The following is a 56,841-nucleotide window of genomic DNA, read 5'->3' as shown; positions in this document are numbered from 1 at the left end:
CCTCGGTCAGCGCCCCGACCAGCATCTCCCGGTTGAGCGGCTCCTTGCCGAGGTGGATCCGGTTGCCCATGGCCGTGTAGAGCTTCGCCAGCGTACGCGCGCCGTGCGCCTGCTCGACGGCGATGCATACCCGCACCGGCCCCCAGCCCTGCGTCATCAGGTCCTGGTATTTCTCGGGAAGGTCCCGGCCCTCGTTGAGCACGGAAAGGCTCATCACGTGGAAGTGGATGTCCAGATCTCGGACCTTCTCGACCTCCAGCAGCCAGCGGGAGGTGATCCACGCCCAGGGGCACAAGGGGTCGAACCACATGTCCACGGCGGCACGTTCGGTCACGGTGCTATCCCTTCACGACTCTGTGCGCCGGAACCCCGGCGTCTTCCCTGTGATCCTCACCCCGAGCGGCATCGACCGGTGCCGGAATGAGAGCGTGACCTCGGCCACCGAAGAGTGCCGGTGCATGGAAGACTCGGCTTCGTACCGGCCGTCACGAGCGGGCCGGAGAGGCCGGTGCCGCGGGCGCGCGGCGATGCAGAGTGGGATGGAGACGAACAGTGCCGGGAGTGCGCAACCTGACTCAGGTCGAGGCCACCGAGCGGGCCCGCCTGCTCGATGTGAGCGGGTACGACATCAGCCTTGACCTGTCGACCGCCGTGCAGGCCACGAGCCGCACGTTCCGCTCGGTGACCGAGGTCCGGTTCCGCTGCGCCGAGCCCGGGGCGACCACGTTCATCGAGTCGGCGGCCGAGTCGGTGCGGTCCGCGACGCTCAACGGGGCACCCGTCGACATCTCCGGCTGGTCGGCCGAGAAGGGCCTGATCCTGTCCGGCCTGGCGGCCGAGAACGTCCTCGTGGTGGACGCGGACTTCGCGTACTCGAACAGTGGGCAGGGGCTGCACCGCACGGTGGACCCGGTCGACGGCGAGACCTATCTCTACAGTCAGTTCGAGACGGCGGACGCGCAGAAGGTCTACGCCTGCTTCGACCAGCCGGACCTGAAGAGCGTCTACACCTGGCACGCGACCGTCCCCGACCACTGGCGGGTCATCTCCAACATGCCGGTGGAGCGGGAGGAGCCGGCCGGGGAGGCGCTCAAGACCGTCCACTTCGCCGCGTCGGTGCGGATGAGCACCTACATCACCGCGCTCTGCGCCGGCCCCTACCACGAGGTGCGGGACAGCCACGACGGCATCGACCTGGGCGCCTTCTGCCGGGCCTCGATGGCGCAGTACCTCGACTCGGACGACCTCTTCCTGATCACCAAGCAGGGTTTCGACTTCTTCCACGAGCAGTTCGGCGTCCGCTACCCGCTGCCCAAGTACGACCAGCTCTGGGTGCCCGACTTCAACGCCGGCGCGATGGAGAACTTCGGCTGCGTCACGCACGCCGAGTCGCACTACATATTCCGGTCGCAGGTCACCGACTTCGAGTACGAGCAGCGCGCCAACACGATCCTGCACGAGATGGCGCACATGTGGTTCGGTGACCTGGTCACCATGCGCTGGTGGAACGACCTGTGGCTGAACGAGTCGTTCGCCGAGTGGGCCAGCCACTGGTGCAACACCCACGCCACCCGGTTCACGGAGGCGTGGACGACGTTCCTGTCGATCCGGAAGAACTGGGGCTACCGGCAGGACCAGCTCTCCTCCACCCACCCGGTCTACTGCGAGATGCCGGACCTGGAGGCGGTCGAGGTCAACTTCGACGGCATCACCTACGCCAAGGGCGCCAGCGTGCTCAAGCAGCTCGTCGCGTACGTGGGCGAGGAGCCGTTCCTGGCCGGGCTGCGGGCGTACTTCGCCAAGCACGCCTGGGGCAACGCCACCTTCGACGACCTGCTCTCCGAGCTGGAGGCGGCCTCCGGCCGGGAGCTGCGCAAGTTCGCCGCCCAGTGGCTGGAGACCGCACAGGTCAACACGCTGCGCCCCGAGGTCACCATCGGCGGCGACGGCACGTACGAGCGGGTGCTGGCCCGCCAGGAGGCGCCGGCCGGGCACCCGACGCTGCGTACCCACCGGATCGGCGTGGGCCTCTACGACCTGACCGACGGCCGGCTGATCCGCCGGGAGCGGGTCGAGGTGGACGTGACCGGCGAGACGACCGAGCTCTCCGCGCTGCACGGCAAGCCCGCCGCCGACGTGCTGCTGCTCAACGACGACGACCTCACGTACGCCAAACTGCGGCTGGACGAGCGGTCCATGGCGGCCGTGGTGCAGCACATCGCGGGCTTCGAGTCGTCGCTGGCCCGGGCGTTGTGCTGGACCGCGGCCTGGGACATGACCCGGGACGCCGAGCTGGCCGCCCGCGACTACGTGGCGCTGGTGCTGGCCGGGCTGCCCGCGGAGACCGACATCAACCTGGTCACCGCCACCCTGCGCCAGGCAACCACCTCGCTCACCTTCTACGTCGACCCGGCGTGGGCGCCGACCGGCTGGGCCGAGCTGGCCCGTACCGCCAGGGCGGCGCTGGCCGCGGCCGAGCCGGGCAGCGGCTTCCAGCTCGCCTGGGCCCGGGCGTACGCCTCCGCGGCCCGCTCCGCGGAGGACCTGGCGGCGCTGCGTGGCTGGCTGGACGGCGTCGAGGTGCCGGCCGGGCTGACCGTGGACACCGAGCTGCGCTGGACGGTCCTCCAGTCGCTGGTCGCCAACGGCGCGGCCGGGGCGGCCGAGGTGGACGCCGAGCTGGCCAGGGACCGCACCGCCAGCGGCGAGCGGGAGGCCGCGTACGCGCATGCCCTGGTGCCGACGGCGGAGAACAAGGCGGCGGTGTGGGCGCTGCTCACCGGCCCGGAGGCGCTGCCGAACTGGCGCAACCGGGCGCTGCTGCAGGGCTTCACCCACCCGGCCCAGGTCGAGCTGGTGGCGCCGTACCGGGAGAAGTACTTCGCCACGGTGGACCAGGTCTGGGCGAGCCGGGACAGCGAGCCCGCGCAGGAGTTCACCCAGCTCGCCTACCCGGCGTACCTGGTCGACGAGGACACGGTGGCGGCCACCGACGCGTGGCTGGCGCAGCAGGGCCACCCGGCGCCGCTGCGCCGGCTGGTGGCCGAGGGCCGCGACGGCGTGGTCCGCGCCCTGAAGGCCCGCGCCCGAGACGGCCGTACCGCCTGACGCGACGGATTCATCGGCCCGAGATCCGCGCAACTTCACTGAAGATGCTGCCTCGTTTCGTGTGAAGGCAGCAGCATCCCCGAAGCTGCGCGGATCTTGGGGGCGCGAGACGCCGAGCACCCGACGAAAAAGCCCGCCCCGCGAGGTTCGCGGGGCGGGCTTCGTCGTACGGGAAGGGGTCAGCCCTTGCCGGCGTGGGTGGCGAGCTGGTCGAGGCCCTGGATGATGCCGCCGGCCAGGTCGCCGCCGCCGAAGGACGCCACCATGGAGAGCGCGGCGAGCTTGGCGTACGTGTCGGGGATGCGCTTGCGGGCGTACCGGCCGGTGATGATCTCCAGCTGCCGCTGGTTGGGCGACACCACGATCAGCACGGACTTGTCCGGCTCGGCGAGCTGGCGGTGCAGCCGCTCGGCGTGCTCCCGGATCGGCTCGTCGAGGCCGCCCACGTAGACCGAGAAAACCAGGCCGGTGCCCCGGTCGGCCAGACGGAGCGCCTCGTCGATGCGGAGCAGCTGACGGGTCGAGAAGGGCCCGTCCAGCACCTGGGGCAGGGTACCCGTCCCGGTCACGGCCTGCGTCTCACCAACGGTCACTTGCGCCTCCGGTGCCAGCGGCCGGCGCCTCCCGGCCGGCCAGTTCCTGCTTGCGGCTGGTCAGCGCCGGCGCCTGCGCGCCGGCGGCCAGTGCGGTGCCGACCGAGTCGGCCAGCTGCTCCGGGCGGCCCAGGAACCAGACCGGAGTGAAGTCGAAGGGCCGGCCCGGCCGGTAGCGCTTGGCGCCGCCACCGCCCCCACGGCTGCCGACGGCTGCCAGTCCGGCGATCACCAGCACCGCAACCGCCGGGATGCCGACGTAGACCAGCAACGTATCGGTAACAGACAATCCCAACGCCCCCAGGCGGAAAGAGAGACCAGGAATTTCCGGGTCGGGTGGTCGATCATGACGACGAGCGCCCGACTCCGCTTGTGCTGTTCACGTTAGCGGAGTCGACCGCCCGCCAGATTGCGGGGTGGTGATCCCACCCGCCACAGCCGTGCTCCAGTTGCGCGGCAGTGGCGATCAATGTCCCGTCGTCGCCGTACCGGCCGGTGAGCAGCACTCCGACCGGCAGGCCGGCACCGGTCCGACCGACGGGGAGCGAAACGGACGGGTCGCCAATCACGTTAAAAATGGCGCAGTACGGCGAAAAACGGCGCTGCCGGTCGAAATCTTCGGCGGGGTCGAGGGCGGCGAACGCGCCAACCGACGCCTGCGGCGCGGCCAGGGTCGGGCAGAGCAGCAGATCGCAGCCGGCGGTGCGGTACACGCCGCGGCGTACCTGGGCCTGGAGCTCGCCTAGAGCGGCCATCAGCTGGCCGGCGCCGACGGCCGTGGCCCGCGCCCGCAGGAACCGGGTGAGCGGCAGCAGCTCGCTCTCCCGCTCGGGCGGCACCGGGGAGAGCGCCAGCACGTACCAGAGGGTTTCGAAGAGCGGCCACGCCTCGGGGCCGAGCGGCGCGGGCACCTCGACCACCTCGTGGCCGGCGGCGGTGAGCAGCGCGGCGGCCCGGTCGACGGCGGCCACGCAGTCGGGATGCACCGGCTCGTCGGCGAGCATCGGGGTGCTGAAGCGGCCGATCCGCAGTCGGCCGGGAGCGGCGTCGCGGGCGGCGCCCAGGTAGCCGTTGGCGGGCGCGGCCGGCGGCAGGTACGGCTCGCCGGGCACCGGCCGGGCCAGCACGTCGAGCAGCGCGGCCACGTCGGTGACGGTCCGCCCGAGCGGGCCGTTGGTGGGCAGCCCGAACGCGCCGAAGCCGAGCGGGCCGCCGGAGACCAGCCCTCGGCTCGGCTTGTAGCCGACCAGGCCGCAGAGCGAAGCCGGGATGCGCAGCGAGCCGCCGCCGTCGGAGCCCTGCGCCACCGGCACCAGCCCGGCCGCCACCGCGGCCGCCGCGCCGCCGCTGGAGCCACCCGCGGTGTACGCGAGACCCCACGGGTTGCGCGCGGGCGGCGCGACGAGCCCCTCGGAGTAGAGCGAGCAGCCCAGCTCGGAGGTGGTGGTCTTGCCGAGGCTGACCAGCCCGGCCGCGGCCATGAAGCGGACCACGTCGGCGTCCACCGGGGGCACGAAGTCGGCGAAGGCGGCCGAGCCGAAGGTGGTCCGCACCCCCGCGGTCAGCGTCAGATCCTTGATGGCGGTCGGTACGCCGTGCAGCGGACCCCGCTCGTCCACCGGTACCGCGTCGGCGGCCCGGGCCGCCGCCCGCGCCCGCTCCGGGGTGACGGTGACGAACGCGCCGACGGTGTCGCCGAGCGCGTCCACCCGGCGCAGGTGGTGCTCGACCAGCTCCACGCTGGACAGCTCGCCCCGGCGGATCGCGGCGGCCTGCTCCAGCGCGGTCAGGTCGTGCGGCTCGGCCATACCGCCATCCTGCCGTGCCGGGCCGGCGTACGCCCGGCCCGACACAGGTCAGAACTCCGGCGTCTTGTCATCCGGAATGCCGGTCCAGTCACGGTCGATCGTGAGCAGCTCCCTGATCGCCCACGTGCGCTCCAATCCGAGGAAGCGCAGGGCATTCCGGGAGAGGAGCTTGTCGCGCTGGTCGGCGGTGAGGAAGTCCGCCTTGCGGACCACCTGCCCGACCGGCCGCTCCCCCAGCGGGTACGGGTAGTCGCTGCCGACCAGCACCCGGTCCTCCCCCATCGTGTCGACCAGCAGCCGCAGCGCGGCCGGCTCGAAGACCACCGAGTCGACGCAGAACCGGTCGACGTAGGAGCTGGGCGGGGCGGTGGACGCGCCACGTACCAGGTCGCCGCGGCGGTGCCAGGCGTTGTCGGCGCGGCCCAGCCAGAACGGGAAGCTGCCGCCGCCGTGCGCGAAGCAGATCCGCAGCGTCTCCGGCACCTTGTCGAAGACGCCGCCGAGGATGAGCGCCAGCACCGACAGGTGGGTCTCGGCGGGCATCCCGGCCAGCCAGCGCGCCATCCACCGGTCCAGCCGTGGCCCGCCCGGCATGTCCCACGGGTGCACGAAGACCGGCGCGCCCACCCGCGCGCAGTGGGTGAGGAACTGCACGATGCCGGCGTCGTCGAGGTCGCGGTCGCCGACGTGGTTGCCGATCTCCACGCCGGCGTGGCCGGCCGCGAGGCAGCGGTCCAGCTCGGCACAGGCCAGGTCCGCGTCCTGCAACGGCACCTGGCAGAACGGGACCAGCCGGTCGCCGCCGCCGGCGGTGACCTCCAGGGTGAGGTCGTTGAAGATCCGGGCCACCTTGACGGCCTGCTCGGCCGGGCGGTCGTAGCTGAAGAAGACCGGGGTGGGCGAGACCACCTGGACGTCGACGCCGTCGGCGGCCATGTCGGCCAGCCGGGTCTCCGCGTCCCAGCACTCCGCGCCGACCGGCCGGAACTCCGTCTCGCCGACCATGATCATCGCGGCGCGCTCGGAGTCCACCCGCAGCCAGGGCCAGCCGGACCCGCCGCACGCCGCGGCGAGGTCCGGCCACCCCTTCGGTACGACGTGCGTGTGCACGTCGACGACGCGTGCCGGCATCAGCCCTTGCCCGGGTGCAGCGCGCCGCAGTTGGTGCAGGTGCGAGCCTTCTCGTCGGCGTAGAGCGCCGAGAAGACCGGGGGCAGGTCGGCGGCGATGTCCCGGACCTGGAGCTCCACCTCGTGCACCTTGTGGCTGCACTCGGGGCAGTACCACTGGAACTTCTCCAGCGTGCCCTCCTCGCGTACCCGCTCGATCACCATGCCGATCGAGCCGGCCTCCGGCCGCTGCGGAGAGTGCGGGGTGTTGCGCGGCAACATCCACATCTGGCCCTCGCGGATGTGCACCGTACGCGGCCCCTCGGGCAGCATCAGGTTGACGTGCATATTGCCCTTGACCTGGTAGAAGAACTCCTCGTACGGGTCGACGTGGAAGTCGGTCCGCTGGTTGGGGCCGCCCACCACCATCACGATGAAGTCGTCGCTGCCCGGCAACATCTCCTTGTTGCCCACCGGCGGCTTCAGCAGGTGCTGGTTCTCCGCGATCCACCCAGGAAAGCTGAACGGCTCGCCGATCTCACTCATTACAGACCTCCTTGCGGTAACAGGGCCACGGCTTGCATCTCGATCAGCAGGTGCGGATGCGGCAGCTGGTGCACGGCCACCGTGGTCCGGGTCGGCCCGGTGGCGTCGAAGAACTCCGCCCACACCTCGTTGTATCCACCGAAGTCGTTCATGTTCACCAGGTAGCTGGTGACCTGGACCAGATCGGTCAGGTCCGCGCCGACCGACCGCAGCAGATCACGGATGTTCTCGATCACCGCGCGGGTCTGCACCCGGATGTCCAGGTTGGTCGTGCCCAACTCGTCCACCTCGACGCCCGCGAAGGTGTTGTCCGGCCGCCGAGACGACGTACCCGAGACGAAGACGAATCCGCCCGCCACCTTGACGTGCGGGAACGCGCCGCGCGGCACGGCCTTCCCGGCCACCACCCGCGCGGTCACGACGACGCTCGCAGGGAAGCCGTGCCGAGCTTCTCGACAACGGCCCGGACGTGGGCCCCGGGGCGCAGCGGCACCGCCGCGGTGGCGGCGCCGGCGAGGAACACCCAGCCTTCGCGGAGCCGGACGCCGTGCCGGCCGGCCAGCCGGAGCCCCTCGTCGAGGGCGCGACGCGGGTCGCCGAGGATCGCCGCAGTCGAGCCGACCTGTGCCACCCGCCCGTCGATCTCCAGCAGCACGCCGAGGTTGTCCAGCCCGTCCGGCACCGGCGACCAGGGGCCGACGACGAACGCGGCGGCCGAGGTGTTGTCGGCGATGACATCCGGCAGGGAGAAGGTGAAGTTGGCGTACCGGGAGTCGATCAGCTCGAGCGCCGGGGCGACCGCGCGGACCGCGTCGGTGAACGCGCCGACCGGCTCGCCGGGCTCGGGCAGCCGGTCCAGCAGGAACGCCACCTCCGGCTCGACCCGGGGGTGGATGAAGGCGTGCACGTCGACCGTGCCGCCGTCGGGGACCCGCATCACGTCGGTGAGCCGGCCCCAGATCACCTCGTCCACGCCGACCTGGGCCATCTTCGCCTTGCTGGTCAGCCCCATCTTCAGCCCGACCAGCCGCTCGGACCGGGAGAGGCGGCGCTGCAGCAGCGCGGACTGCACCGCGTACGCGGCGTCGACGTCGAGGCCGGTCTCGGCGGCGAGCTGCGGGATCGCGGTTGCCGTGTCGGCGGCCGCGCCCAGCTTCTCGGCGATCCCCGCGATGTCCGGCCCGATCATGAGTTCTCCTTGCCGGCCAGGTCGAGTGCCACGTCGACGATCATGTCCTCCTGGCCGCCGACCATCCGGCGCCGGCCCAGCTCGACCAGGATCGAGCGGACGTCCACCCCGTACTTGGCGGAGGCCCGCTCGGCGTGCCGCAGGAAGCTGGAGTAGACCCCCGCGTACCCCAGGGAGAGGGTCTCCCGGTCCACCTGGACCGGCCGGTCCTGGAGCGGGCGGACCAGGTCGTCGGCCGCGTCCATCAGCGCGAACACGTCGCAGCCGTGCTTCCAGCCGTGCAGCTCGGCGACCGCGACGAACACCTCCAGCGGGGCGTTGCCCGCGCCCGCGCCCATGCCGGCAAGGGAAGCGTCCACCCGGACGGTCCGGCCGGACGGGGAGCTGAGCGGCCCGGCGCCGAGGATCCGGCCGTGCTCGACCGCCAGCACGCTGTTGGCGACACCGAGCGACAGGTTGTGGTGGGCGTGGATGCCGATCTGCGTCTCCGGTGCGAGCACCTGCCGGTACGCGTCGATCCGCGCGGCCACGTCGGACATCAGCAGCCGGCCGCCGGAGTCGGTCACGTAGACGCAGTGCGCCCCGTACGACTCCATCAGCTTGGCCTGGGCGGCCAGCCCGGCCGGGTCGTTCATGTGCGACATCATCAGGAACCCGGAGACGTCCATGCCGTTCTCCCGGGCCCAGGAGATGTGCTGGGCGGAGATGTCCGCCTCGGTGCAGTGGGTGGCGATCCGGACGCTGGTCACCCCGAGCGCCTGCGCCGCCTTCAGGTCGGCGATGGTGCCGATCCCGGGCAGCAGCAGCGTGGTGAGCTTCGCGCTGGTCAGCACCTCGGCGGCGGCGGCGATCCACTCGGCGTCGCCGGCCGCGCCGTGCCCGTAGTTGACGCTGGAGCCTGCCAGGCCGTCGCCGTGCGCCACCTCGATGGCGGCCACCCCGGCCGCGTCCAGCGCGGCGGCGATGCTCCGCACCTGGTCCACGGTGTACCGGTGCGCGATGGCGTGCATGCCGTCCCGCAGCGTCACGTCCTGGATGTACAGATCAGTCATCGGACAGTCACTCCGTTGTTCACGACTGCGGCGCTCCGCTCCGCTGCGCTCACCGCAACCCCCTTGCGCAGCGCCACCAGCCGCTCCGCGGTACGCAGCGCGGCCGAGGTCATGATGTCCAGGTTCCCGGCGTACGCGGGCAGGTAGTGCCCGGCCCCGGAGACCTCCAGGAAGACCGAGACCTGCAGCCCGGTGAGGTGCCGCCCCAACGACGGCACGTGGGTGTTGACCCGGTCGAACTGCACGTCCTGCTTGAGCCGGTAGCCCGGGACGTACTCCTGCACGGTGGCCACCATGTCGGCCACCGAGGCGGCGATGGCGGACCGGTCGGCGTCGGCGTCCGGGCAGAGGCAGTAGACGGTGTCGCGCATCAGCAGCGGCGGGTCGGCCGGATTCAGCACGATGATCGCCTTGCCGCGCTCGGCGCCGCCGACCACCTCGATCGCCCGGGCGGTGGTCTCGGTGAACTCGTCGATGTTGGCCCGGGTGCCGGGCCCGGCCGACTTCGAGGCGATCGAGGCGACGATCTCCCCGTACGCGACCGGGGTCACCCGGCCGACGGCGTGCACGATCGGCACGGTTGCCTGCCCGCCGCAGGTCACCATGTTGACGTTCGTCTCGCACAGGTGCTCGTCGAGGTTGACCGGCGGCACCACGTACGGGCCGATGGCCGCCGGGGTCAGGTCGACCACGGTCCGGCCGTGCGCCCGCAGCACCGCGTCGTTGTGCCGGTGCGCGCCGGCCGAGGTGGCGTCGAAGACCAGCTCGACGTCGGCGAACTCGGGCAGCGCCACCAGGCCGTCCACGCCCTCGGCGGTGGTCGCCACGCCGAGCCGCCGGGCCCGCGCCAGGCCGTCCGACGCCGGGTCGATGCCGGCCATCGCCACCATGCGCAGGCTGTCACTCAGCCGCAACACCTTGATCATCAGGTCGGTGCCAATGTTGCCCGACCCGAGCACCGCCACTCCGGTGGTCATCGCCCCTCCTTGGAAAAACAGGTCCGTACCGAGCCGAGCCCGGAGATCCGCGCCTCGTACGCGGCGCCCGGGGTGACCGGCACCATCGGGCCGAGCGCCCCGGACAACACCACGTCCCCGGCGCGCAGCGGGTCGCCGGCGCGGGCCATCGTCCCGGCGAGCCATTCCAGCGCGTGCAGCGGGTTGCCGAGGCAGGCCGCCCCGGCGCCCACCGACACCGGCTCACCGGCGTGTTCCAGCACCATCCCGCACAGCCGCAGGTCGACGTCGGCGAGCCGGCGCGGCGCGGTGCCGAGCACGAACAGCCCACTGGAGGCGTTGTCCGCCACGGTGTCCACGATGGAGATGTCCCAGCCGGCGATCCGCGAGTCGACGATCTCGATGGCCGGCAGCACGTGGTCGACGGCCCGGATCAGGTCGACGGTGGTGACCCGCTCGTCGGGCAGGTCCGCGCCGAGCACGAAGGCGATCTCCGCCTCCACCCGGGGCTGGAGCAGCCGGCCCATCGGCACCTCGACGCCGTCGCCGACCGCCATGTCGTCGAAAAGCACCCCGAAGTCGGGCTGGAAGACGCCGAAGCTCTCCTGCACCGCACGGGAGGTCAGCCCGATCTTCGCGCCCACCCGGCGGTGGCCCTTGCCGAGCCGCTGCCGGGTGTAGACCTGCTGCACCTGGTAGGCGGCCTCGATGTCGCCCTCGGGCAGCAGCCGGCCCCGCAGGGGTGGGCAGGGCTTCTCCTCCTGCCGGGCCACGGCAAGTTCCCGGTTGGCGGCCTCGATGTCGACGGTGGTCATCCCCGCTCCTCGCTGCGCTCGCTGACGACGCTCACGACGGTTCGCGACCGCGGGGCTCGCAACCCCGGCTCGCTCCTCGCGCTCACGACGCCGGCCATTCTGCCTGGAGTGCGCACTCATGTGAGGTCCACACAGACGTTGGTGAGTTCGGAGTAGAAGTCGAGGGAGTGGATGCCACCCTCCCGGCCGATGCCGGACGCCTTCACCCCGCCGAACGGGGTACGCAGGTCGCGCAGGAACCAGGTGTTGACCCAGACGATGCCGGCGTCCAGCTGGGACCCGGCCCGGTGCGCCCGGCCCACGTCCCGGGTCCAGACCGTCGCCGCCAGGCCGTAGTCGGTGCCGTTGGCCAGCGCGTACGCCTCCTCCTCGGCGTCGAACGGAGCGACGTGGACCACCGGACCGAAGATCTCCTCCCGGTTGGTGCGGGCGTCCGGCCCAAGCCCGGTCAGCACCGTCGGCTGCACGTACGCGCCGCCGTCCCGGGCGTCGCCGAAGCGCGGCACCCCACCCCCGGCGCGCACCTCGGCGCCCTCGGCCCGGGCCAGCTCGTAGTGGCCGAGCACCTTGTCCCGATGGGTGTGCGAGATCAACGGCATGTTGACCGTGGCCTCGTCGGCCGGCCAGCCGTACGCCAGCTCGTCGGCGTGCTTGGCCAGCCGGGCGGTGAACTCCTCGAAGACCGGCCGCTGCACGTAGATCCGCTCGGTGCAGAGGCAGACCTGGCCGCCGTTGGTGAAGCTGGACCGCACCGACCCGGCGACCGCGGCGTCCAGGTCGGCGTCGGCGAAGACCAGGCCGGCATTCTTGCCGCCCAGCTCGAAGCTGACCGCCTTCACCCCGTCCGCGGCGGCGCGCATGATGGCGGTGCCGGTGGCGGACTCCCCGGTGAAGGTGATCGCGTCGATGCCCGGGTGCCGGGTGAGGAACTCCCCGGCCGAATCCGGGCCGAAGCCGTGCACCAGGTTGAACACGCCCTCCGGTACGCCCGCCGCGGCCATCACCTCGGCGAGCAGGGTGGCCGAGGCCGGGGTCTCCTCGCTGGGCTTGACCACCACCGCGTTACCGCAGGCCAGGGCGGGGGCGACCTTCCAGGTGAGCAGGAGCAGCGGCAGGTTCCACGGCACGATCACCGCGACCACGCCGACGGGTTTGCGGACCGCGTAGTTCAGCGCCCGGCCGCCGGTCGGCGTGACCGTGGTGAACGACTCGGTTGGCGCGGTCGCCACGATCTCGGCGAACGCCCGGAAGTTGGCCGCACCCCGCGGGATGTCCAGCGTACGGGCCTGGGAGATGGCCTTGCCGGTGTCGGCGACCTCGGCGGCGACCAGGTCGTCGAAGCGGCGCTCCAGCTCGTCGGCGACCCGGCGCAGCACCTCGGCGCGCTCCCGCTCCCCCATCCGGCCCCACGGGCCGCGCAGCGCCGCCCGGGCCGCGGCCACCGCGTCGTCCACCACAGCCGAGGAAGCCTCTACCACCTCGAAGACCGGCTCGCCGGTCACCGGGCTGCGCTTGGTGAACCGTGGACCGGCGGCGACGAACTCGCCGCCGACGAAGTTGCGCAGCAGGCCCGGCCCGTCCGGCGCGTGCCCGGCCATCCGCCGCGGCTCCCAGAGCGTCATCCCCGCCTCCCTCGACCGAGCGCCAGCACCGCGCCGGCCAGCGCCGCCACCGCGCCGGCCGCCAACGCACCCACCACCTGGTACTGCCGGCGCACCCGGCGGCGCACCTGCGCGTACGGGGTGGTGGAGAAGGAGACCAGCTCGTACTGCGACACGTAGTGGCCGGGCAGGGCCCGCTCCAGGGCGTGCTCGATCCGCTTGCGGGTCTGGAACACCGGGGAGGCGACCTTGTCCCGCATCTCCACGAAGTTGGCCAGCGCCATCTGCGCGATCGCCTCGGCGTTGGCCTGCCGCCGCTGCTGATACAGCGGCAGCGCCGCGGACCAGTCGTCGCCGCACTCGTCCAGGCAGCGGTCCAGCTCGACCACGTCCTCGAACGCGCAGTTCGCGCCCTGGCCGTAGAACGGCACGATGGCGTGCGCTGCGTCGCCGAGCAGGCCGATCTTCCCGTCCACCTGCCACGGGGTGCAGCGGACCGTACCCAGCACGCCGATTGGGTTGTGCTGGTAGTCGTCCACCAGGTTCGGGGCGAGCGGGATCAGGTCCGGGTAGTGGGTGGCGAAGTACCGCTCGATGGCGGCCGGGCTGCCCAGCGACGCGAAGCTCGCGGTGCCGTGGGTAGGCCAGAACAGCGTGCAGGTGAACGACCGGTCCGGGTTGGGCAGGGCGATCATCATCGAGGTGCCGCGCGGCCAGATGTGCAGGGCGCCCGGGTCCAGGGCGAAGTCGCCGCCGAGCGGCGGGATGGTGAGTTCCTTGTAGCCGTAGTCGAGGAAGTCCAGGCTCTCGGTCAGCACGCCGTACCCGAGGAGTTGCCCGCGCACGGCGGAGCCGGCGCCGTCGGCGCCGAGGACGACCGACGCGGCGGCGGTGACCTTGCCCTGCGGGGTCTCGAAGGTCATCTCGCCGGTGGCCGGGTCGAGCCCGACCAGCCGGTGGTCGAAGGCGATCCGCACGCCCGGCAGCGCGGCGGCGGCGTTGATCAGGGCGTTGTTCAGCGCGCCCCGGCTGATCGAGTTGATCGCCCGGTCACCGGCGCTGCTGTACGACTGGAACTGCGGATCCCCCACCACGGGGTGGATCATGCGGCCGGCCATCGGCAGCGCGTCCGCCATCACCTGTCGCTCCAGCCCGATCCGGCGCAGCGCGTCCAGGCCGCGCTCGGAGAGCGCCAGGTTGATCGAGCGGCCCCGCTCCACCTGCCCGGTACGCGGGTCCGGGCGCCGCTCGTACAGGGCTACCGGGTACCCGCGCCGGGCCAGGTAGCAGGTCAGCAGGCAGCCGGCCAGCCCCGCCCCGACGACAGCGATCTCCTCCCGCCGGTCACTCACTGTGCCTCCTCCGTTCGCGACTGCGGGGCTCGCAAACCCGGCTCACTCCTCGCGCTCACCGGTCCACCTCCACGGCGGCGGCCAACGCGTCGGCGACCCGCCAGCAGTCGTGGTACGTCGAGTAGAGCGGCACCGGGGCGAACCGGACGATGTCCGGCTCCCGGGCGTCGGCGATCACCCCGTGCTCGTGCCGCAGCCGCTTGGTCAGCTCGTTGGCGCTACCCACCATGCTCCATTCCGTTCGCGACTGCGGGGCTCGCAAACCCGGCTCACTCCTCGCGCTCACACCGATCCGCACCGAGAGCTGGCAGCCACGCCGGGCCGGGTCGCGCGGGGTGACCACGGTCAGCGGCCGGCCGACGGTCACCTCGTCCAGCAGCCGCTCCAGCCACCCGGTGAGCCGGAGGCTGCGCTCCCGCAGCGCCGGCATGCCCACCGAGTCGAACAGCTCCAGCGAGGTACGCACCGGACCCATCGCGAAGATCGGCGGGTTGGAGATCTGCCACGCCTCGACGGTGGCCGGCGGCCGGGACACCGGGGTCATCTCGAACCGGGTCGCCGCCTCGGTGCTCCACCAGCCCTCGAAGCGGGGCAGCCGGGGGTCGCCGAGGTGTCGCTCGTGGACGAAGACGCCGGCCAGCGCGCCCGGCCCGGAGTTGAGGTACTTGTACGAGCACCAGGCGGCGAAGTCGACGTCCCAGTCGTGCAGCGCGAGGGGCACGTTGCCGGCCGCGTGCGCCAGGTCCCAGCCGACCACCGCGCCGGCGGCCCGCCCGGCGGCGGTGATCGCCGGGATGTCCATCAGCTCGCCGGTCAGGTAGTTGACCCCGCCGAGCAGCACCAGCGCGACCGTGTGCCCCTCCGCGGCGAGGAAGTCCAGCACGTCGGACGTGCGCAGGGTGTCCTCGCCGGGGCGCGGCTTGAGTCGCACCACGGTGGCGTCCGGGTCCAGGCCGTGGAAGCGGGCCTGGCTGCGCACCGCGTAGCTGTCCGAGGGAAAGGCGCTGTCCTCGATGACGATCCGGGTCCGCTCCCCCGCCGGCCGGTAGAAGCTCACCATCAGCAGGTGCAGGTTGACCGTGAGGGAGTTCATCACCACGGTCTCCGCGGGGAGCGCGCCGACCAGCCGCGCGGCCGGCGCGGTCAGCAGTTCGTGGTACGGCAGCCACGGCCGTTCCGCCTCCACGTGCCCCTCCACGCCCAGCCGCCGCCACGCGTCCAGGTCGGCGAGGAGTTCGTCCCGGGTGGCCCGGGGTTGCAGGCCCAGCGAGTTGCCGGCCAGGTACGCCACCTCGGGGTACCGCCCGCCCTCGGCCGGCGGCACGTGGAACAGGTGCCGGTGCCCTGGGTCGGCGGCGTCGAGCCGGTGTGCCTCGTTCTCGGTGTGCTGCATGCTCAACGACCTCCGGTCACATCGCGGTCCGCGCGGACCACAGCTCGGGGAAGACCACCCGGGCCATGCTGCGCTGCAACCAGGCCAGCCCGGCGGAGCCGCCGCTGCCGACCTTGGCGCCCATGGTGCGCTGCACCGCCTTGACGTGATGCCAGCGCCAGTCGCCGAACCCCTCGGCCACCTCGGTCAGCGCCTCGCCCAGCAGCCGCAGGTGGTTGTCCGGGCCACCGTCGGCGTAGATCCGCACCCAGGCCGCCTCGACCGCCGGCTGCGACTCGTGTTCGGTCGTCACGTCCCGGTCGAGCAGCTCGGCGGGAAGGGGGAAGCCGCGCCGGGCGAGCAGGGCGACCACGTCGTCCCAGAGGCTCGGCGCGGCGAGGGCCGCGGTCAGCTCCGCGTACACCTCGGTCTGCCGGCGGAACGGGCGGATCAGCGCCGGGTCGCGGAGGCCGAGCAGGAACTCCAGCTGGCGGTACATCGCGGACTGGAAGCCGGAGCCCTCGCCGAGCCGGTCGCGGAAGCGGTTGAAGTCGGCCGGGGTCATCCAGCGCAGCCCCTGCCAGGCGGCGTTGAGTCCCTCCAGGTGCAGGGCGGCGCGGCGCAGCGGGGGCAACGCCTCCCAGATCCGGTCGGCCCGCAGCTCCCGCTGGGCGTGCCGCAGCTCGTGGCAGGTCAGCCCGAAGTACAGCTCCATGATCTGGCTGACCATCAGGAAGGACATCTCGCCCGGATCGTCGCTGAGCGGCTGCTGCAGGCCGTGCAGCGTGCTCGCCCGCACGTACGCGTCGTAGGGCACCCGGTCGGCGAACTCCAGCGTCGGTTCGCCGCCGTTGCGCGCCGCCCGGGCCGCCCGCTGGCGCGGAGTGGCCGGACGCACCGCCGTGGTCTGTTTCACCGTCATCTCCCTTCGTACGTGGGTAGACGACATGATCCCGCCAGTGGATCCTCCGATGGAATCCCTGTTCAACGGCGGTACGGTGGTTCGACCTGTCGGTCGCAAGGCCGCCGGGCCCACGGGTTCTCGAACGAAAGGTCACGCGGTGGACGACATGGACTGGGCGCTGCTACGCGAGCTCCAGACCGATGCCCGGCTCTCGTTCAGCGAACTGTCGCGCCGGGTGCACCTGTCGCCGCCGGCGGTGGCCGAGCGGGTCCGCCGGCTGGAGGAGTCGGGCGTGATCACCGGCTACCACGCGCACGTGGACCTGACCCGCGCCGGGCGTACCGTGGTCGCCCTGATCCGGATGTCCTGTTATGGGTCGCGCTGCATCCTCAACGACCCCGAGGTGGCGGGCTGGTCGGAGATCATGGAGATCCACCGGATCACCGGCGACGCGTGCAGCATGCTGAAGGTGGCGGCGGGCTCGATCGACGAGTTCGAGGGCATCATCGACCGGCTCGCCCCGTACGGCCAGCCGTCCAGCACGATGGTCCTCTCCACCCCGCTGGAGTGGCACCCGGTCACCCCGCTCCCGCCCGGCGCCCCCACCCCGCCCGCCCGCCGCCGCTGAGGCGTAAGGAAGGGCCCCCTGTTAACGCCTCGTGCAGAGCAGGGGCCCCCTGTTAACAACCACGCCGGGGCCCGCCCGGGTTTGCCGGAACCGGATCGGGAAAGCAGAGCGCGCTGCCCGTCAGCAGGATTCCGGTGCGCCGCACCGGGAGGGGGGAATCATGCGAGGGCTCGTGTCGCACCGCGCCCTGTCAGCCGTCCTGAGCGTGCTCGGACTGGTCGCGATGTTCGTCCTGATGACCATCAGCCCGGCGCGGGCCGGGGAGAACATCTTCGTAGAGGTCACGCCGAATCCCGCGCAGGCCGGCAGCCGGGTGAGTATTCGGGCCAGTTGCGACAACGCGAACAACCGGCAGGCCGAGGTCACCTCGGACGCCTTCGGGCGGGTGATGCTTCGCCCGGACAACGGCTTCCTCACCGGCGCGGTGACCATCCCGAGCAACAAGCAGGCCGGTGACTTCCCGGTCGACCTGCGCTGCTCGAACGGGCAAACCGCCTCCACGCAGCTCACCGTGCTGAACATGGCCCAGCCGAGCAAGGGCCCGGCCACGGGCGGTGGCGGCACCGCGGGCGGCCGGGGGGCGGGCTCGCTGCTGCTGGTCGGCGGCCTGGTCGCGGTGGCGGTGCTGGCCGGCGTCGGTGCCCGTCGCAGGACCGGACCGCGCGTCTGACGAGGTGCGGCCCATGACCTGCGCACTGACCCGAGTCGGCCGCCAACCGGACCACAAGGGCGACCGCACCACCCGGCCCAACGGCGACCGCCACCGATTGGGCCGCCGGAACGGGGAAACCGCGGCGATCCGTGGCGACGGCCGCACCACCCGGCTCCACGGCGACCGCCACCGACCCGGCCGCCAACACGACCGGACCACGGCCAACCGGGACAGCGACCGCGCCACCCGCATCTACGGCGACGGCCACCGACCCGGCCGCCAACACGACCGGACCACGGCCAACCGGGACAGCGACCGCGCCACCCGCGTCCACGGCGACGGCCACCGACCCGGCCGCCTGAACAACCGGGCCGGCGCGAGCCCTGGCGACGCTCGGACCGGGCGTCGGCTGCGAACCGGGCGCGCGCTACGGATCGGGCGCGGCCGGACCGGCAGTGGGCTCCGGACGGTGCTCCGGCTGGCGGCCCGGGTGTCCCGCCGGTTCGTCCGCGCCGCCGGCCACGCCTCGACCGCCAGCGTCGCCACCGCCGGCTCGCCGGCTCCGGTACCGGTACCGGTGCGGCCCACCAGGGCCGCCGCCCGCTGGCGGTACGCCGCCCGGCGCGGCCCCGGCGCCCCGGTGCTGGTGATCGCCACGCTGATGGTGCTGATCGTGGCGATGCTCGGCGTCGAACGGGTGACCGGCGTCTCCGTGCTGCCGGACCGGCTGTTCGCCGGGATCCGGCCGCCGCCGAAGAAGTTCCCGGTGCTGGCCGCGAGCCCGCCGACGGACATCACGATCAGCAAGCTCGGCCTGCGGGCGCCGGTGCACCCGGTCGGGATCGCCCCGGACGGCAGCATCGCCGTACCGGAACTCGAGAAGGCCGGCGAGGCCGGCTGGTACGACCAGGGACCGACGCCGGGGCAGAACGGCCCAGCGGTGATCGTCGGACACGTCGACACGACCACCGGGCCGGCCGTCTTCCACGACCTGAAGAAACTGGGCGACGGCGACCGGGTCGAGGTGACCCGAGAGGACCGCTCGGTGGCGATCTTCGAGGTCACCTCGGTGCAGCGGTACGACAAGGAGAGACTGCCCGCGAACGAGGTCTTCGGCGACTTCAGCCGGCCGAACCTGCGCCTGATCACCTGCGGTGGCCGGTGGGTGGGCGGTACCACCGGCTACGCCGACAACCTCGTGGTCTACGCGTCGCTCGTGCAGTCCCGGGGCCCGTGAGCCGGGCTCAGGCAGCCTCGGGCTCAGGCGGCCTCGGGCTCCGGCTCGCGCAGGTCCAGCCAGTCCGCCCAGCGCGGATCCGGCGCACGGTGGCCGAGCACCCGCCACGCCGTCCCCTTCGGGGCGGCCGGCAGGCAGTGCAGCCGCCAGCCCAGCTCGGCCGGTGTCCGGTCGCCTTTGGTGTGGTTGCAGCGGGCACACGCGGCCACCACGTTCTCCCAGGCGTGCCGGCCACCCCGGCTGCGTGGGAAGACGTGGTCGATGGTCTCCGCCGGCCCACGGCAGTAGGCACAGCGCCAGCCGTCCCGGGCGAAGATCGCCCGACGGGAGAGCCCGACGTGGGTGCGGTAGGGCACGCGGACGTAGCGGGTGAGCCGGACCACCGAGGGGATCGGGAGCGCGTCACGCGCGCTGTGCAGGATGCCGTCGCCGTCGGCGACGCATATGGCCTTGGCCGACAGCACCAGGATCGCGGCGCGACGCACCGATACGACACACAGCGGCTCGTAGGTGGCGTTGAGAACCAGTGCGCCGGAGCCCGCCGTGGGTCGTATGTCAGGCATCGTGGTTATCCTCCCGGTCCAGCCGCTCCTGCCGCTGTCGCGTCGGGCGAGCCCCGCAAAGCACCGGGGAGCCGCACCGACGCCGGCCGGATCACCGACGTCCGCTGCGCCAATCGTCCCTGATCGGACCCCGGATTGCACGCACTAATCCGGGGTACCCTCATGAACCTCTGGTGGCGCGTGCCAAGATAGCCGGTTCCGCCCCGCTGACCGGTGACCACCGCCGCGCGGGCGCCTCCGCCGCGCTGACCGGTGGCCTCCGCCGCGCGAAGGTGGGCCAGCAGCGGGCCCACAGCGACCGTGCGGTACGAAAGCAGGGTGACTGCCGCCGATCTGATGCTCCGCGCCCTGACCGCCGACGACCCGACGCCGTCGGCCGAGTGCCAGGCCGACCGCTGGTGCAGGAACGTCTACGAGCTGACCCACTCGGCGTGGTTCGCCGAGGGCAGCTACTGGATCGTGCTGAAGCCGCTGCGGGTCGTCCTGATCCTGCTGCTGGCGTTCGCCGCCCGCTGGGCGCTGCACCGGACGATCAACCGGCTGGTGCGGACCACCGCCGAGGGTGCGATGCCCACCCTGCTCAAGCCGCTGCGCGAGCGGCTCCCCAGCGCCGCGGTGGACCCGGAGCAGTTCGTGCCGGAGCGCCGGCGGCAGCGCGCCGAGGCGATCGGCTCCGTGCTGCGCAGCATGGTCACCGCGTTCATCTTCGGCATCGCGCTGCTGATGGTGCTGAAGGAGTTCAGCTTCGACCTGGCCCCGCTGCTGGCCAGCGCCGGCATCGCCGGCGTGGCGCTCGGCTTCGGCGCGCAGAGCCTGGTCAAGGACCTGATCGCCGGCCTGTTCATGCTGATCGAGGACCAGTACGGCGTCGGTGACACCGTCGACCTGGGCCAGGCGACCGGCGTGGTGGAGGCCGTGGGGCTGCGGGTCACCACCGTCCGCGACGGGCGCGGGGTGCTCTGGTACATCCGCAACGGCGAGATCGTCCGGGTCGGCAACAAGAGCCAGGGCTGGGCCATGGTGGTGGTGGACCTGCCGATCGGCTTCGCGAGCACCGAGGAGGCCACCGCGGTGCTGCGTACGGCGGCGGCCTCCCTGGTGATGGACCCCGAGGTGGCGCCGCAGATCGTCGAGGAGCCGGAGGTCCTCGGCGTCGAACAGATCACGGTGGACGGCGCGGTGATCCGTACGGTGGTCAAGACGACCGCCGCCGGTCAGTTCACGATCGGCCGCGAGCTACGCCGCCGGCTGGCGGAGGCGCTGGAGAACTCGGGCATCACCGCGCAGATCGCGGCGGCCCGGTGGTATCCGGGGATGTCGACCGGCAGCCCGGGTGAGACGGGTACCGGGGGGGCTACCTGAACCCCCATCGGTCCCCAGCAGAGGGGACGATTTCCGGGGTCGCGCGCCAGCCGACCCCTCGGGTATCGTCCGTTCGTTCAGTCGGAGATGCGACGATCAATCCGTTCGCCCTAGCCAGTTGTCGGACGATCGGGCAGAATCCGGTGAACACGCTCCTCGTGGGAGCGTGCTCGTGTCCTCGCTGATCCGTAGATCTGACGACGGTTCCCGGTAGGGCCATGACGAGTGGCCGGCCCTGGGGACGATGGAGGCGACGGTGCCCGACGAGCGATCCGCCCAGGAGGGCCCGGCCACTTTCCGTGACGTGTTCAGCCAGGCGGAGTTCCGCGCCCTCTTCACGGCCAACGTCCTGTCCTGGATCGGCGACTACCTCGCCAAGGCCGCGGTCACCGTGCTCGTCCTTCGGGAGACCCACTCGGTGGCGCTCTCCGCCGCCGCGTTCGCGGCCAGCTACCTGCCCTGGCTGATCGGCGGCCCACTACTCTCCGCACTCGCCGAACGGTACCGGTACCGGCAGGTCATGGTGGCCTGTGACCTGATCCGGATGGCGATGATGCTGCTGGTGGCCCTGCCCGGGATGCCACCCTGGGCCGTCCTCGCCCTGATCTTCACCGCCACGCTGGCCAATCCGCCGAGCCAGGCCGCCCGGTCCGCGCTGATGCCGCACATCCTCACCGGCGACCGACTGGTGGTGGGCCTGTCGCTCTCCACGAGTTCCGGCCAGGCCGCCCAGGTCGTCGGCTACCTGATCGGCGCGGGCATCGCCTCGGCCAGCCCCGCCATCGCACTGCTGATCAACGCGGCCACCTTCGCCGTGTCGGCGGCGCTGGTCCGCTTCGGGCTCCGCGACCGGCCGCCCACGATGACCGCCGCGCACCGCAGCCACCTGCTGCGGGAGACCGCCCAGGGCTTCCGGCTCGTGTTCGGTCGGCCGGTCCTGCGGGCCATCGCCGTGCTGGTGTTCAGCGCGATGGTCTTCTCGATCGTGCCGGAGGGGCTCGCCGCGGCGTGGGCCGCCCAGCGGAGCGGAAACCTGGGCACCGGCGTCGCCCAGGCGGTCATCATGGCCGCCAACCCGGTCGGCTTCATCCTCGGCGGCCTGCTGATCGGTCGGCTCTTCGCCCCGGCCCGCCGGCTGGCGCTGATCCGGCCGCTGGCGATCCTCGCTCCGGCGGTGCTGGTTCCCGCGCTACTCGACCCGCCGCCGCTCATGGTGGCCCTCCTCGCGGCCGCCTGCGGCTTCGCGGTGGGCGGGTTGATACCGATGGCCAACGGTCTCTTCGTCCGCGCTCTGCCGGAGGGCTACCGGGCCCGGGCGTTCGGCGTGATGGCCAGCGGCATGCAGATCATCCAGGGTGCGGCCGTCCTGGCCACCGGGGCGCTCGCCGAGCGGTTCACCATCCCCGTGGTGGTGGGCGCGTGGAGTGTCGCCGGGGTGATCCTGATGCTCGTGGCGGCGGCCGCCTGGCCGCATCCGCAGACGGTGGAGGCTGCCGTCGAGGCCGCCTCGGCCGCCGGCCACAACCCGCACTCGCCGATTCGGGCGGGCGCCCCCGCGGCCCACCCGTCGGTCGGCGAGCGGAGCCGGCAGGCGGTGACCTGAGTCCCTGCCGAGCGGTGGGCGGCGGCCGTACGCCGGCCGTACCTGGCAGGATGGAACGGTGAGTTCCTCAGGCGAGTCGATGACCCTCTTCGAGGCGATCGGCGGCGAGCCCGCCTTTCGCAAGCTGGTGGACGACTTCTACGCCGGCGTCGCCACCGACCCGCTGCTGCGGCCGATGTACCCGGAGGAGGACCTCGGCCCGGCGGCCGACCGGCTGACCCTCTTCCTCATGCAGTACTGGGGCGGCCCGCGCACCTACTCGGAGCAGCGCGGCCACCCCCGGCTGCGGATGCGGCACGCCCCGTTCCGGATCGGCGCGGCCGAGCGGGACGCCTGGCTGCACCACATGCGCCGGGCCGTGGAGCGGCTGGACCTTCCGCCGGAGATCGCCGCCGAGCTCTGGAACTACCTGGAGCGGGCCGCGTACTTCATGGTCAACGTCATGGAGGATCCCGCCGCCGGGGCCTGACGGCGATCGATCACGCGGCGCGGCCGGGGCCCGGAGCCCCGGCCGGCGCGGTCAGAGCAGGGCACCCTCGTCATGCAGCCAGTCCACGAAGGTGGTGGCCACGGCCGCACCGCAGTCGAGCATCTCGACCAGCAGCGCGTCGTGGGTGCCGGCGCCGAGCGGGACCTGGAGCTCCGCATAGATCGGGAGTTGTCCCCGCTCGGTCGGGTCGCCGATGTACGCCTTGCAGAACCGACGGGTGTGGTTCCACTCGTTGACCACCCGGTAGGCCCGGTCGACCCAGTCCGGCGGCACCGTCGCATGTGGACGAGCCCGCATCACCAGGATCTCGTCGTCCGGGCCCTCCAGGGCGACCAGCACCGCGTGCCGCTCCCACATGGCCAGCAGGTTGCCGTCGCCGTCGGCCAGGTAGCGCACGTCGAGCAGGTCGAGCGCGTCACGGACCCGACAGAGGGTGACCGGGGCGACGACGGCCGGCATGTCCGCGATCACGGACCGTTCGGCAGCCGGCGGATCGTCTTCCGGCCGACGGGGGGCCGGTGGTCCGACTTGGGCGGTTTCCTCCACTTTGATTCCGCTTCGAGTTTCAGGGTCGCCGCCAGCGGCGGAACTTGGGCGCCATGACCACCACGGCATCGCTCGCGCACCTCACTCCCCAGCGGATCCACTCGCCTACGGTGCGTTGGATCCGAGGATGGACGGTACCCGGACAGCCGAGTTGAGTCATCCCCCCAACTACCGCACCAGACCGGAGGAATGAGTTGGGGTCAGCCGTTCGGATGAGGGATGGCGGGCGTAAGGGCAAGCTCCGCGCCCTTCCGCGACCAGGCCCCTCCGTACGGTCCGATCAGACCGACCCATCGGCCGGCGACGCGTACCTGAACGTCCCCGCTGCCGAGGAAGCCCATCCGGACCAGGCCCTGGATCAACCGCTGCGGCACCTCCACCGGAACGTTCGGCGCGTCGTCCGGGGTGACCACCACGGCGACGTGGTCCAGCAGCGCGTCCCGCAGCGCGCGCTGCCCGACGGCTCGGCCCGCCACGCCGTGGGCGGCGGCCTCGCGCAGCGTCCCGGCCGCCGCGGCGGCGATCCGGCGTACGTCCTCGGCGGGCAGCGCCTCCACCGCCCGGCTCGTCGGCGGAGGCAGCGGCCAGCGCCACCCGTCGTCGCGGCGCCGGGGCAGCGCGGCCCGGCCGGCCGCCAACTCGGCCAGCAGTTCACCGGCGGTGACCGTGACGTCGCCCGGGGCGGTCCCGGTGACCGTACGGACCACGAGGACGCCCCACGGCAGCCTGGCCCAGAGGGCCGTACGCCCCGCCCCCGGGGCCGGCCGGAGCCGGACCAGGGCGGCCGGGTCCAGCCGGACCAGCCGGGCCAGGAAGGCACCGGCGTCGGCCGCCCCGTCCAGCCCGTGCCCGGTGGTCATGCCGGCAGCCCGAGCGCGTACTGGAGCAGGAAGGCGTGCTCCTCCGGGGTGACCCGGCGGGGCCGCTGCGCGACCAGGTCGTACGGCACCAGCACCGAACGGGCCCGGCTGGCGAGCACGTCACCGTCGTACAGCTCGTAGGCGATGCTGAACGACGCCGCCCGGATCTCCTCCACCCACAGATCGATCCGGACCGTCGGTGCCGCCTCCTCGGTGGCCCGGCCCAGCGCGTAGTCGACCGGGCGCAGGTAGTCGACCTCGTGCCGGCGGATGACCACCCCGTCGGCGAACGAGCCCAACCCCCGCGCCCGGGCGCCGGTGAACATCATCGCCACCCGCGCCTCCTCGTAGAGGGTGAGGAAACGCGCGTTGTTGACGTGGCCATACGCGTCCAGGTCGGACCAGCGCAGCGTGCAGTGATAGACGAAGCGGTCAGTCACGGGTGAGCTTGCGGTAGGTCACCCGGTGCGGGCGGGCCGCCTCCGCGCCGAGCCGGTCGATCTTGTTCTTCTCGTACGCCTCGAAGTTACCCTCGAACCAGAACCACTTCGCCGGGTTCTGGTCGTCGCCCTCCCAGGCCAGGATGTGCGTGGCGACCCGGTCCAGAAACATCCGGTCGTGGGAGATGACCACGGCGCAGCCGGGGAACTCCAGCAGCGCGTTCTCCAGGCTGCCGAGGGTCTCCACATCCAGGTCGTTGGTCGGCTCGTCGAGCAGGATCACGTTGCCGCCGATCTTCAGGGTCAGCGCCAGGTTGAGCCGGTTCCGCTCGCCACCGGAGAGCACCTTGGTCGGCTTCTGCTGGTCCGGCCCCTTGAACCCGAACGCCGCGATGTACGCCCGGGACGGCATCTCCACCTTGCCCACCAGGAGGTGGTCCAGCCCGTCGGAGACCGTCTCCCAGACCGTCTTGTCGCCGGCCAGGCCGGCCCGGCTCTGGTCGACGTACGACAGCGAGACCGTGTCGCCGACCTTGACCGAGCCGGTGGTCGGCTCCTCCAGCCCGACGATGGTCTTGAACAGGGTGGTCTTGCCGACGCCGTTCGGGCCGATCACGCCGACGATGCCGTTGCGCGGCAGCGAGAAGCCGAGGTCGTCGATCAGCACCCGGTCGCCGAAGGCCTTGACGAGGTGGTTGACCTCGATGACCGTGCTGCCCAGGCGCGGGCCCGGCGGGATCTGGATCTCCTCGAAGTCCAGCTTGCGGGTCTGCTCCGCCGCGGTGGCCATCTCCTCGTACCGGTCGAGCCGGGCCTTGGACTTGGTCTGCCGGGCCTTGGCGTTGGAGCGGACCCACTCCAGCTCGTCGTCGAGGCGCTTCTTCATCTTGGCGTCGCGGCGCCCCTCGACGGCCATCCGGGCCGCCTTCTTCTCCAGGTAGGTGGAGTAGTTGCCCTCGTAGCCGATGGCCCGGCCACGGTCCAGCTCCAGGATCCAGCCGGCCACGTTGTCGAGGAAGTACCGGTCGTGGGTGATCGCGATGACGGTGCCCGCGTACTTGGCCAGGTGCTGCTCCAGCCACTGCACGCTCTCCGCGTCCAGGTGGTTGGTGGGCTCGTCGAGCAGCAGCAGGTCGGGGGCCTCCAGCAGCAGCTTGCACAGCGCCACCCGGCGGCGCTCACCGCCGGAGAGCTTGGTGACGTCGGCGTCCGGCGGCGGGCAGCGCAGCGCGTCCATCGCCAGCTCGAGCTTGGAGTCGATGTCCCACGCGTCGGCGTTGTCCAGCTCCTCCTGGAGCCGGCCCATCTCCTCCATCAGCTCGTCGGAGTAGTCGGTGGCCATCTGCTCGGCGATCTTGTTGAACCGCTCCAGCTTGGCCTTGGTCTCGGCGACCGCCTCCTCGACATTGCCGAGGACGGTCTTGGCGTCGTTCAGCGGCGGTTCCTGCGCGAGCATGCCGACGGTGTAACCGGGCATCAGCCGGGCCTCGCCGTTGCTCGGCTGGTCCCACCCTGCCATGATCTTGAGGAGGCTGGACTTACCGGCGCCATTCGGGCCGACCACACCGATCTTGGCCCCCGGCAGGAAGTTCAGCGTCACGTTGTCGAGCACGACCTTGTCGCCGTGCGCCTTGCGCGCCTTTTCCAGGACGTAGATGAACTGGGCCACGGTGCGGGCTACCTCCGTCGATTGCGATCGCGAGCTTGCGGCGCGCGGGCGCGGGCTGCGACTTCCGCCCGCCGCCGCCGGCCAGGAGCCGGCCGCGCGCACGCCAACGTCAATCCTGACAGGTACGCCCCGCTGCGCCCACATCACCCCGCCGCAGCGGTACGCCCGCGCCGCGACAGACCTCGACTGTTGGCAAGATCACGTTTTCGATTCGGCTGGCGTGGGACGGGTACGTGACTCCGGCACGGGGGAACAGACGCCGCAGCTACGCTCAGTACGCTCATCGCGGTGGACCCGTCAGCACCCGGAGGTGGCCGATCGTGACCGTCCGTAGCTCCTTTGTCGTAGTGGCGAACCGCCTACCGGTCGACGAGGTGAGCACACCCGAGGGACGGCAGTGGCGGCGCAGCCCCGGGGGGCTGGTCACCGCGCTGCACCCCGTCCTCGCCGAGCACCAGGGCACCTGGGTCGGCTGGGCCGGCGGCACGGGCGCCGCCCCGGAGCCCTTCGACATGGAGGGGATCCACCTGCACCCGGTGCCGCTGAGCGCCGAGGAGCTGGAGCGCTACTACGAGGGGCAGTCCAACGCGACGATCTGGCCGCTCTACCACGACGCGGTCGAGACGCCGGCGTACAAGCGCCGGTGGCGGGAGGCGTACCGACTGGTCAACGCCCGGTTCGCGGAGGCCGCGGCGGACGTCGCGGCCGAGGGCGCGACGGTCTGGGTGCAGGACTACCAGCTCCAGCTCGTGCCGGCGATGCTCCGCGAGCTGCGCCCGGACCTGCGGATCGGGTTCTTCCTGCACATCCCGTTCCCGCCGATCGAGCTGTTCATGCAGATGCCGTTCCGCACCGAGATCCTGCGCGGCCTGCTCGGCGCCGATCTGGTCGGTTTCCAGCAGCGACTGGCGGCGCAGAACTTCGTCCGGCTCGCCCGGCACCTGCTCGGGCTGCGCTACGAGGGGCAGATGATCCAGGTCGACGGCCGGCGGGTCAAGGCCGGCGCGTTTCCCATCTCCATCGACACGAAGGAGATGGAGCGGATGGCCACCGACCCGGCGATCCAGGCCCGGGCCAAGCAGATCCGCGAGGAGTTGGGCAACCCGAGGACGATCATCCTGGGCGTCGACCGGCTCGACTACACCAAGGGCATCGAGCTCCGGCTGAAGGCCTTCCGCGAACTCCTCGCTGACGGAAAGTTGACAGTTCCCGACGCGGTTATGGTGCAGGTCGCCACGCCGAGCCGCGAGCGCGTCGAGCACTACCAGGCACTACGGGTGAAGGTAGAACGCGAGGTTGGCCGGATTAACGGTGAATTCGGACGAGTGGGCGTGCCGGCAGTGCATTATCTGCATCAGTCGTACAGTCGCTCCGAACTCGCCGCGATGTACGTCGCGGCAGACGTGATGATTGTGACCCCGCTGCGAGACGGAATGAATCTGGTGGCCAAGGAGTACGTCGCATCGCGCGCCGACCAGGGCGGCGCGCTCGTGCTCAGTGAGTTTGCCGGCGCCGCCACAGAGCTGCGCCAGGCATTTTTGTGTAACCCACACGACCCCGACGCGGTCAAGGACGCGCTGCTGCGCGCCGTGCACGTCGAGAGACCGGAGGCTCGTAGGCGCATGCGGATAATGCAGCGCCACCTGCGCACCCACGACGTGGGGCACTGGGCCACGTCGTTCCTGACCGAACTCGGCGTGCCCGAGGCGGAGGCCGCGTGAACCCCACCGCCACCTCGCACGCCGGCGTGCTGGATCCCGAGCTGCGCGCCGCCATCGGTCGGATCGCCCGCGTACCGCAGCTTCTGGTCGCCTGCGACTACGACGGCACTCTCGCGCCGATCGTCGAGGACCCGAGCAAGGCCGTACCGCTGCCCGAGTCGGTGGCCGCGATCCGCGCACTGGCGTCGATGCCGCAGACCACCGTCGCGGTGGTCTCCGGGCGCGCGCTGCGCGACCTGGCCGCGCTCTCCCGCCTGCCCAGCGAGGTCCACCTCGTCGGCAGCCACGGCTCCGAATTCGACATCGGCTTCGTCGAGCGGCTCTCCCCCGAGCTGATCGCGGTGCGCACCCGGCTGCGCGACGCGCTGCGCGAGATCGCCGCGGCCCACCCGGGCCTACGCCTCGAGCGCAAGCCGGCCAGCGTCGCCGTGCACACCCGCGGGGTCGACCCGCAGGTCGCCGCCGCGGCCATCGAGGCGGTCCGCAACGGCCCGGCCACCTGGGCGGACGTGACCGTCACCCAGGGCAAGGAGGTCATTGAGCTGTCGGTGGTGGCCACCCACAAGGGCACCGCGGTCGACCAACTCCGGACCCAGCTCGCGGCGAGCGCCGTGCTCTTCATCGGCGACGACGTCACCGACGAGAACGCCTTCGGCAACCTGCAGGGCCCGGACGTCGGCATCAAGATCGGCCCCGGGGACACCCAGGCCGACTACCGGGTGGCCGAGCCGATCGAGGCGGCCCGGGCGCTGGGCCTGCTCCTGGAGACCCGCCGGCACTGGCTCTTCGGCGAGCGGGCGGTGCCGATCGAGCGGCACTCGATGCTGGCCAACGGGCGGACGGTCGCGCTGGTCAGCCCGGAAGCCAAGATCACCTGGCTCTGCCACCCGAAGCCGGACTCGGCGGCGATCTTCGCCGACCTGGTCGGCGGCAGCCCGGCCGGGCACTTCACCGTCGGCCGCGAGCGCGGCGGCCTCCCGCTCGGCCAGCGCTACCGCAGCGGCACGATGACCGTGGAGACCCGCTGGTCGGGCCTGACCGTCACCGACTGGCTGGACCTGCCGGCCAAGGAGACCACCCCGGACGGCCCGGCGGTCGTCACCGGCGACTCGGCGCTGGTCCGGCTCATCAGCGGCACCGGCCGGGCCCGGATCGACTTCGCTCCGCGCCCCGAGTTCGGTCAGGTCGCGGTGCAGCTCCAGCCGATCGACGACGGCCTGCTGGTGCTCGGCTCCAACGAGCCGATGGCGCTCTACTCACCCGGCGTGGAGTGGGACGTCACCAGCGACGGGGTGAACGAGACGGCGAAGGCCGTGGTGGACCTCTCCGCGGTGGGCGGGCAGGTGGTGCTGGAGCTGCGCTTCGGCACGCAGAGCCTGGAGCACCACCGGGTGCCGGTCCACGAACGGCAGGCCGCCGCCGAGCAGCCCTGGCGGGACTGGGTGGCCGGGTTACGGCTGCCCACAACGGCCCGCGACCTGGTCGCCCGCAGCGCGCTCACCCTGCGCGGGCTCTGCCACGAGGCCACCGGATCGATCCTCGCCGCGGCGACCACCTCGCTCCCCGAGGAGCTGGGCGGCGTACGGAACTGGGACTACCGCTACTGCTGGCTGCGGGACGCGGCGATGACCGCCCGGGCGCTGGTCGACCTCGGTTCGACCGAGGAGGCCGAGGCGCTGCTGCGCTGGATCGACGGGGTCGTCGAGCGCACCGGCGGGCACCCGGAGCGGCTGCACCCGCTCTACACCGTCGACGGGTACGAGCTGGGCGCCGAGGCGGTCATCGACACCCTGCCCGGGTACGCCGGCTCCCGGCCGGTCCGGGTCGGCAACCTCGCCAACCACCAGCTGCAGCTGGACGTCTTCGGCCCGGTCGCGGACCTGATCGCCGCGGTGGCGGACGCACGCGGCTCGGTCCGTGACGACGAGTGGCGGGTGCTGGAGAACATGGTCGAGGCGGTACGCCGCCGCTGGCACGAGCCCGACCACGGCATCTGGGAGGCGCGCCTCCCGCCCCGGCACCACGTCTTCTCCAAGGTCATGTTGTGGATGACGGTCGACCGGGCGCTGCACGTGGTGCGGCAGCACGGCAACGAGGACCGGCCGGAGTGGGTGGAGCTGCGCGACCGCATCGGCGCCAACGTGCTGGAGTACGGCTGGCATGAGGAGGCCGAGGCGTACAGCGTCGCGTACGGGCACGAGGACATGGACGCGTCGTCGCTCTGGATCGGCCTGTCCGGGCTGCTCCCGGGCGACGACCCGCGCTTCCTGTCGACCGTGCTCAAGATCGAGGCGGACCTGCGCAGCGGCCCGGTCGTCTACCGGTACCACTGGGACGACGGCCTGCCCGGCCGGGAGGGCGGCTTCCACATCTGCACGGCGTGGCTGGTCGAGGCGTACCTGCGCACCGGCCGGCGTACCGACGCGGAGGAGCTGTTCGTCCAGATGATCGACACGGCGGGCCCGACCGGGCTGCTCCCCGAGCAGTACGACCCGCTCGCCGAGCGCGGCCTGGGCAACCATCCGCAGGCGTACAGCCACCTGGGCCTCATCCGCTGCGCCCTGCTGCTGGACAACATGCTCAAGCAGTGACGCGCCAGCAACGACGGCGGCCCGGGACCCACGTCCCGGGCCGCCGCCGCACTTTCCGCCCCACTGCCCACCCCCGTCGGGTTGATCATGAAGTTGTTGTCGCCCGCCCCGCGTGTCGCGAATGATCACCCGGGCGGGGTGGGGAGGGTGGTCACCACGTTGCCGATCACCACGATGGCGGGTGGACGGAGAGCGGCGGCGGCCACGTCGGCGGCCACCGCGCCCAGGGTCGAGCGGAGGACGCGCTGGGCGGCGGTGGTGCCTTCCTGGACCACGGCCACCGGGGTGTCCGGCGGGCGGCCGTGGGCAATCAGGGTCGCGCTGATCGCGGCGAGGTTCTTCAGGCCCATCAGGATGACGAGGGTGCCGCGCAGGCCGGCGAGGGCCTCCCAGCGAACCAGCGAGGCCGGCGAGTCGGGCGCGACGTGCCCGGAGACCACCGTGAACTCGTGCGCCACCGCCCGGTGGGTGACCGGCACACCGGCCACGGCGGGTACGGCGATCGCGCTGGTCACCCCGGGGACCACGGTCACCGGCACGCCCGCCTCCGCGCAGGCCAGCAGCTCCTCGCCGCCCCGGCCGAAGACGTACGGGTCGCCGCCCTTGAGCCGCACCACGGCCTTGCCGGCCAGGGCCCGCTCCACCAGGATCCGGTTGATCTCCTCCTGAGCCCGGGACGGCCCGTACGGGATCTTCGAGGCGTCCACCAGCTCGACGTCGGGGCGCAGCTCGTCGAGCAGCAGCCCGGGCACGAGGCGGTCGGCGACGACCACATCGGCCTCGGCGAGCAGTCGCCACCCCTTCACGGTGATCAGCTCCGGGTCGCCCGGTCCCGCCCCGACCAGCGCCACCCGTCCGGCCGTGTTAACAAGGGGCCCCTGCTCTACCGGAGGCGTTAACAAGGGGCCCTTCCTTGCACCCAGCAGGTCGCGGATGGCGTCGCGGACGGTCATCGCGCGGCGGGGGTCGCCGCCGCCGAGCACGGCGACGGTGACCGGGCCGTGCCGGGTGACCGCCGGGGTCCACGCGGTGGCCGCGTCGCGGTCGTCGGCGCGTACGCAGAAGATCCGGCGCTCGGCGGCCGCGGCGCTGACCTCGGCCGCGGCGGCCCGGTCGTCAACGGCCACCTGAACCAGCCAGGCGCCGTCCAGGTCGGCAGGGACGAAGCGACGCGGCTCCCAGCGCAGCCGGCCGGCGTCGACGTGGTTCCGCAGCGCCGGGGTCAGCTCCGGCGCGACCAGCAGCACGTCCGCCCCGGCGTCGAGCAGCGCTGGCACCCGCCGGGTGGCCACCGCTCCCCCGCCCACCACGACCACCCGCCGGCCGGACAGCCGGAGCCCGAGAGGATACGGATTCGCCGTCACTTCTCGGCCACGCCAGCCGAGTCGAAGGTGGCCACCTCGTGCAACACCCGGACCGCGCCGGTGACGACCGGAAGGGCGAGCAGGGTGCCGGTCCCCTCGCCGAGGCGCAGCCCGAGGTCGATCAGCGGGTCGAGGCCGAGGTGGCGCAGCGCGGCGGTGGCGCCCGGTTCGGCGGAGCGGTGCCCGGCCACCATCGCCCCGACCGCGTCCGGCGCGAACGCGGCGGCGGCCAGCGCGCCGCTGACCGCGATCACCCCGTCCAGCAGCACCGGCACCCGGCGGGCGGCGGCGCCCAGGACCAGCCCGGCCAGCGCCGCGTGCTCCAGGCCGCCGACCGCGGCCAGCACGCCGAGCGGGTCGGCCGGGTCGGGCGCGTGCCGGTCGAGCGCGGCCCGTACGACGCCGACCTTCCGCCGGTACGTCTCGTCGTCCACCCCGGTGCCCCGCCCGGTCGCCTCGGCCGGGTCGACCCTGGTGAACGCGGCGACCAGCGCGGCGGCCGGGGTGGTGTTGCCGATGCCCATGTCCCCGGTCAGCAGGATGCCCGCCCCGCCGTCGACCAACTCCCCGGCGACCCGGATGCCGACCTCCACCGCCGCTCGGGCCTCGTCCCGGGTGAGCGCGGCGGTGACCGTCATGTCGCGCGTGCCGGCCCGAATGTTGGCCCGGATCAGGCGGGGGCCGGCCGGGTCGACGAGGGCCGCCGGGTCGACCGGGAAGTCGACGTGGGCCGCGGAGTCGGCCGGGAAGTCGACGTGGGCCGCGGAGCCGACCGGGAAGTCGACGACGGCCGCCGGGTCGACCGGGAGCGGGGTGGCCACCCCGACGTCGACCACGGTGACCGAGGCGCCGGCCTGCCGGGCGAACGCGTTGACGACCGCGCCGCCGGCCAGGAAGTTGCCGATCATCTGGGCGGTGACCTCCTGCGGCCAGGGTGTCACGCCCTGGGCGTGCACGCCGTGGTCGCCGGCGAAGATGGCCACCGCGGCCGGCTCGGGCAGCGGCGGGGGGCAGTCCCCGGCCAGCCCGGCGAGCCGTACGGAGAGGGGCTCCAGGGCGCCGAGGGAGCCGGCGGGCTTGGTCAGCCGGCCCTGGAGCTCGCGGGCCGCCGCCATGGCGGTCTCGTCCAGCGGCCGGATCGCCGCCACGGTGGACTCCAACATCACGCCTCCAGGATCTCCGCCAGCACGTCGACAAATGCGTCGGTCGTCGCCGGATCGCGCACCGCGATCCGCAGCCAGTCCGGGCCCAGCCCGGGGAAGGTGTCGCCGCGGCGTACCGCCCAGCCGCGCTCGCGCAGCCGCTCCCGGACGGCGGCGGCACCGGGCCGGTGGACCAGCACGAACGCGCTGGCCGGGCGGCCGACGACGCGTACGCCGGGCAGGCCGGACAGGCGGGCCACCAGGTGCTCGCGGTCGGCGGCGAGTTCGGCGGCGATGGCGCGCTCGGCGGCGACGGCGGCCGGGGACGCGCACGCGGTGGCGGCGGCGAGCGCCGGGGTGGAGACCGCCCACAGCGGCTGGGCGGCGGCGAACCGGGCGAGCAGTGGCGCGTCGCCGAGCAGGTAGCCGATTCGCAGCCCGGCCAGCCCCCAGGTCTTGGTGAGGCTGCGGACCACCACGAGGCCGGGCAGGTCGCGGCGGGCCGCCAGGGACTCGGGCTCGCCGGCCACGCCGGGGGCGAGCGTGGTGTCGGCGAACGCCTCGTCGACCACGAGCACGCGGCCGGGGCGGGCCAGCGCGGCGAGCGCTGCGGCCGGGTGCAGCACGGAGGTGGGGTTGGTGGGGTTGCCGACCAGCACCAGGTCGGCGTCGGCGGGTACCCGGGCCGGGTCGAGCCGGAAGTCGTCGGCCGGGTCGAGCAGCACCCGCTCGACCGCGTGCCCGGCGGCCCGCAGCGCGGCCTCCGGCTCGGTGAACTGCGGGTGCACCACGACCGGCCGCCGGGCGTCGCGCAGCGCCCGGGCGATCAGCACGAAGCCCTCGGCCGCGCCGGCGGTGAGGAGCACCTCTTCCGGGGGACGCCCGTGCCGGGCGGCGACGGCGGCGCGGGCCGGGCCGGGATCCGGGTACGCGGCCAGCTCGCCCAGGGCCGCGGTCAGCGGGTCGGCCAGCCAGTCGGGCATCGGGGCGCGGCGGACGTTGACCGCGAGGTCGACCAGCCCGGGGGTCGCCTCGGCGTCCCCGTGGTGCCCGAGGTCGGGCTCGGCGGGCGTGACCTCGGCCGGCGTTCCGGTCGCGGCCGGCGTTCCGGTCGGCTGAGCACGCATGCCCGCGATCCTGCCGGGAAGCTGCCACCGGGGACAGCGGATCCCAGCGTGGGTCGCGTCACCACGGCCCAATCCGATCGTCCGTTTATGAATTCTTCTCATTTCCGAATCGGAAATGTCATAGCTTGACCTTGTGAGCAATCGACCCCTTGCTTCCACTGGTCGTGCCGTTCCCCTCCTCCGCGCCGGGCTGATCGCCGGCATCGTGGTCGCCGCCGCGGCGTACCCGCTCGCCGCCCTCACCGGCCTCGGTGCCAAGGCCACCGCGCACGCAGTGGAGCAGAAGACGAACATCCTGAAGACCGCGCTACCCGCCGAGACCTCGTACCTCTACGCGCCGGACGGCAAGACCGTGTTGACGATGTTCTACGAGGAGTACCGGAAGTACACCAAGATCCAGGACATGTCGCCGAACATCCAACAGGCGATCGTCGCCGCCGAGGACAACCGCTTCTACCAGCACCGCGGCGTCGACCCGAAGGGCGTGGCCCGCGCCTTCGTGGCCAACTCGCGTTCCGGCGGCGTGTCCCAGGGCGCCTCCACACTGACCATGCAGTACGTCCGGATGGCCCTGCGGGACAGCGCGAAGACGCCGAAGGAGGTCCAGGAGGCCACCCAGCAGACCAGCCTGCGCAAGGTCAAGGAGATGCGCATGGCGCTGGACATCGAGAAGGAGCTCAGCAAGGAACAGATCCTGGAGCGCTACCTGAACTCGGCCTACTTCGGCCACCGCGCGTACGGGATCTACGCGGCGTCGCAGATCTTCTTCTCCAAGACCCCGGACACGCTCACCCCGGTCGAGGCGGCCACCCTCGCCGGCCTGGTCAAGTCCCCATCGGAGTACGACCCCTTCACCTCCGACCAGAAGGACGCCACCGCCCGGCGCAACTACGTGCTCGACAACATGGCCCACCTCGGCTACATGCCGCCCGACGCCGTCGCCAAGGCGAAGGCCGAGCCGATCCAGCTGAAGTTGACCAACCCGCCGAACGACTGCGCCTCACTGCTGGAGAAGTACCGGGCGACCTGGGGCTTCTACTGCGACTACCTGAAGAACTGGTGGAGCACCCAGCCGGCGTTCGGGGAGAACCGGCTGGAACGGATGGACAAGCTGCGCCGGGGCGGCTACCGGATCGTGCTCGCCCTCGACCCGAAGATCCAGGAGGCGGCGGAGAAGAACGTGGGCGCCAAGGACGGCACGGGCAGCGCGTTCGCCAACGGCGTCGTGGTCGCCGAGCCGGGCACCGGACGGATCAAGGCCATGGCGGTGAACCGGACCTACTCGCTCAACCTGGCCGACAACCCGAACAGCTCCAACCCGGAGGCCGGCCCGAACGTCAAGGCGAACTATCCGAACACGGTCGCGCCGTTGCTCGGCGGGGGCACGCTCCCCGGGTACCAGGCCGGATCGACGTTCAAGATGTTCACGATGCTCGCCGCGCTCAACTCCGGGACGAAGCTCTCCGACACCATCAACTCGCCGTTCAAGTACCAGTCGGCCATCTACGACGGGTGGGCCCCGGTCAACGCCAGCGGCGCGATGACGGGCGTGCAGACCATGTGGTCCGGCTTCGGCAAGTCGGTGAACACCTTCTTCGTCCAACTCGAGGAGAAGATCGGCGCGGAGAAGGCGGTGCGCCTGGCCGAGCAGCTCGGGCTGCGCTGGCGTACCGACGTGGACCGCGACCACGCCGCGCCGGACAAGGCGCACAAGTGGGGCGCGTTCACCCTGGGCGTCTCCGACGCCACCCCATTGGAGGTGGCGAACGCGTACGCCGCGGTCGCGGCCGAGGGTCGGTACTGCGAGGCGATCCCGGTGCTCTCGATCCTGAACCGGGACGGCACGCCGGCCATGTACAAGACGGCCGGCGGGGTGGAGCGGGAGGTCGCCAAGCCGCGGTGCCGGCAGGTGGTCAGCGCCGACGCGGCCCGGGCCGCCACCGACGCCGCCCGCTGCCCGACCGGTGACACCCCGGCCAAGGGCGGCTGCGGCGGCTGGTCCACCGCCGACAGCGTCCGGGGTACGGTGGGCCGCCCGGTCGCCGGCAAGACGGGTACCACGGACAACACCCGGTCCGCCTGGTTCGCCGGCTACACCCCGGACCTGGCCGCGGCAAGCTTCATCGCCGATCCGGACAACCCGTTCAACGCGGTGGGTGACGGGCTGTCCCAGGTGCCCATCGACGCGGTGGCGATGACCCTGCGCGACGCGCTCAAGGACAAGCCCGTCCGCCAGTTCAGCCCACCGTCCGACCAGATCGTCGGCTGAATGCACGACGACTCCGGCTCGGCGCGTCTCGCGCCGCGCCCCGACCCGGAGCCGTCGCCGGACCGCCCGGGGGTGCGCCCGGGCTAGTTGATCAAGAGGTTTGCGGCCGACGCCGCGAACCTCTTGATCGCCTTCGCGGGCTCCGCGGAGACCGCCACGGGCTCAGCGGAGGTCGGCCGCCGCGACCAGCCGGGCCGCGCGCGTGGCCGTACCCGCCCGAACCGACACGCGATGGCCGCCGGCCGGCCGGTTCCGGCCCGCCCCAGGTCAGCGGCTCCGCTCGGACGGGTAGCCTTTCCTGACGTGTACCGGTTCCTGCTGACCCCGCGCTGGCTGGGCTATCTCGCGCTGACCCTGGTCGCCGCCGCGGTGATGGTATTCCTCGGCAACTGGCAGCTGGACCGCTACAACGGCCGCACCGCGATCAACGAGCGGATCGACGCCGGCACCACCATGGCCCCCGCGCCGCTGCGCGACGCCCTGCCGGCTCCGACGGGCGGGCCCGGCAGCACCGGTCCGGCCCCGGCCGAGCGGGTCACCTGGACCAGAGCCACCGCCACCGGCCGGTACGACACCGCCAACGTCGTCCTGGTCCGCGGCCGGACGGCCGACAGCGAGGTGGGCTTCGAGGTGCTCACCCCGCTGGTCCTCGCCGACGGCACCGCCGTGCTGGTCGACCGGGGCTGGATCCCACCCGTTCCGGGCGGCGGCGCCACCGCCCAGCCGCCGGTGCCCGCCGCGCCGGCCGGCGACGTGACGGTCACCGGCCGCGTGGTGTCCAGCGAGAGCGGCGGCGGCACGGTCGACCGGCGGAACGGCAAGCTGGAGACCCGGCGGATCAGCGTCCCTCGCATCGCCGGCCACCTGCCGTATCCGGTCGCCGGCGGCTACCTGCTGCTCGACCAGCAGACGCCCGCCGCCGACCCGGCGTTCCAGGCGGTCCCGATCGGGCACGCCAACAACTGGCAGAACTTCGGGTACGTGGTGCAGTGGTGGCTCTTCGCCGGCATGAGCCTCTTCGGCTACGCCTGGGTGGCGCGCCGGGAGGCGCGGCGCGCGGCCGGCCTGGACAAACCGCGTACGCCCGTCGACCGGGCCGCCGAACCGGCCTCCAGCGCCTCGACCTGACCGCCCCGGCCCGGCCGCGGCGGGCTGTTCGGCGGGCACCCGGGGCACCGGGATCACGGGTAGGGTCCGGCCATGATCAGCAACCGTGAGGGGTCCCGGTGACCTCTGATCCCGCGATGCCTCCGCCGCCCCCGGAGCCGCCGACCCAGGCGTACCCGGCGTACGACCCGGGGGCCGCCATGCCGCCCGTCGCGCCGCCCACCGAGCGGTTCCCGGTGCCGCCCGCCGTCACGCCGCCGCCCGCCGTCACGCCGCCACCCGCCGTCACGCCGCCGCCCGCCGTCACGCCGCCGCCCACCGAGCGGTTCCCGGTGCCACCAGCCGTCGCGCCGCCACCCGCCATCGCGCCACCCACCACGGCGCAGTTCTCCGCACCGCCGGCGTTCTCCGCACCGCCGGCGCCGCAGTACGGGGTACCGGTGGCCTGGCCGGGGCCGCACCCGCCGGTGGGACCGCTGCCGCCCGCCACCCAGTCCGTGGTGGCCGTGCAGATCGGCGAGATCATGGTGACGCCACCGGTGATCCGTACGCCCGCCGGCGTGCTGCCGCTCGCCGGCGCCTCCTGGCACGTGATGGATCACTGGCAGAAGGAGGAGAAGGTGGCGACCTGGGCCCTCGTCTGCGCCATCGTCGGCTTCTTCTGCCTCACCGTGTTCAGCCTGCTCTTCCTGCTGATCAAGGAGACCAGGCACCACGGGACCGTGCAGGTGACGGTGACCAGCGGCGGCCACCAGTACGTGGCCCGCATCCCGGTGGTCGACCAGTTCCAGGTGCAGCAGATCAACAACCAGGTCAACTACGCCCGCTCGTTGTCGGTCGGCTGACCGCCGCGGCGTCGGAGGCGGCCCGTACACCGCCTCCGGCGCGCCGCCGACTCACCCGGTGGGCCGGCCGGCATGAACGGCGCGTACGGCGTCGATGGTGTCGGCCTCGGCTGCGGTCTTGTCGTCCCGGTAGCGCACCACTCGGGCGAAGCGCAGCGCCACGCCGCCCGGGTAGCGGCTGCTCGTCTGCACCCCGTCGAACGCGATCTCGACCACCTGCTCGGGGCGGACCCGGACCACCCAGTCGCCCTTCTCCACGGCCAGGCCGAGAAACCGCTCGGTCTGCCAGCGCAGCAACTCGTCGCTGAGCCCCTTGAACGTCTTGCCCAGCATGACGAACTCGCCGGTACGGGGATCGCGGGCGCCGAGGTGCAGGTTGGAGAGCCAACCCTGCCGCCGGCCGCTACCCCACTCGACGGCCAGCACGACCAGGTCGAGGGTGTGCCGGGGCTTGACCTTGACCCAGCCCGAGCCGCGCCGGCCGGCCTCGTAGGGGGCGGCCGGATCCTTCACCACCACCCCCTCCTGGCCGGCATCGATCGCCGCCGCGAAGGCGGCCGCGGCCCGTTCCGGGCCGTCCACCTCCACCCGCCCGACCAGCAGCGTCGGGTCGACCGCGCCGGCCAGCGCGGCCCACCGCTCCCGGCCGGGCAGGTCGATCAGATCCGTGCCGTCGAGGTGCAGCAGGTCGAAGAAGTACGGCGTCAGCACCGTCTCGCCGGCCCGCTCGGCGGCGGCGAGCACCGCGGGCGCCACCGGCGTGCCACCGGTGGTGCTGGGGGTGGTGCGCCGGGCCGCCCGGCTGGAGGTCTCCTGGAAGGGCAGCGGGCGGCCGGTGGCGTCCAGCCCGATCGCCTCGCCGTCGAGCACCAGCTCCCGGGCGGGCAGGGCGCGGACGGCGGCCACCACCTCGGGCAGCCGGGCGGTGATGTCGTCCAGGCTGCGGCTGAAGACCGCGATGTCCTGGCCGGACCGGTGCACCTGGATCCGGATGCCGTCGAGCTTCACGTCGACCACCGCCGGCACACCGGTGGCGGTGAGCGCCTCGTCGACCGTCGGGGCGCTCTGCGCCAGCATCGGCGCCAGCGGGCGGCCCACCTGGAGGCCGAACCCGGCCAGCGCCGCCGCGCCGCCGGAGAGCGCCGCCACCGCCACCGCCCGCAAATCGCCGGCGAGTAGCAGAGCCCGCCGGACCGCCGCCACCGGCACCTCGGCGGCCCGGGCCACGGCGTCGGTGAGCAGGCCGGCCTGGGCACCCTGGCGCAGCTCGCCACGGAACAGGCCGACCAGCAGCCGCTGCTCGTCGGCGGTGGCCGCGGCGAAGAGCCGGTGCAGCAGCTCGCGGCGGCGGGCCTGGGATCCGGCGCCGCGTACCGCGGCGATCTCGTCGACGGCCGCGTCGACGCCGGCGACGGTCAGCGTCGGTTCGGCGGCCGGCGGCGGCAGCTCGCGCAGGCTGGCCCAGCCCACGCCGGTCTGCCGCTGGCGCAGCTCGCCGGCGAGGTAGCCGGCACCTGCCGGGACCTCGGCCGGGTCGAGCGACCGCAGCGCGGCGGCGAGCAGCTCCACCTTGGCCCGCCGGCCGCTGGTGGCGCCCACCGCGGCGGAGGTGGCCGCCAGGTCGAGGAACCGCACGGATTCCATCCTGCCAGCCACCCCCGACGCGGCGGCGCATCCCGGCCGAGCGACGGATCCCGCGCGCCGCCCGGCCGGCTGCCGCCCGACCGGTCCCGCGGCCGGCTGCCGACCCGCTCCGGGTCGCGGCACTCCGCGGTGCCCCGGCGGGTGGTCCACTCGGGGTGCCGCATCCCGCGGTGTCCAGACGAACGGGAGAGTCAACCTGCCGCATCCCGAGTCGATCACCACAGGCGCTGCCAGAGGAGGCCGGACGCGGTCAGGCCGAGACCGGTTCCTCGATCCGCAGGCCGCGCGCGCGGACCTCGTCGGCGACCCGGGTGAGCAGCGTGTCGAGCGCGACCAGCGCGGCGGAGAGCTCGCCGAGCTGGTCCTTGAGCATGTCCTCGGGCCACGCGGAGACGTCGACGTCTCCCAGCGCGCTGACGGCGGCCTGGAGCCGCACCATCTCGTCATTCGTACGCATGTTCGAAAGGCTATAACACCCCTACGCCCGACACACCGGAAACTCCGACATCGGCGCCGAAGTTACGGTTTCGACACCCTCACTCCGGCTTCGCGCCCGCCCCGGCGACCTTGGCCAGCAGCAGCGCCTCGGCCAGGCAGACCCGGGCGAACTCGCCCAGGTGCAGGCTCTCGTTCGGACCGTGCGCCCGGGCGTGCGGGTCCTCCACGCCGGTCACCAGGATCGCCGCCTGCGGGAACATCTCCTGGAAGGTGGCGATGAACGGGATCGAGCCGCCCACCCCGATGTCGACCGGTTCGGTGCCCTCCCAGGCACCCTGGAAGGCCGCCCGCGCCGCCGCGAACATCGGCCCGGTGGCGTCGATGACGCAGGGGAAGCCGTCGTGCTCGAAGGTCACCGTCACCTGCGCGCCCCACGGCGCGTGCTTCTCCAGGTGGGTGGTCAACGCGGCGTACGCCTTCTTCGGGTCGTCGCCCGGCGCCAGCCGTACGCTCAGCTTCGCCTTCGCCGACGGGACGAGCGCGTTCGGCGCCTCGGCGGTGGCCGGGGCGTCGATGCCGAGCACCGCGAGGGCCGGCTTGTTCCAGAGCCGGTCGGTGATCCGGCCGGTGCCGAAGAGTTCGCCCCCGTCGACCAGCCCCGCCTCGGCGCGGAACCGGTCCTCGGGGTAGTCGACGGTCGCGCCCTCCCGGCCGACCAGCCCCTCGACCACCACGTCACCGGCATCGTCGTGCAGCGTGGCGAGCAGCTTGACCAGCGCGGTGAGCGCGTCCGGCACGGCACCGCCGAACATGCCGCTGTGCACGGCGTGGTCGAGGGTGCGAACCTCCACGAAGCAGTTGACGATGCCGCGCAGCGAGGTGGTCAGCGCGGGGACGCCGACATCCCAGTTGGTCGAGTCGGCGATCACGATGACGTCCGAGGCCAGCTCGTCGCGGTGCTCGGCGAGCAGCCGCTCCAGCGAGTCCGAGCCGTACTCCTCCTCGCCCTCGATGAAGAGGACCACGCCGACCGGGAGCCGGTCACCGAACGCGCGCAGCGCGGCGACGTGCGCCATGATGCCGGCCTTGTCGTCGGCGGCGCCCCGGCCGTAGAGGCGGCCGTCCCGCTCCACCGGCTCGAACGGGTCGGACTCCCACCGCGTCAGGTCGCCGACCGGCTGGACGTCATGGTGGGCGTACATCAGGACGGTGGGCGCGCCGGGCGGGGCCGGCTTCCTTCCGATCACCGCCGGCTGCCCACCGGAGCGCACGATCTTCGTGTCGAGGCCGCAGCCGCGCAGCAGCTCCGCCACCGCCTCGGCGGAGCGCTCCAGGTGCGAGTGGTCAAAGCCGTCGAAGGCGATGCCGGGGATACGGACGAGGCGTTCCAGGTCGGCACGGACTCCGGGCAGCTCACGCTCGACGGCGGCCCGCACCTCGGACTCGGACATGATCGGTGTGGTCATGACCGGCATCGTATGCCGGCCTTACCGCAGGCCAGTCCCGAGGCCGCCCCCGCCGCCCCGGTCGCCGGGGTGCGCACCCGGCTCGCCGGGACGTCCGGCCCGCCGGTCAGCGGCGGCGGACGTAGTCATGGTCGGGGTCATGGGGCAGGGTGGCGGCGCCGTCGACCACGAGGTCCGCCACGGCCTCGGTGTCGTCGACCGCGAAGTGCGCCCGCTCCCCGGCGTGCCAGCGGCGCAGCTCGGGCAGGATCTCGGCGCCGTCGCGGGCGAGCGCCCGGGACAGCCGCAGCTCCGCCGGCGCGGTGACGAAGACAGACAGGGTCAGCTCCGGCCGGATCGCGGCGCGGGCACTGCTCACCCCCTCCACGATCAGCACCGGCCCGGCCGGCACCGGCACCTCCCGGTCCAGGAAGCTGCGCCGCACCCAGCTGTACCGGCGATACGCGCCGGGCTGGCCCGCACGTACCGGCCCGAGTACCCACCGCTCCAGCCGAGGCCAGAAGGTGAGCTGGTCGTCCCAGCCGTCCAACAGATCGTCGGTACTGATCACCGGTGGCCGGTCGCCGCCGGGCAGCGCCGCGAAGGCGTCCGCGAGGCGGGCCGCGAAGACGCTCTTGCCCGCGCCGCTCGGCCCGTCGACCGCCACCAGTCGGGTACGCCCCAACCGCGCCGGGCCGGCGAGCACCCGCCGGGCCGCGTCGGCGTACGCCTCGACCACCGCCATCGTCACCGTCACCGCACAGACGCTAGCGCCGACCGCCGGCGTCCATCCCCCCCCACCTGCTTCATCGGTCGCCGCGTGAGCGTGCCGACCCGAGGGCGCAGTTTCACGGAACCTGTGGCCTGCGGGTGCCGCGAGGGGCCACTTTCCGGGAAAGTGTGGCCTGACCATGCCCAGCGGGCGTGGCCGGCGCGGCGGCGGGGTCGACGGGTCCCGGGGCTGCTGCGGGCGTCCCCCGTCCGCTTGATCCTGCCCGCCGGCAGCCGGGTTCGCCGGGCAGGCCCGCGTGCCCGGCGTCATCATCGGGAGGTGCTCCATGACGTGATGTGTCCGGGCGTCGACGCCCTGCTGGAACAGGCCAGGGCCGGACTCCGCCGGCTCACCCCGCACGAGACCGTCGAGGCGGTCCGCCGCGGCGCGCTGCTGGTCGACACGCGTCCCGAGGCACAGCGACGCAAGCAGGGTGAGCTGCCGGGCGCGATCGTCATCGAGCGGAACGTGCTGGAGTGGCGGCTGGACCCGGCCAGCGCCTGGCGCATCCCGGAGGCGGTCGGGTACGACCGGCAGGTCGTGGTGGTGTGCGCCGAGGGCTACAGCTCCAGCCTGGCCGCGGCCGGCCTCCAGGCACTCGGCCTGCGCCAGGCCACGGACATGATCGGGGGCGTGCAGGGCTGGCGGGAGTCAGGACTGCCGATGTCCGACCGCCCCGCCGACGTACGCTACTGACCGCTTCGGTCCAGCTCAGTTGGTCGGTGCACCCGGGGGGATGAACGGCAGCGCCGGCGGCGGGCCGGACTCGATCAGTCGCCACAGCGCGGCGGTGTCCAGGTGCTCCTCGACCAGGTCGCCCAGCAGGTCCAGGGTCCGCTCGCGGGCGGCGGCGAACGCGGTGTCCGGGGCGACCTTGAAGCCGGCCCGCCCGGACAGCCGGGCGACCTCGGTGAGGAACCGGCGGCGGAACTCGTCGGACTCGAAGGCCCCGTGCCAGTGGGTGCCGTGCACCGCACCGAGCCGAGCTCCCTCGCCGACGCCGTCGGCGTACCGGAGCAGCGGCGGCAGACCGGGGTCGGCGGCGGAGACGTACCCGTGGTGGATCTCGTATCCGTGGACCGGGACGTCACCGGCGGCGGTGCCGGTGGCACGCCGGACCGTCTTGTGCGGGTCGAAGGTGATCTCAATGGGCAGCAGCCCCAGCCCGGGGACGCTGCCCCGGCCGCTCTCCACCGGGTCGTGGATGGCCCGGGCCAGCATCTGGAACCCGCCGCAGATGCCGAGCAGCGGCCGGCCGGCGGCGGCGTGCGCCAGGACGGCGTCGGCCAGGCCGGTCTCCCGCAGCCAGGCCAGGTCGGCCACGGTCGACTTGGAGCCGGGAAGCACCACCAGGTCGGCGGCGGCCAGCTCGGCCGGCTCGATCGTCAGGCGTACCCGCACCCCCGGCTCGGTGGCGAGCGCCTCGACGTCGGTGGCGTTGCTGATCCGGGGCAGCCGGACCACCGCCACGTCGAGCCAGTCGGTGCCCCGGGGTGCCGCCGGGCGACCGAGCACCCGGCCGTACGCGAGCGAGTCCTCGGCGTCCAGCCACAGGTCCAGCTCCCAGGGCAGCACCCCGTACGTGGGCCGGCCGGTCACCCGGTGCAGCATGTCCAGCCCCGGTTGGAGCAGCCCCAGGTCACCCCGGAACTTGTTGATCACGAAGCCGGCGACGAGAGCCTGGTCGGCCGGGTCGAGCAGGGCGACGGTGCCGAACATCGAGGCGAACACCCCGCCCCGGTCGATGTCACCAACCACAATGGTGGGCAGCCCGGCGTGCCGGGCCAGCCCCATGTTCACGTAGTCACCCGCCCGCAGGTTGATCTCGGCCGGGCTACCGGCGCCCTCGCAGATCACCACCTCGTACGCCGCCCGCAGCTCGGCCAGCGCCCCGTACGCGGTCTCGGCGAGCCGGGGACGCAGTTGCCGGTAGTTGCCCGCGGTGACCGTGTCGACGGCCTCGCCGAGCAGCACCACCTGGCTGGCGTGGTCGCTGCCGGGCTTGAGCAGCACCGGATTGAAGCGCAGGTCCGGGGCGACCCCGCAGGCGGCAGCCTGCATCGCCTGGGCCCGGCCGATCTCGCCGCCGCGCCCGTCCGGCCCGACCACCACGGCCGAGTTGTTGGACATGTTCTGTGCCTTGAACGGCGCCACCCGGACGCCCCGGCGGCGCAGCCACCGGCAGATGCCGGCGGTGAGCACGCTCTTGCCGGCGTCGGAGGTGGTGCCGGCGACCAGCAGCCCGCCGCTCACTGCCCGCTCCCCTGCCGCGCCAGGCCGTTGCGCAGGCCCCGCAGAGCGGACCGGCCGGCGGCGTCGACCAGGCGGCCGGCGGTCAGCGGGTAGGCCGCGGCGAGGCCGAGCGCGGCCAGGCCGACGGCGCCGGAGATCCGGGCGGCCCGCGTCAGGTGCCCCGCCTCGGGTCGCGGCCCGTCGCCGAGGAACGGCCGTGTCTCCGAGCGCCCGAAGTAGACGTTGCGCCCGCCCAGCCGTACGCCGAGCGCGCCGGCCATCGCCGCCTCGCACTGGCCGGCGTTCGGGCTCGGGTGGTCGTTGCGGTCCCGGCGCCAGATCCGCCAGGCGGTGCCGCGGTCCCCGTCGGCGGCCGGCGCGACCGCGATGGTGAGCAGCCCGGTCAACCGGGCCGGAGCCAGGTTGAGCACGTCGTCCAGGCGGGCGGCCGGGGTGCCGAAACGGGCGTAGCGGGGCGAGCGGTGCCCGACCATCGCGTCGAGCGTGTTCGCCGCTCGGTAGCCGAGCAGGCCGGGCAGCCCCGCGACCGCCCCCCAGAACAGCGGTGCGACGACCGCGTCGGAGGTGTTCTCGGCGACCGACTCGACGGTGGCGCGGGCCAGTTCCGGCTCGTCCAGCGTCGAGGGGTCCCGGCCACAGAGATGGTTGAGCCGGCGACGGGCGGCGGGCAGGTCACCGTCGCGCAGCGCCCGGGCCATCACCGTCGACTCGCGCCGGAGGGTACGACCGCCCAGCACGGCCCAGGTGCCGCCGGCGACCAACGCCGCGCGGGCCAGCGGTCGATGCCGCGTGGCGAGCGTCGCGGCGACGCCGAGCAGCACCGGCGCACCGACGGCGAGCGCGGTGAACGCCGCTCCGGCCGACCGGTCCGGTCGGTAGATCCGCCGCTCCAGCGCCCCGGCCGCCCGGCCGAAGCCGGCCACCGGGTGCCACCGGCGGGGATCGCCCAACAACGAATCCAGGGCGTAACCCGCCACCAGTCCCGCCGCGTTCGCCATGACGGTCGCCTGCCGCACCCGTCACCACCTCCGGCCGGCCAGCCTAGTCGTACGGCGGGGTGGCCACGTCTGCGTCGCTACCCCGCTCCCCCCGTGCACGAAGCAGCCGCTCAGGCCGGCACCGGCGTCCGCCGCCGACCCCGGCGACCCGGACCGGCCGGGGTGACACCCTCGGCCTCGTTGGTCGCCTCGCCGCTCGCCTCGTCGGGCTCGGCGGCCAGCTCGTCGTCGCCCTCGTCGTCGCCCTCGTCGTCGTCGCCGGCGCCCGTCTGACCCGCCTGACCGAGCGGATCCGCGACGGCCGGCTCGTCGAACGGGTCCACCAGCCCGTCGAAGTCGCCCGCCGGCCCGCCCGGGTAGCCCGCCGGCCCGTCCGGGGCACCCGCCGGCCCGCCCGGGTAGCCCGGCAGCTCGTGCCCGGCGCGGGCGGCGAACTCCAGCGGCTCGAACTCGTCGTCGAACGGCCGATCGTCGAGGGAGGTTGGCGCCTGCGCGGCCGGCACCGACTCGGTCGCCTCGCCGTGCACCCGGCGCTCCGCCTCCGCGTCCTCAACCGTGCTGGTGGCCATGCTCGGCCGGTTACGGTAGAACCGGCCCCGGCCCCGGGACAGGTCGTGGCCGACCGCGACCGCCTCCAGCTCGTAGAGCGTGCGGTGGTTGCCGGCGTCGTCGGTCCAGTCGCGGGTGTAGAGCCGGCCGACGACGGCCACCGGGTCGCCGACCATCACCGAGGCGGCCACCCCCTCGGCCAGCTTGCGCCAGCAGTTCACCCGCACGCGCAGGCTGTTGCCGTCGACCCAGCGGCCCGTGTCCCGATCGAGGCGGCGGGCGGTGGAGGCGACCTTGAAGTTGGCCACCAGGGTGTTGCTCTGCGTGGTGCGGCGCCACTCCGGCGCGGTCAGCACATTGCCGACGATCGTGACGTACGTGTCGAACATCGCCCCTCCCAGGGAGACTCGGCTTGTCGGGGCCGAGCCTCGACCGAAGGGGGCCCGCCCACCAGCCGTACCGCCCCGCCTGTGGACGACGGAGCGGGCTGTGGACAACGACCTGATCAAGGGCCCCATCTGCTAAGGAGCGCGGGCTACCGCCGGGTAGCGTCGCGGCGTACCGTCACGGTCGTGGAACTCGACGTGCTGGGACCGCCGTACGAGCGGCAGACGATCGACCTCGGCGTCGACGAAGAGGGACCGGTCGTCGCGACCCTGGTCCGTCGGCGGGCCGAGCGCCCGACCCGGCGGGCCGTGCTCTACGTACACGGCTTCGTCGACTACTTCTTCCAGACCCACGTCGCCGATTTCTTCGCCGAGCGGGGCTGGGACTTCTACGCCCTCGACCTGCGCAAGTACGGCCGCAGCCTGCTGCCGCACCAGACCCCGAACTTCTGCCACGACCTGAGCGACTATTTCCCCGAGCTGGACGCCGCCTCCGAGATCATCCGAGTCGACGAGGGGCACGACACGCTGCTGGCGATGGGTCACTCCACCGGCGGCCTGATCATCTCGCTCTGGGCGCACGCCCGTCGGGAGGCCGGCCTGGTCGACGGGCTCTTCCTCAACAGCCCCTTCTTCGACATCAACGCACCCTGGCTGGTCCGTCGACCCCTCGCGGCCGCCGTCTCCCGGCTGGGCCGCCGGGCACCGCACCGCACCATCCCGTTCGGGCTCGGCACCGTGTACGGCGAGAGCCTGCACGCCGACCACCGCGGCGAGTGGCGGTACGACCTGGCCTGGAAGCCGCTCGCCGGATTCCCGGTGCGGGCCGGCTGGATCAACGCGATCCGCGCCGGCCAGCGGCAGCTCCGGGCCGGCCTGGACATTCCGGTGCCGGTGCTGCTGGCCTGCTCCACCCGCAGCTACCGGAGCACGAAGTGGCACGATTCCGCCACCCTCGCCGACGCGGTGCTGGACGTGGAGCACATGGTGCGCTGGGCGCCCCGGCTCGGCCGGCACGTCACCCTGGCGCGCTTCGACGGCGGGCTGCACGACCTGACGCTCTCCAGTCCGGCCGTACGGGAAAGGGTCTTCGCCGAGGCCGGACGGTGGGCGGAGGCGTTCCTCGGCGCCGGGCCGACCGACGCGGTGGCGGCCGGCCCGCCCGCGGCACGCCGGCCGATGGAGGATCCGGCCGGCGCGGCCGCCGAGGGCTGAGCTGGAAAGGTCAGCGGTAACGGGCGGTCGCCGCCGCGATGGCCGACCTGATCCGGTCGAACGTCGCGACCGGGTGGCCGGTGCCGTTGCCGGGCAGCACCAGGCCGAGGCAGCGCAGCGCCAGGTCGCCGTCCGGGTCCGCGTCGGCGCCGAACACGGGCGCACCCACGTACCCCGAGGGCAGCTCGGTGCTGATCCGCAGGTCGTCGCCGTCCCGGACCACCCGCTCGATCACCGCCTCCAGCGGTCGCGCTCCGTCGCCGGCGACGCCGAGCGCCAGCACGAACGCCGCGCTCGGCTCCGCGCCGACCCGGGCGATCGCGTCGGCCTGCGCGGCCACCGCGTCGGTCACCTGCTGGGTACGCCAGTGCCAGCCCCGGTCCTCGGCGTACCCGTGCAGCCCGCCGGTGGGCATCGCGGCCACGCCGATCTCCGGAAGGTGCAGCCACCGGCCGGCGAAGTCGGGCATCCGGATGTCCTCCGACGCCGCATCCGCTGGCTCCGTGATGCTCGGCCGCAACCCGATCTCCCCGTACGGCGCGTGAGTGGTCGCGTCGGCGGTGAGCAGCCACTCGTGCACCACGTCCCCGTCGTCCGTGGCGCCGACCAGCTGGGTGTAGAAGAAGGCGGTGCCGAAGCCGCCGGCGGGCGCCTCGGGGCGGTCGAACCGGCTCACCGGCAGGATGGCGCGCCCGAGCAGCTGGCACAGCTCGTAGACGATCTCGTTCTCGGTTTCCTGGTCGAGCAGCACGACGCAGAGGGTACAAACCGGTCCGAACGCTCGGCGGACGGGGCGTAACCGGGGTGCCGGCGTGGGACACCACGTGCGACCCTGATCATCGACGTGCCCCGCGACCACCCATTCTCCCGGCGAGGCCGGGGGCGGCGGTACCCTCTTGGCGCGACACGTCGACGCGCGCCCGTAGCTCAGCGGATAGAGCAGGGGACTTCTAATCCCAAGGCCGCAGGTTCGAATCCTGCCGGGCGCACCATCATGCAGCGGGGTTGACCTGCTGCTTCTTACTCTTCTTGCGATCTTGCCTAGCGCCACCCTTCGATGGCTTGGCCCCATGTGAGCCCGAGGTGAGCCCGGCCCTGCCCCTGCTGACCTGGCCCACCTACCCCCCAACAGAAAGACCGAAACCCCGACCGGAGACCCGGCGCGCCCGCAGCGACACGCGGCACCCCGGCCTTCACCAGGAGCGACAGAACGGTCAAGCCGAAACGGACGGCCAGGGATCAAAACCCTCCGACGGATCGATGCTTGTCTTGCCACCCACTCTCGCAGCATCTAGCTTCCATATATCAACGTCAATTATCGGGAGGCGCGATGAAGCACCTACGTAAGCGACGTCTCACCCATTCGTTGCCCTTGGTTGCCGCGGTGGTCGGCGCGACCATGGTCATGGCCGGAGGTTCGGTCCAGGCCAGCAGAATGGATCCGGGCGCCCGAACCGCAACGCTCGCCGGAGGTGCCGCCGCACCTGTCAAGGTCCGCGCGCAGCAACCTGCGATGACCGCATTGCCCGCCGCGCCGGTCGATCCGGCCCTGTTCGGCGGCCTGTCATATCGCAGCATCGGCCCATCACAGGGCGGCCGGGTGACCGCGGTAGAAGGGATTCCGGACCAGCCGTCGACGTTCTACATGGGCGCGACCGGCGGCGGCGTGTGGAAGACCACCGACTACGGCGCGAACTGGACCAACATCTCCGACGGGTTCTTCAAGACCGGCGCGATCGGCGCGATCCGGGCCGCGCCGTCAGATCCGGACGTCGTGTACGTCGGCACCGGCTCGACCGGCCTGCGCAGCAACGTGATCCTCGGGCATGGCATGTACAAGTCGACCAATGCGGGTAAGACGTGGACCCACATCGGACTCGACGGCGTCGGCCAGATTGGCCGGATGGCGGTCGACCCGAACGACCCGGACACGGTGTACGCGGCCGCGGTCGGGAACCCGTTCGGGCCCAGCCCGGACCGCGGCGTGTACAAGACCACCGACGGCGGCAAGAGCTGGAAGCACGCCTTGAGCATCTCGCCGGAGATCGGCGTGTACGGGCTAGTGGTGGAGCCGGGCAAACCCGACGTCGTGTACGCCAGCGCGTGGCGGGCCGAGCGCAAGCCGTGGACGATCATCAGCGGCACCACGGTCGACGACGGCGCCGGCATCTACAAGTCGACCGACGGCGGCAACACCTGGACCCACCTGTCCCGCGGACTGCCGACCGGGCTGGTGGGCAAGATCGACCTCTCGATCTCGCCGGACAATCCCAAGCGGGTGTACGCACTGGTCGAGGCGCCGGAGCCGAAGGAGGGGCTCTACCGCTCCGACGATGCCGGCGCAACCTGGAGCCTGATGAACGGCGACAACGACCTGTCGCGGCGGCCGTTCTACTACACCGGCATCGAGGCCGATCCCACCGACGCCGACACCGTGTACGTGCTGAACGAGGACTTCTTCCGCTCCACCGACGGCGGCAAGACCTTCAAGAAGCGGAACACGCCGCACGGCGACAACCACGACATGTGGATCAACCCTAACAACCCGTCGATCTACATCGAGAGCAACGACGGGGGCGCCAACGTGACGCAGAACGACGGCCAGACCTGGTCGTCGCAGCACAATCAGCCGACCGCCGAAATGTACTCCGCGGACCTGAACGACGCGTTCCCGTACTCCGTGTGCTCCGGACAGCAGGACGACGGGGCGATCTGCGTGCCAAACCTGCCGCCAGGGAAACACGCGGCGGCTGGTCCGACCGCCTGGTGGCAGAGCGTGGCCGGCTGCGAGACCGGCCCGGCCGTGCCGAAGCCGGGCGAGCCGAACATCGTCTACGGCAACTGCAAGGGCGAGTTCAGCGTGTACGACTTCAACACCGGCCAGGAGCGCAACTACTGGGTGGGCGCGTACTCCATGTACGGGCATGCTCCGAGTGATCTGCCGAACCGGTTCCAGCGCACATCGCCCATCGAGATCTCCCCGCACGACCCGGGCACCGTCTACTTCGGTTCGCAGTACCTGTATCGGACCACGAACGACGGGGCGCAATGGGAGCGGATCAGCCCCGACCTGACCGCGACTCCGCCGGGCACGCAGGGCATCTCCGGCGAGCCGATCACCCGCGACATCACCGGTGAGGAGTTCTACAGCACCCTGTATGCGATCGAGGAGTCGCCGCTGAAACGCGGGCTGATCTGGGTCGGTTCGAACGACGGGCCGTTCCACCTCACCCGCAACGGGGGCAAGTCCTGGTCCGACGTGACTCCGGACAGCCTGCCGCCCGGTGGCCGCGTCCAGAACATCGAGCCGTCGCCGCATGACCCCGGTACGGCCTACTACGTGACGTACCGCTACCTGCTCGATGACTTCCACCCGTACATCTACCGGACAAAGGACTACGGCAAGAGTTGGACGCTGCTCACCGACGGCAGCAACGGCATCCCGGCCGACGAGCCCACTCGTGTGGTGCGTGAGGACCCGACCCGAGAGGGCCTGCTGTATGCCGGCACCGAGCACGGCGTGTACGTGTCGTTCGACGACGGCGCCAACTGGCAGCCTCTTCAGCTCAACCTGCCAGACGTCGTGGTGACCGACATCCAGGTCTACCAAGGCGACCTGGTGCTGTCCACGATGGGGCGCGGGTTCTGGGTGCTCGACGACCTGTCTCCGGTACGGCAACTGACCCGCCAGGTCGCCGCCGCGCAGCGACACCTCTTCGCGCCCGCCGACGCGTACCGGATGCGGTATTCGACGTCCGGCGGCTACCCCGCGGCCGGAGCCCTGATCGACTACTACCTCGCCGACAAGCCGGCCGGTGAGGTGAGACTGGAGATCCTCGATGGCTCCGGAAACTACGTGGTGCGGATCTTCTCCAGTCAGCCCGCGGGCGACGATCCGCCGCTGGAACGCGCCGGCACCGCACAGATCCCCACGACCCCGGGTATGCACCGGATCCGGTGGGACCTGCGCTACCACGGCGCATGGCCGAGCGGCACCAGCGGCCCGTTCGCCCCGCCCGGCACCTACCAGGCACGGCTCACCGTCGGCGGCTTCACCCAGACGCACAAGTTCCAGGTGCTCGAAGACCCACGCGTGCTCGCCGCTGGCACACGGCAGGTGGACCTGCGCAAGCAGTGGGAGCTGAACCGGCAGATCGTCAACGCAATCAGCGAGTCACGCCAGCTGGCCAAGCGCATCGACCAGGTCCAGGCGAACCTCGAGGACAAGTCCGGTCCGAACGCCGAGCGGGCTCGGCAACGGCTGGCCGACCTCGAGGCGATCGTCGTGACCGACCCGAACGAGCCCAGCTATCCGCAGCGCATGCTCATCGACCAGATCGGGTACCTGTACGGCATGACGAACGCCGCCGACCAGCAGCTCGGCCAGGACGCGTTCGTACGCTACGGACAAGTCCGCGACCAGCTGGACGCCGCGCTCGCCGGGCTCAAGGACATCCTCGACGAATGCGGGGAGGTCTGTTCATGAACCCGATCTGACGTCGCGATCGACGATCCGCGGGGATCGAGTGCAGGACCCATGACGGCAATTCGGAAACCAGAACTCACGATGCCAGAGCCAGCAGGCTCGGTCGGGAGCACCGATGTGTGACGCCCTGGGACGCACCGATCCCCGCCGCAGATCGTCAGAGGAGAACTGTGAGTCAAGGCTGGCGCCGACGCAAGGTGCTGCGGTCCATCGCCCCCATTCCGGGCGGAGTGGCGGCAGGCTCCCTCGTCGGCGTCAGCCCGGCCCCGGCGCAGACCCAACCCTTGCGCGACCGACCACGTGAGCCCGGTGTGAGCCCGGACGTCTTCGGCTGGATCATCAACGAGCCGGACAGACCAGCATATCGAGGAGCGCCTACCAGGATAGATAGGCGCCCTCGACATCGACGAAGACGACCGAATACCAAATGGGCTAACTTCTAATCCCAGGGCCGCAGGTTCGAATCCTGCCGGGCGCACACCTCACTAGCAGCGGAAACGCTGACCTGCGCTGTTCTTCGACTCTTGCCGGACCCACCCGGAGCCCACCGCGTCAGCCGTGGCCAGCCGCACCAAGCGCCGCAGCAGGTGCACGGTGATGGCTGCCTGCCGGGTGCTCAGCACCACCACGGACAGCGAGTCCGCGTTGAGCATGAACGTGGTCGTAGCCGAGTTGGTCCAGGACGTAGTAGTACGGGTAGGAGCCGCCGTAGGCCCGGTTGGGTCGGAGTCGGTCTGCGGCGCGGAGGACGGTGAGGCGGTGGAGCCGGCGTTGGGCGAAGTCCAGGGACGGGAACAGGGCGGTGGCGATCTGGTCGGTGGTGAGGACTCCGTGGTCGTAGAGCCAGCCGAGGAGTCGGTCGTCGCGGGCGGTGATGCTGGCCTGCAGGCGCAGCAGTGGATCCGGAGCGGGCAGCGGTTTACGCATGGGCGGCCCCTGGGGGGACACCCTAGACATGGTGTGTCTGGAGCCGATCGGGGCCGGTGAGAGTGGGCTTGACCTGGGCTGTGAGTGAGTACAGGGGGTCGGTTCGGGGGTCAGTATCAAGACGGACGGTGAACCGGAGGCCGACACCGACGCCGACACGGCCAGCCACACCGTGATGGTGGTGTGAGAGGACGTGTGGTGAGGGTCGGTGACACCGCTGGTGGCGCGGGTTGGGGTCGTTGCGCTGGGTCAGCATGCTTGTTGCTCCTTGGAGAATCTGCGGGTGGAGGGGCAGTGCTCTGGCCGCTCCGTGGTGGGCAGGTGTGTTCTGCCAGGTCCTGTCAGGTTTTGTCAGGCGGCGGGCGTCCTGACAGGTGCGGACGCTGGTCTGACAGGGGCGGCTTGGTCTGACAGGAGTCGTGGGTCGTGGTTCTGTCGCGCGGCCTCCTGGTGTGACAGAACTGGTCCGGGTGGGGTGGTCTCGGCGCGTAGGACGCGTACGAGTGCTGAGGCGGTGGCGTTGGACAGTTGGTGCCCGTCGGCGCGTAGTTGTCGGGCGAGTTCCTTGCGGGACAGCGGTGTCCCGTGGGCGGCGAGGGTGCGGGCGGCGGTCCGGGCGGCCGGGACCAGCGCGGTGATTTCCGGGCCTCGGTCCCGGACCGGCGTGCTGCTGTCGTGCCGGTCCGGGACCGCCGGGTCCTGGTCCGCAGTGGCCGGGACCGTGGTGGTGGAGTCCCGGACCGCGGCAGTGGTCGCGGGGAGCGGCAGCTGCGGTCCGGGGACCGGCTCGCGGGTGTCCGGGACCGCGGCGTCCACGATCAGCGCCGGTCCCGGCTCGGCCCGCATGGGCTGGGCGGTGCGGTCGGGTGGGGCGGGGTCGGCGCGGCCGAGGGCGATCTTCACCATCGTCAGGAAGCCGAGCGCGGGCAGCGCGGCGGCGATCCAGCCGATCGCTGACGCCGCTCACCTCGACAGCTGGTGGGCCTACCCGAACCTGAAGTCGGAGAAGCATTCACCACTGCTGGCGGACGAAAGTGGGGCAGGATCGCCTCGGGCGACCCCGGCAAACAGTTGACGGGCACCATCATGGGTGCCTTCATGTCCTATGTCCTTGTGCCCCAGGAGGATCACACGACGCGATTGCTGCTCAAGGTCGTCATGCAGACGACCCGCTGGGCCGCCCTCGGGCTGTCCGTCGGCGACTTGGTCATGGCTCGACGGCAGTTGCTGAACCTGAAGCAACTTGCCGAGCGCCGCCAGCACCAGGGCACGGCCACGGAATGAAGATCAGGCGCCCGCTCATCGGAATGGGGGAGCAACTGGGTGGGGGCCGCACGGCCTTGGTGGGGTCTACGACGACAAAACGTACGGCCAGCTACCGCCGCTACCCGGACGGCTATTCACCGGGGCTTTCAACTGGATGACTCCCGACGCGGCGGGAACCGAAGCGTTTACACGGCGCCGAATCCGATGCCCGTCGATGGTCTGGACGCGTTCAACCGGCGTCTGGTGCGGCACGGCCTTGCCCTGCCGGCAGCGTTCGCCCGGTTCATGGCCAGCGGTGTCCTATGCCGTCATGCACGGACTGCGAGTGGCAGATCTCGCCACGGCTGGTGGCCAGCCCCATCGAGGATCACGCATTCATGTTGCGGTTCATGGTCGCTCCGCAGGGTTGCGGCTACACGTGCTACTCGGCCGTATTGATATCGGCGAGACCGGCCGGCTACCCGACCCGGTCGGCGAGCGCGGTCAGCTTGGCGACGTACGCCGGCCAGTCGTAGTCGTTGGGGACGTTGGTGTTCTCCCGCTGCCAGCCGATCGCCCCGTCGTGCTGCTCGCGCATGATGTCGGCCTGGCCTGCGTGACGGGCCAGGTCATAGATTACGTGGACGATGATCCGTTGCAGGGTCACATCCTGCCTGCCTGGCCGCCACCACGGCACCCGCCCCGGGGCGTCGAGCGGTAGCTGCTCGATCGTCTGGTCCGCGAAGGCCCCGACCCGACGGTAGAGGTCGATCAGCCCGTCTTTCGTCTCGTCCTCCCGCGCATACCAGTCTGCCTGGGGGTCCTCCTCGTACGCCTCCATAGGGACCAGTTCCTCGGGCGTCGGGAACTCGCGCCCGAAGGTGGCCCCAAAGTAGCCAGCCTCGACATTGAGGCAGTGCTTGAGGACTCCCAGCAGGCTGTTGCCGGTCGAGGTGCGGGGCAGCCTGGCATCGCGTTCACCAAGCCCGTCGAGCTTCCAGATCAGGTCGTCGCGAGTCGCCTGGAGATAGTGGTGCAGCACGGTCTTCGGATCGCCCATGTCAGCCATGCCCGCCAGTCTGCCCCCTGCGACCGAGCCGCCCCCTGCGCGGCCTAGTCTGGGGCGATGCCGTGGGCGCGGAGGATCTGGCGCACGCGCTCGCGGGTGTAGCCGGCCGCACGATGCCGACCTGGCGCATGCCGTCACGGGCAGCGCCCACAATGGCGGCGGCGAGCTGATCGCGGGCCTCGGTGACCTTCTCCCGATCCTCGGCTGCGCGCTGTGCGGAGGCAGCCGCGGTCGCCTGCGCCATGTGAAACGCGCGTACAGCATCCGCTAGCCGGTTGGCCACATGGCAGATGATCTCAGCAGCCAACTGGGCCAGCAAACAGACGGCCCCCGACCAGCGATTGCGCCACTGACCGAGGGCCTTGATCACCCCAGGCGGAGGACCGGGCGATGGAAGTAAAGACGCCCAAGCCGACTCCGCTGCGCCCAGCGCGAAAGGTGGCCCGCCGGGTGATTTCGAGTGGACGCACCAGCCCCGGGGGCTGCGCTCTTGCTGTGGCGTCAGGCGGTCGCCCGGCGGAGACGGTGGCGCTCTAGCCGCTCCGCCCGGAACTTGTCGAGGGTGAGCGCGGCGTCCGCCAGCCGAAGGCAGCCGCTGGAAGTGCACGCCGAGCAGTTGTTCCGTTCGTGGTACTCGACGCAGTACGACGCGAGGATGACGGCGAACGGGATCTCAGGCACGCCAGCCTCCGGCGCGGTACGCCTGACCGCGAGTCAGCAGCGGCGAGCGCTGGTACTCCAGCGTCGGCTCGTTCGCCCAGCAGTGTCCCGAGTTTCGGCGGGCCTGGACCTG

50 protein-coding genes, 1 tRNA gene and 1 pseudogene (1 of these 52 only partly in view) are annotated in these 56,841 nt (G+C 72.3%); 17 read left to right on the top strand and 35 right to left on the bottom strand.

Annotated elements, in window-relative coordinates:
• Positions 1–310: the 5' portion of a disulfide bond formation protein DsbA gene (locus tag ACNAW0_RS17715; RefSeq protein ID WP_416289009.1), read on the bottom strand. Its footprint begins 290 nt before the window's first position; the window shows 310 of its 600 coding nt (coding positions 1–310); the start codon lies at positions 308–310; its stop codon lies beyond the left edge, outside the window.
• A 251-nt stretch (positions 311–561) separates the two neighbouring features.
• Here ACNAW0_RS17715 and pepN point away from each other — a divergent pair, with 251 nt between their 5' ends.
• Entirely contained in the window at positions 562–3,108 is a 2,547-nt protein-coding gene (pepN, locus tag ACNAW0_RS17710) for an aminopeptidase N (RefSeq protein WP_416288982.1), read from the top strand.
• A gap of 179 nt (positions 3,109–3,287) precedes the next feature.
• Here pepN and ACNAW0_RS17705 read toward each other — a convergent pair whose 3' ends face one another.
• From ACNAW0_RS17705 to ACNAW0_RS17640, 14 genes are all read right to left on the bottom strand, one after another.
• Positions 3,288–3,701: a DUF5130 family protein gene (locus ACNAW0_RS17705; protein WP_416288981.1), complete on the bottom strand. Its 414-nt coding sequence runs from the start codon at positions 3,699–3,701 to the stop codon at positions 3,288–3,290.
• Positions 3,688–3,972 carry a hypothetical protein gene (locus tag ACNAW0_RS17700; RefSeq protein ID WP_416289008.1) on the bottom strand — a complete coding sequence of 95 codons (285 nt, stop codon included), beginning with the start codon at positions 3,970–3,972 and terminating at the stop codon, positions 3,688–3,690. Before ACNAW0_RS17700 ends, ACNAW0_RS17705 begins: the two co-directional genes overlap by 14 nt.
• A 73-nt stretch (positions 3,973–4,045) precedes the next feature.
• Positions 4,046–5,509: an amidase gene (locus tag ACNAW0_RS17695; RefSeq protein ID WP_416288980.1), complete on the bottom strand. Its 1,464-nt coding sequence runs from the start codon at positions 5,507–5,509 to the stop codon at positions 4,046–4,048.
• A 48-nt stretch (positions 5,510–5,557) separates the two neighbouring features.
• Entirely contained in the window at positions 5,558–6,640 is a 1,083-nt protein-coding gene (locus ACNAW0_RS17690; RefSeq protein ID WP_416288979.1) for an amidohydrolase family protein, read from the bottom strand.
• Positions 6,640–7,164 (bottom strand): 3-hydroxyanthranilate 3,4-dioxygenase, encoded by a 525-nt coding sequence (locus tag ACNAW0_RS17685; RefSeq protein ID WP_416288978.1) that lies wholly within the window; start codon positions 7,162–7,164, stop codon positions 6,640–6,642. Before ACNAW0_RS17685 ends, ACNAW0_RS17690 begins: the two co-directional genes overlap by 1 nt.
• Positions 7,164–7,583: a RidA family protein gene (locus ACNAW0_RS17680; RefSeq protein WP_416288977.1), complete on the bottom strand. Its 420-nt coding sequence runs from the start codon at positions 7,581–7,583 to the stop codon at positions 7,164–7,166. The genes ACNAW0_RS17685 and ACNAW0_RS17680 overlap by 1 nt, the downstream gene beginning before the upstream one ends.
• Entirely contained in the window at positions 7,580–8,353 is a 774-nt protein-coding gene (locus ACNAW0_RS17675) for a 2-keto-4-pentenoate hydratase (protein ID WP_416288976.1), read from the bottom strand. The genes ACNAW0_RS17680 and ACNAW0_RS17675 overlap by 4 nt, the downstream gene beginning before the upstream one ends.
• The gene (gene dmpG, locus ACNAW0_RS17670) at positions 8,350–9,405 is read right to left on the bottom strand and encodes a 4-hydroxy-2-oxovalerate aldolase (protein WP_416288975.1); all 1,056 of its coding nucleotides are present in this window, start codon (positions 9,403–9,405) and stop codon (positions 8,350–8,352) included. The genes ACNAW0_RS17675 and dmpG overlap by 4 nt, the downstream gene beginning before the upstream one ends.
• The gene (locus ACNAW0_RS17665) at positions 9,402–10,382 is read right to left on the bottom strand and encodes an acetaldehyde dehydrogenase (acetylating) (RefSeq protein WP_416288974.1); all 981 of its coding nucleotides are present in this window, start codon (positions 10,380–10,382) and stop codon (positions 9,402–9,404) included. Before ACNAW0_RS17665 ends, dmpG begins: the two co-directional genes overlap by 4 nt.
• Positions 10,379–11,176, bottom strand: a complete 798-nt coding sequence (locus tag ACNAW0_RS17660; RefSeq protein ID WP_416288973.1) for a 2-keto-4-pentenoate hydratase — start codon at positions 11,174–11,176, stop codon at positions 10,379–10,381. The genes ACNAW0_RS17665 and ACNAW0_RS17660 overlap by 4 nt, the downstream gene beginning before the upstream one ends.
• A gap of 116 nt (positions 11,177–11,292) precedes the next feature.
• The gene (locus ACNAW0_RS17655; protein WP_416289007.1) at positions 11,293–12,774 is read right to left on the bottom strand and encodes a 2-hydroxymuconic semialdehyde dehydrogenase; all 1,482 of its coding nucleotides are present in this window, start codon (positions 12,772–12,774) and stop codon (positions 11,293–11,295) included.
• 20 nt (positions 12,775–12,794) lie between these two features.
• Positions 12,795–14,129, bottom strand: a complete 1,335-nt coding sequence (locus tag ACNAW0_RS17650; protein ID WP_416288972.1) for an FAD-dependent oxidoreductase — start codon at positions 14,127–14,129, stop codon at positions 12,795–12,797.
• Positions 14,130–14,184: 55 nt separating this feature from the next.
• Positions 14,185–15,522 (bottom strand): kynureninase, encoded by a 1,338-nt coding sequence (gene kynU, locus ACNAW0_RS17645; RefSeq protein ID WP_416288971.1) that lies wholly within the window; start codon positions 15,520–15,522, stop codon positions 14,185–14,187.
• A gap of 16 nt (positions 15,523–15,538) precedes the next feature.
• Entirely contained in the window at positions 15,539–16,423 is an 885-nt protein-coding gene (locus tag ACNAW0_RS17640; RefSeq protein WP_416288970.1) for a tryptophan 2,3-dioxygenase, read from the bottom strand.
• Between the two features lie 139 nt (positions 16,424–16,562).
• Here ACNAW0_RS17640 and ACNAW0_RS17635 point away from each other — a divergent pair, with 139 nt between their 5' ends.
• The 3 genes from ACNAW0_RS17635 (at position 16,563) to ACNAW0_RS17625 (ending at position 18,922) form a co-directional block, all read left to right on the top strand.
• Entirely contained in the window at positions 16,563–17,033 is a 471-nt protein-coding gene (locus tag ACNAW0_RS17635; protein WP_416288969.1) for an Lrp/AsnC family transcriptional regulator, read from the top strand.
• Positions 17,034–17,238: 205 nt separating this feature from the next.
• Positions 17,239–17,703 (top strand): hypothetical protein, encoded by a 465-nt coding sequence (locus tag ACNAW0_RS17630; protein WP_416289006.1) that lies wholly within the window; start codon positions 17,239–17,241, stop codon positions 17,701–17,703.
• A 415-nt stretch (positions 17,704–18,118) separates the two neighbouring features.
• Positions 18,119–18,922 carry a class F sortase gene (locus ACNAW0_RS17625; RefSeq protein WP_416289005.1) on the top strand — a complete coding sequence of 268 codons (804 nt, stop codon included), beginning with the start codon at positions 18,119–18,121 and terminating at the stop codon, positions 18,920–18,922.
• 23 nt (positions 18,923–18,945) lie between these two features.
• Here ACNAW0_RS17625 and ACNAW0_RS17620 read toward each other — a convergent pair whose 3' ends face one another.
• Positions 18,946–19,485 (bottom strand): HNH endonuclease, encoded by a 540-nt coding sequence (locus ACNAW0_RS17620; protein ID WP_416288968.1) that lies wholly within the window; start codon positions 19,483–19,485, stop codon positions 18,946–18,948.
• A 336-nt stretch (positions 19,486–19,821) separates the two neighbouring features.
• Between ACNAW0_RS17620 and ACNAW0_RS17615 the strand changes: the two genes are divergently transcribed.
• From ACNAW0_RS17615 to ACNAW0_RS17605, 3 genes are all read left to right on the top strand, one after another.
• On the top strand, positions 19,822–20,847 hold the full coding sequence (locus ACNAW0_RS17615) for a mechanosensitive ion channel family protein (protein WP_416289004.1): 1,026 nt from the start codon (positions 19,822–19,824) through the stop codon (positions 20,845–20,847).
• A 244-nt stretch (positions 20,848–21,091) separates the two neighbouring features.
• On the top strand, positions 21,092–22,450 hold the full coding sequence (locus ACNAW0_RS17610) for an MFS transporter (RefSeq protein ID WP_416288967.1): 1,359 nt from the start codon (positions 21,092–21,094) through the stop codon (positions 22,448–22,450).
• Positions 22,451–22,529: 79 nt separating this feature from the next.
• The gene (locus ACNAW0_RS17605; protein ID WP_416289003.1) at positions 22,530–22,919 is read left to right on the top strand and encodes a globin; all 390 of its coding nucleotides are present in this window, start codon (positions 22,530–22,532) and stop codon (positions 22,917–22,919) included.
• 51 nt (positions 22,920–22,970) lie between these two features.
• On the opposite strand, the gene ACNAW0_RS17600 is transcribed toward ACNAW0_RS17605, so the two are convergent.
• From ACNAW0_RS17600 to ettA, 4 genes are all read right to left on the bottom strand, one after another.
• Complete coding sequence (locus ACNAW0_RS17600) at positions 22,971–23,555, bottom strand: YbjN domain-containing protein (protein ID WP_416288966.1); 585 nt, start codon at positions 23,553–23,555, stop codon at positions 22,971–22,973.
• A 131-nt stretch (positions 23,556–23,686) separates the two neighbouring features.
• Entirely contained in the window at positions 23,687–24,346 is a 660-nt protein-coding gene (locus tag ACNAW0_RS17595; protein WP_416288965.1) for a hypothetical protein, read from the bottom strand.
• Complete coding sequence (locus tag ACNAW0_RS17590) at positions 24,343–24,786, bottom strand: acyl-CoA thioesterase (RefSeq protein WP_416288964.1); 444 nt, start codon at positions 24,784–24,786, stop codon at positions 24,343–24,345. Before ACNAW0_RS17590 ends, ACNAW0_RS17595 begins: the two co-directional genes overlap by 4 nt.
• On the bottom strand, positions 24,779–26,455 hold the full coding sequence (ettA, locus tag ACNAW0_RS17585; RefSeq protein ID WP_416288963.1) for an energy-dependent translational throttle protein EttA: 1,677 nt from the start codon (positions 26,453–26,455) through the stop codon (positions 24,779–24,781). The genes ACNAW0_RS17590 and ettA overlap by 8 nt, the downstream gene beginning before the upstream one ends.
• A 320-nt stretch (positions 26,456–26,775) precedes the next feature.
• Here ettA and ACNAW0_RS17580 point away from each other — a divergent pair, with 320 nt between their 5' ends.
• Together ACNAW0_RS17580 and otsB are read left to right on the top strand one after the other, a co-directional pair.
• The gene (locus ACNAW0_RS17580; RefSeq protein ID WP_416288962.1) at positions 26,776–28,176 is read left to right on the top strand and encodes an alpha,alpha-trehalose-phosphate synthase (UDP-forming); all 1,401 of its coding nucleotides are present in this window, start codon (positions 26,776–26,778) and stop codon (positions 28,174–28,176) included.
• Positions 28,173–30,767, top strand: coding sequence for a trehalose-phosphatase (gene otsB, locus ACNAW0_RS17575; protein ID WP_416288961.1), 2,595 nt, complete (start codon positions 28,173–28,175; stop codon positions 30,765–30,767). The genes ACNAW0_RS17580 and otsB overlap by 4 nt, the downstream gene beginning before the upstream one ends.
• Positions 30,768–30,892: 125 nt before the next feature.
• Here otsB and cobA read toward each other — a convergent pair whose 3' ends face one another.
• From cobA to cobC, 3 genes are read right to left on the bottom strand one after another with little or no spacing between them, the layout of a single operon-like run.
• Complete coding sequence (gene cobA, locus ACNAW0_RS17570) at positions 30,893–32,131, bottom strand: uroporphyrinogen-III C-methyltransferase (protein WP_416288960.1); 1,239 nt, start codon at positions 32,129–32,131, stop codon at positions 30,893–30,895.
• Positions 32,128–33,294 (bottom strand): nicotinate-nucleotide--dimethylbenzimidazole phosphoribosyltransferase, encoded by a 1,167-nt coding sequence (locus tag ACNAW0_RS17565; RefSeq protein ID WP_416288959.1) that lies wholly within the window; start codon positions 33,292–33,294, stop codon positions 32,128–32,130. The genes cobA and ACNAW0_RS17565 overlap by 4 nt, the downstream gene beginning before the upstream one ends.
• Positions 33,294–34,400 (bottom strand): Rv2231c family pyridoxal phosphate-dependent protein CobC, encoded by a 1,107-nt coding sequence (cobC, locus tag ACNAW0_RS17560; protein ID WP_416288958.1) that lies wholly within the window; start codon positions 34,398–34,400, stop codon positions 33,294–33,296. Before cobC ends, ACNAW0_RS17565 begins: the two co-directional genes overlap by 1 nt.
• A 133-nt stretch (positions 34,401–34,533) precedes the next feature.
• Here cobC and ACNAW0_RS17555 point away from each other — a divergent pair, with 133 nt between their 5' ends.
• The 3 genes from ACNAW0_RS17555 (at position 34,534) to ACNAW0_RS17545 (ending at position 38,621) form a co-directional block, all read left to right on the top strand.
• Positions 34,534–36,669 carry a transglycosylase domain-containing protein gene (locus ACNAW0_RS17555; RefSeq protein ID WP_416288957.1) on the top strand — a complete coding sequence of 712 codons (2,136 nt, stop codon included), beginning with the start codon at positions 34,534–34,536 and terminating at the stop codon, positions 36,667–36,669.
• Positions 36,670–36,972: 303 nt separating this feature from the next.
• On the top strand, positions 36,973–37,797 hold the full coding sequence (locus tag ACNAW0_RS17550) for an SURF1 family protein (RefSeq protein ID WP_416288956.1): 825 nt from the start codon (positions 36,973–36,975) through the stop codon (positions 37,795–37,797).
• A 98-nt stretch (positions 37,798–37,895) separates the two neighbouring features.
• Complete coding sequence (locus ACNAW0_RS17545) at positions 37,896–38,621, top strand: hypothetical protein (protein WP_416288955.1); 726 nt, start codon at positions 37,896–37,898, stop codon at positions 38,619–38,621.
• A gap of 51 nt (positions 38,622–38,672) precedes the next feature.
• Here the strand turns inward: ACNAW0_RS17545 and ACNAW0_RS17540 are convergent, their stop codons facing one another.
• From ACNAW0_RS17540 to ACNAW0_RS17525, 4 genes and pseudogenes are all read right to left on the bottom strand, one after another.
• The gene (locus tag ACNAW0_RS17540; protein ID WP_416288954.1) at positions 38,673–40,265 is read right to left on the bottom strand and encodes an ATP-dependent DNA ligase; all 1,593 of its coding nucleotides are present in this window, start codon (positions 40,263–40,265) and stop codon (positions 38,673–38,675) included.
• 250 nt (positions 40,266–40,515) lie between these two features.
• Complete coding sequence (locus ACNAW0_RS17535) at positions 40,516–40,722, bottom strand: hypothetical protein (RefSeq protein ID WP_416288953.1); 207 nt, start codon at positions 40,720–40,722, stop codon at positions 40,516–40,518.
• Positions 40,723–40,801: 79 nt separating this feature from the next.
• Positions 40,802–42,154 carry a dipeptidase gene (locus tag ACNAW0_RS17530; RefSeq protein ID WP_416289002.1) on the bottom strand — a complete coding sequence of 451 codons (1,353 nt, stop codon included), beginning with the start codon at positions 42,152–42,154 and terminating at the stop codon, positions 40,802–40,804.
• Positions 42,117–42,893 (bottom strand): annotated as a pseudogene (locus tag ACNAW0_RS17525) (uridine kinase family protein). The gene ACNAW0_RS17530 and the pseudogene ACNAW0_RS17525 overlap by 38 nt, the downstream one beginning before the upstream one ends.
• A gap of 321 nt (positions 42,894–43,214) precedes the next feature.
• Between ACNAW0_RS17525 and ACNAW0_RS17520 the strand changes: the two are divergent.
• Positions 43,215–43,616 (top strand): rhodanese-like domain-containing protein, encoded by a 402-nt coding sequence (locus tag ACNAW0_RS17520; RefSeq protein WP_416289001.1) that lies wholly within the window; start codon positions 43,215–43,217, stop codon positions 43,614–43,616.
• Positions 43,617–43,631: 15 nt separating this feature from the next.
• On the opposite strand, the gene ACNAW0_RS17515 is transcribed toward ACNAW0_RS17520, so the two are convergent.
• The 3 genes from ACNAW0_RS17515 to ssb form a co-directional block, all read right to left on the bottom strand.
• Positions 43,632–45,173 carry a cobyric acid synthase gene (locus ACNAW0_RS17515; protein ID WP_416288952.1) on the bottom strand — a complete coding sequence of 514 codons (1,542 nt, stop codon included), beginning with the start codon at positions 45,171–45,173 and terminating at the stop codon, positions 43,632–43,634.
• Positions 45,170–46,189 (bottom strand): cobalamin biosynthesis protein, encoded by a 1,020-nt coding sequence (locus ACNAW0_RS17510; RefSeq protein WP_416288951.1) that lies wholly within the window; start codon positions 46,187–46,189, stop codon positions 45,170–45,172. The genes ACNAW0_RS17515 and ACNAW0_RS17510 overlap by 4 nt, the downstream gene beginning before the upstream one ends.
• Before the next feature lie 92 nt (positions 46,190–46,281).
• Entirely contained in the window at positions 46,282–47,109 is an 828-nt protein-coding gene (gene ssb / locus ACNAW0_RS17505; RefSeq protein WP_416288950.1) for a single-stranded DNA-binding protein, read from the bottom strand.
• 183 nt (positions 47,110–47,292) lie between these two features.
• Between ssb and ACNAW0_RS17500 the strand changes: the two genes are divergently transcribed.
• The gene (locus ACNAW0_RS17500) at positions 47,293–48,321 is read left to right on the top strand and encodes an alpha/beta hydrolase (RefSeq protein ID WP_416288949.1); all 1,029 of its coding nucleotides are present in this window, start codon (positions 47,293–47,295) and stop codon (positions 48,319–48,321) included.
• A 10-nt stretch (positions 48,322–48,331) separates the two neighbouring features.
• Here ACNAW0_RS17500 and ACNAW0_RS17495 read toward each other — a convergent pair whose 3' ends face one another.
• Positions 48,332–49,072: a hypothetical protein gene (locus tag ACNAW0_RS17495; RefSeq protein ID WP_416288948.1), complete on the bottom strand. Its 741-nt coding sequence runs from the start codon at positions 49,070–49,072 to the stop codon at positions 48,332–48,334.
• A 165-nt stretch (positions 49,073–49,237) separates the two neighbouring features.
• Between ACNAW0_RS17495 and ACNAW0_RS17490 the strand changes: the two genes are divergently transcribed.
• Both ACNAW0_RS17490 and ACNAW0_RS17485 read left to right on the top strand, forming a co-directional pair.
• Positions 49,238–49,313 (top strand) — tRNA-Arg (locus ACNAW0_RS17490).
• 521 nt (positions 49,314–49,834) lie between these two features.
• Positions 49,835–52,807: a hypothetical protein gene (locus tag ACNAW0_RS17485; protein ID WP_416288947.1), complete on the top strand. Its 2,973-nt coding sequence runs from the start codon at positions 49,835–49,837 to the stop codon at positions 52,805–52,807.
• 552 nt (positions 52,808–53,359) lie between these two features.
• Here ACNAW0_RS17485 and ACNAW0_RS17480 read toward each other — a convergent pair.
• Together ACNAW0_RS17480 and ACNAW0_RS17475 are read right to left on the bottom strand one after the other, a co-directional pair.
• Complete coding sequence (locus ACNAW0_RS17480; RefSeq protein ID WP_416288946.1) at positions 53,360–53,734, bottom strand: replication-relaxation family protein; 375 nt, start codon at positions 53,732–53,734, stop codon at positions 53,360–53,362.
• Positions 53,735–54,085: 351 nt separating this feature from the next.
• Positions 54,086–54,640, bottom strand: coding sequence for a hypothetical protein (locus ACNAW0_RS17475; RefSeq protein ID WP_416288945.1), 555 nt, complete (start codon positions 54,638–54,640; stop codon positions 54,086–54,088).
• Positions 54,641–54,712: 72 nt separating this feature from the next.
• Between ACNAW0_RS17475 and ACNAW0_RS17470 the strand changes: the two genes are divergently transcribed.
• Positions 54,713–55,018: a hypothetical protein gene (locus ACNAW0_RS17470; protein WP_416288944.1), complete on the top strand. Its 306-nt coding sequence runs from the start codon at positions 54,713–54,715 to the stop codon at positions 55,016–55,018.
• Positions 55,019–55,457: 439 nt separating this feature from the next.
• On the opposite strand, the gene ACNAW0_RS17465 is transcribed toward ACNAW0_RS17470, so the two are convergent.
• Complete coding sequence (locus ACNAW0_RS17465) at positions 55,458–56,048, bottom strand: DinB family protein (protein ID WP_416288943.1); 591 nt, start codon at positions 56,046–56,048, stop codon at positions 55,458–55,460.
• Positions 56,049–56,549: 501 nt separating this feature from the next.
• Complete coding sequence (locus ACNAW0_RS17460; protein ID WP_416288942.1) at positions 56,550–56,729, bottom strand: hypothetical protein; 180 nt, start codon at positions 56,727–56,729, stop codon at positions 56,550–56,552.
• Positions 56,730–56,841 lie beyond the last annotated feature (112 nt).

Source organism: Micromonospora sp. SL1-18 (genome assembly GCF_047921505.1).
In the GTDB taxonomy this organism is placed as follows: Bacteria; Actinomycetota; Actinomycetes; order Mycobacteriales; family Micromonosporaceae; genus Micromonospora.
This window is presented reverse-complemented; position numbering and strand designations above follow the sequence as displayed.

What these genes read in the sequence shown, in the direction of transcription:
- ACNAW0_RS17665 (WP_416288974.1), bottom strand. Translation starts at nt 10,382, where the DNA reads ATGACCACCGGAGTGGCGGTGCTCGGGTCGGGCAACATTGGCACCGAC.
- cobC (WP_416288958.1), bottom strand. Translation starts at nt 34,400, where the DNA reads ATGCGTGCTCAGCCGACCGGAACGCCGGCCGCGACCGGAACGCCGGCC.
- ACNAW0_RS17535 (WP_416288953.1), bottom strand. Translation starts at nt 40,722, where the DNA reads ATGCGTACGAATGACGAGATGGTGCGGCTCCAGGCCGCCGTCAGCGCG.
- ACNAW0_RS17605 (WP_416289003.1), top strand. Translation starts at nt 22,530, where the DNA reads ATGACCCTCTTCGAGGCGATCGGCGGCGAGCCCGCCTTTCGCAAGCTG.
- kynU (WP_416288971.1), bottom strand. Translation starts at nt 15,522, where the DNA reads ATGCAGCACACCGAGAACGAGGCACACCGGCTCGACGCCGCCGACCCA.
- ACNAW0_RS17465 (WP_416288943.1), bottom strand. Translation starts at nt 56,048, where the DNA reads ATGGCTGACATGGGCGATCCGAAGACCGTGCTGCACCACTATCTCCAG.
- dmpG (WP_416288975.1), bottom strand. Translation starts at nt 9,405, where the DNA reads ATGACTGATCTGTACATCCAGGACGTGACGCTGCGGGACGGCATGCAC.
- ACNAW0_RS17690 (WP_416288979.1), bottom strand. Translation starts at nt 6,640, where the DNA reads ATGCCGGCACGCGTCGTCGACGTGCACACGCACGTCGTACCGAAGGGG.
- ACNAW0_RS17615 (WP_416289004.1), top strand. Translation starts at nt 19,822, where the DNA reads ATGCTCCGCGCCCTGACCGCCGACGACCCGACGCCGTCGGCCGAGTGC.
- ACNAW0_RS17565 (WP_416288959.1), bottom strand. Translation starts at nt 33,294, where the DNA reads ATGTTGGAGTCCACCGTGGCGGCGATCCGGCCGCTGGACGAGACCGCC.
- ACNAW0_RS17675 (WP_416288976.1), bottom strand. Translation starts at nt 8,353, where the DNA reads ATGATCGGGCCGGACATCGCGGGGATCGCCGAGAAGCTGGGCGCGGCC.
- ACNAW0_RS17695 (WP_416288980.1), bottom strand. Translation starts at nt 5,509, where the DNA reads ATGGCCGAGCCGCACGACCTGACCGCGCTGGAGCAGGCCGCCGCGATC.
- ACNAW0_RS17540 (WP_416288954.1), bottom strand. Translation starts at nt 40,265, where the DNA reads ATGGAATCCGTGCGGTTCCTCGACCTGGCGGCCACCTCCGCCGCGGTG.
- ACNAW0_RS17480 (WP_416288946.1), bottom strand. Translation starts at nt 53,734, where the DNA reads ATGCGTAAACCGCTGCCCGCTCCGGATCCACTGCTGCGCCTGCAGGCC.
- ACNAW0_RS17620 (WP_416288968.1), bottom strand. Translation starts at nt 19,485, where the DNA reads ATGCCTGACATACGACCCACGGCGGGCTCCGGCGCACTGGTTCTCAAC.
- ACNAW0_RS17640 (WP_416288970.1), bottom strand. Translation starts at nt 16,423, where the DNA reads ATGACGGTGAAACAGACCACGGCGGTGCGTCCGGCCACTCCGCGCCAG.
- ACNAW0_RS17530 (WP_416289002.1), bottom strand. Translation starts at nt 42,154, where the DNA reads ATGTCCGAGTCCGAGGTGCGGGCCGCCGTCGAGCGTGAGCTGCCCGGA.
- ACNAW0_RS17600 (WP_416288966.1), bottom strand. Translation starts at nt 23,555, where the DNA reads ATGCCGTGGTGGTCATGGCGCCCAAGTTCCGCCGCTGGCGGCGACCCT.
- ACNAW0_RS17520 (WP_416289001.1), top strand. Translation starts at nt 43,215, where the DNA reads ATGTGTCCGGGCGTCGACGCCCTGCTGGAACAGGCCAGGGCCGGACTC.
- ACNAW0_RS17655 (WP_416289007.1), bottom strand. Translation starts at nt 12,774, where the DNA reads ATGGCCGGGCACGCGCCGGACGGGCCGGGCCTGCTGCGCAACTTCGTC.
- ACNAW0_RS17685 (WP_416288978.1), bottom strand. Translation starts at nt 7,164, where the DNA reads ATGAGTGAGATCGGCGAGCCGTTCAGCTTTCCTGGGTGGATCGCGGAG.
- ssb (WP_416288950.1), bottom strand. Translation starts at nt 47,109, where the DNA reads ATGTTCGACACGTACGTCACGATCGTCGGCAATGTGCTGACCGCGCCG.
- ACNAW0_RS17610 (WP_416288967.1), top strand. Translation starts at nt 21,092, where the DNA reads ATGGAGGCGACGGTGCCCGACGAGCGATCCGCCCAGGAGGGCCCGGCC.
- ACNAW0_RS17485 (WP_416288947.1), top strand. Translation starts at nt 49,835, where the DNA reads ATGACCGCATTGCCCGCCGCGCCGGTCGATCCGGCCCTGTTCGGCGGC.
- ACNAW0_RS17660 (WP_416288973.1), bottom strand. Translation starts at nt 11,176, where the DNA reads ATGACCACCGTCGACATCGAGGCCGCCAACCGGGAACTTGCCGTGGCC.
- ACNAW0_RS17595 (WP_416288965.1), bottom strand. Translation starts at nt 24,346, where the DNA reads ATGACCACCGGGCACGGGCTGGACGGGGCGGCCGACGCCGGTGCCTTC.
- ACNAW0_RS17475 (WP_416288945.1), bottom strand. Translation starts at nt 54,640, where the DNA reads ATGGTGAAGATCGCCCTCGGCCGCGCCGACCCCGCCCCACCCGACCGC.